We start from the raw sequence: 53,764 nt of genomic DNA on the forward strand, positions 1-53,764 counted from the left end.
GGGGGGGGGGCGGGCGGCGGGGCGGGGCCGCGGGGGGGGGGGGGGGGGGGGTTGGGGGGGTGTGTGGGGGGTGGGGGGGGGGGGGCCCGCCCCGGGCCCCCCCCCCCCCGCCCCCTTCCGTCAGATGCCGAACGGCGCCGCGTAGCGGACCGTGCCGGCGGGCAGCGGGTGGTCGGCGTCCAGGGCGAGGGCCATCAGGGCCTCGTCCGGGACGTCGATGGTCAGGCCGATGCCGTGGGTGGAGGCCCGGGTGAAGCCGAACCGGGGGTAGTAGTCCGGGTGCCCGAGGACGACGACGTACCGCTCGCCCCGCTCCCGGGCCGCGTCGAGGGCGGCCCGGACGGCGGCCGAGCCGGCGCCGGTCCGCTGGTACGCGGGGAGCACGGCGCACGGGGCCAGGCACAGGGCCGGGACGTCGCCGATGTGGCAGCGGGTCAGCAGGGCGTGGCCGACCACGGTGCCGGCGGCGTCGGTGGAGACCACGGACAGGCCGTCGAGCCAGGCGGGATCGGCGCGCAGCGCGTCGACGAGGTCGGCCTCGGCCGGGGTGTCGAAGGCGGCGGCGTTGACGGCGTGAACGGTCGGGATGTCGGCGCCGGTCTCGGCGCGGGTGTTCCAGTTGCGCATGGTGGTACGGGGATTCCGTTCCTGGGAGGTGTACGTGTGACGCCCCGCGAGCTCACGCTCCCGGCGGGGCAGGACAGGGCAGGGTCAGGCCGCGGCCCGGGACGCGAGGGAGACCCGGACGCTGCGCACGGCGGCCTTCGACGCGGTCATCAACCCCACCTCCCTACTCTCTGCTCCTGATCGGCACGTACTGCGTTCGAGTGTACCCGACCCGTTCCGGAGCCGTCGGGGATTTCTTCTCAGACCGGCGGCAGGCCCGGCGCCGAGGACTCCGGGCGGCGGTCGGTGGGGCGGGCCGGCGGGATGACCGGGGCGCGGAAGTCGCGCGGGCCGGTCCAGAGGGCGGGGACGGCGTCGCCGCGGCGGGCCAGTTCGTAGGCCAGGGCCTCGTAGTTGACCCGCCAGCCGCGGAAGTGCCGCCAGGCGTCCTCGACCGGGCGCTCGCGCGGGAAGCCCGCCGCGGTGATCATCGCGACGGCGCCCAGGTACTCGGCGTAGCCGAGGCGGATCGGGGTGTCCGGGTCCGGGTCGGTGTCGAAGTCGATCCGCAGCGCCCGGCCGATGTCGCGCATCGCGGTGAAGCCGGCCCGGATCACCAGCCGGGCCTCGGGCGGGGCGGAGCGCGGGCAGAGGGAGAGGTGGAGGGCGGCGGCGTCCATCACCGCGATCAGCCCGACCACCCAGCTGCGGTTGGGCTGGGGGGAGCGGAAGGCCAGCAGCACCGGGTAGTTGGAGTGGCTCTCGCCGATGTCGGCGGCCAACCGCTCCCAGTCGCGGTAGAGCTGGGGGAGCGCGGTCTCGGTGTCGACCAGGGACTGCCGGGCGAGCAGCTCCGGGCCCCAGGCGGGTTCGCCGGCCCGGGACTGCAGCAGCGTCACCTCGGTCTCGCGCCGCTGGTAGGCCGCGTACAGGGTGGGCAGGTAGGCGATCTGCAGGGCGATCACCAGTGGGCCGCTGGCGGCGGCCATGAAGTCGATCGCGGACAGCTGGAGGCGTTCGCCGCTCGCGTAGCCGAGGGTGAAGAGGCTGGAGCCGGCCTCCCGGATGGAGATCGACCAGCTGAGTTCCGAGGTGCCGTGCAGCAGCAGGGTGTAGGCGAGCAGCATCCCGCTGAGCCACACCGTCAGCATGCCGAGCAGCACCAGCGGGGCGAGCCAGGTCAGGGCGCGGTCCTGCGCCCGGTAGGTGCCGAAGGGAGTGGCCCACAGCCGCAGGGTGGTGCGCAGCAGCGCCCAGAGCCGGAACACCAGGGCCGAGTAGAGCCCGCGGGGGACGACCAGGGTGCGCAGGATGCTGCCCACGACGAGCAGGAGCAGCAGCACGCCGATCAGGGTGTGGATCAACCTCATGGCGACATTGTGGCGGTAGGCCGCCGGGGGCGCGGGGCCGGACGGGCCGGATTGCCCGGGTGCGGTTCGGTTCCCCCGGCCCGATATGAACATGATCACACTGATCTCGGCCCCCCAAAGGACGGCCGGTTCGGCATCTGACGGGGTGGAGGGGGCCGCCCCAGGAGATCGGAGACCGGATGCGCGCACAGCAGGGTGGGGAAGCCGAGGAGGAGCGGAGCGACCGCCGGAGGTGGCGTCCGCTGCGGCGGATCGACTACCCGCGCCGCGGTCGGCGCGGCGTCCGGCGCTGGCTCCCCTCCTGGCGCCAGCTGCTCCTGACGACCGGTCTCGGGACGGCGGTGCTGAGCGGCCTGGCGGGCTGGTTCTACGTCACCACCCACGTCCCGGAGGACCTGAACGCCTTCGCCACCCAGCAGAACAACGTCTACTACTGGGCGGACGGCACCGAGATGGCCCGGATCGGCGAGACCAACCGGCAGGAGGTACCGCTGGGCCAGGTGCCCGAGTCGGTCCAGTGGGCGGTGCTCTCCGCGGAGAACGAGACCTTCTACTCGGACCCGGGGGTCTCGGTCAGCGGCATCGGCCGCGCCGTCTACGAGATGGCCACCGGCGGCGACACCCAGGGCGGCTCGACCATCACCCAGCAGTACGTCAAGAACATCTACCTCAACCAGCGCCAGGACGTCTCCCGCAAGCTCAGCGAGATGGTCATCGCGGTCAAGCTGGGCCGTCGGATGAGCAAGCAGGACATCCTGGCCGGCTACCTGAACACCAGCTGGTTCGGGCGCGGCAGTTACGGCATCGAGCGTGCCGCGGCCGCGTACTACGGCAAGGACGTGTCGCAGCTCGACCCCAGCGAAGGGGCCTTCCTGGCCGCCCTGTTGAAGGGTGCCGGGCAGTACGACCCGGCGGTGAGCCCGGAGAACCACGAGCGGGCCGTGGAGCGGTGGTCCTGGATCCTGGACCGGATGGTCGACGGGGGCAGGCTCTCCGCCGCCGAGCGGGCCCGGTACACGGTGTTCCCCGAGCCGCGGACACCGCCCAAGGGGGCCGGCCTCGCCGGCCAGATCGGCTACCTGGTCGACCTGTCCAGGGGCTTCGTGGAGAGCCACAGCGACATCACCCCGGCCCAGTTCGACCTCGGCGGCTACCAGATCCGCACCACCTTCGAGAAGGCGAAGGTCAACGCCCTGGCCGCGGCCGTGCAGGAGGCCACCAAGGGCCTCGACCCGGACAACCGGGAGGCCGACAAGCTGCTCAAGGTCGGCGCCGCCTCGGTCGCCCTGGACGGGCGGATCGTCGCCCTCTACGGCGGCCCCGACTACCGCAAGCAGGGCTTCAACAACGCCAACACCTCGACCGTGCCGATGGGTTCGGCCTTCACCCCGCTGGTGTACGCGGCCGGACTCGACCAGGGCGTGCAGCGCCGGCGCGACGGCGGCCGGACCCCGGTGACGCCCGGCACGACGTACGACGGCGACAACGGCGTCAACGTGACGACCCCGGAGGGGCCGTACTGGGGGCGGGACGGGAAGATCGTCAAGACCGCCAACGACGGCAAGCGGAACTGGGGCCGGGTCAGCCTGCGCAGCGCGGTCGAACAGTCCGTCAACGGGCCGCTGATGCAGCTCGGCATGGACGTCGGCCTCGACAAGGTGCAGCAGACCGCGGCGGCCCTCGGCCTGCTCCCCGAGAGCCTGGGCGAGCTGGTCCCCGCCTTCGGCGTCGGCAACTCCACCCCGAGCGCGATCCGCGCCGCCGACGCCTACGCCGCCTTCGGGTCCGGCGGCAGCCACACCGACCCGTACTCCGTGTCGGGCGTCACCCGCAACGGCAAGCCCGTCGACCTGCGGCTGCCCACCGCCGCCCGGGCGCTGCCCGCGGCCGTGGCGGCCGACGTGGACACCGCCCTCAAGGGCGCCGTCCGCGGCGGCAGCGCCCAGGCGGTGGCGGGGGCGGGCGTCGGCCTGGCGGCGAAGCCCGGCACCACCCCGGACCGCACCGCGGGGTGGACCGTCGGCTACAACGGGCAGCTGTCGACGGCGGTCACGGTGTTCCGGGCGGACCTCAAGGACATGAAGCTGCAGTCCCTGGAGGGGGTCGGCGGAGCCGCTCCGGACACCCCGGACTCGGACCTGCCGGGGCGGATCTGGACGGCGTTCATGAAGACCGCCGGGCAGTAGCCGTAGCCGTAGCCGTGGCGGTGGCCGTAGTCGTGGCGGTGGCCGCTGTCGTTCAGCGGGCCCACGGGCGGAGCTTCTCCGGGTTGCGGACCACCCAGATCCCGGTCACCCGGCCGTCCGCGACGTCGAACGCGGCCACCGTCAGCACGACGCCGTCGCGCCGGGCCACCAGGCCCGCCGCGCCGTTGACCGGGCACTCCAGCAGTTCCATGCCCGGGGCCCGGTCGGCGACGGCCAGCATGTACTGGGCGATCAGCGCGCCGCCCTCCACCGGGCGCAGCACGGTGCCGACCAGGCCGCCGCCGTCGGCGGTCATCACGGCGGCCGGGTCCAGGACGGCGACCAGGGCCGCGATGTCCCGGCTCTGCCAGGCCTCCTTGACCCGCCGTACGGTGTCGGCCCGCGCGGTCGGCGTCGCCGGGGCCGGGGCGGCACCGACCCGGCGGCGGGCGGAGGAGGCCAGCTGCTTGCAGGCCGCCGGGGTGCGGTCGAGGACGGCGGCGATCTCGGCGAAGGAGTAGCGGAAGACGTCGTGCAGGACGAAGGCCACCCGCTCGGCCGGGGTCATCGACTCCAGGACGACCAGGAAGGCCATCGCCACCGACTCGTCCAGGACGATCAGGTCGGCGAGATCGGCGCTCCCGGCCCGGTCCGACAGCGGTTCCGACAGCCCTGCCGGCAGCCCTGCCGACAGCGGTCCCGGCAGCGGTTCGGGCAGCCAGGCGCCGACGTAGCGCTCGCGCCGGGCCCGGGCCGAGCCCAGGAGGTCCAGGCAGATCCGGCCGGTGACGGTGGTGAGCCAGGCGCCGGGGGCCCGTACCTCCCGCCGCCGGCCGGGCGGCAGGGCGTACCAGCGCGCGTACGCCTCCTGCACGGCGTCCTCGGCCTCGGTCAGCGAGCCGAGCAGCCGGTAGGCGACGTTGAGCAGTCGGTGCCGCTCGCCGAAGGTCGCGTCGGTGTCCGCCCCCGCTGCCGTCATGCGCTCGCCTTACCTTTCACGGGCCTGCGTCGTCGGATCGGTGAGACCCTACCGATCCACTGCCCCCGGGCGGAGAAGAGGACCACGACATGGCCACCCCGACGACCACCGCGACGCACCGGTTCCCGTTCCTGCGGGCCGCGATCGCCCTGCAGACCCTGACCGTCCTGCTCCAGGCCGTCTCCGCCGGACTGCTGCTGACCACCTCCTATGGGGAGACGCTGCACGGCGTCGGCGCCCGGGTGATGTACGGGGCGTCGATGCTCTACCTGCTGGCGGCGGTGCTGGCCTGGAAGCCGGGCGGCGGGCCGGTGCGACCGGTGGGGGAGGCGGCCGGCTTCCTGGCGCTCGCCTCGGTGCAGGTCGTGCTCGGCATCGCGCACGTCCCGGCGGTCCATCTCCCGCTGGGGGTGCTGATGTTCGGGCTGAGCCTGCTGGCGCTGGCCCGTCGTACGGGCTGAGCGCCGGTCACTTCACCAGGCGGGACCAGTCGCCCGGTTGGCCGGGGTCGAGTTGGCGGAGCCTGTCGAGGACCTTCGGGTCCTGGGCGTCCAGCCAGTCGGCGACCTGGCGGAAGGAGACGCAGCGGACGCCGTCCTGGTGGCAGACGTTCTTCACCACGTCCTCGACGGCGTCCATGTAGATGCCGCCGTTCCAGTCCTCGAAGTGGTTGCCGATGAACAGCGGGGCGCGGCTGCCGTTGTAGACCCGGTTGAAGCCGGCCAGGTAGCTGTCCCGGGCCTCCTTCTCCCAGTCGGCGTACTTCTTCGGGTCGCCCTTGGTGGTGTCCCCGGACTGGCCGGCCAGGAAGTTGTAGTCCATCGAGAGGCCCTGGGAGGACTTGGCCGGGAAGGGCAGCATCTGGAGCGGGAAGTTCCAGATGCCGCCCTTCTTGACCGGCCAGACCTGGAACTCGCCCGGAGAGCTGGCGTCGTAACGGAAGCCGGCGGCCTTCTCGGCCGGGAGGAGGTTCTTCTGCCCCTGGAGGCAGGGGGCACGGCCGCCGACCAGCTCCTTGGTGTAGTCGAAGGGCAGCGGCGGCATGTTCTTGAGGCCGGTGTTGGTCTTCCAGTTGGTGACGAAGGAGACCGCCTGGTCGAGCTCGCTCTTCCACTCCTCGGTGCTCCAGTCGTCGCCGCCCTTGGAGCCGCAGAAGTGCCCGTTGAAGTGGGTGCCGATCTCGTTGCCGTCCAGCCAGGCGAGGCGCAGCTGCTCCAGGGTGTCCTTGATGTGGGCGTCGGTCGCGTAGTCGATCGAGGCGGCGCCCGGGTCGTGCTGGGGCGGGTGGTAGAGCGACTTCTTGGACTTGGGCAGGGTGTAGAGGCCGCTCAGGAAGTACGTCATCTGGGCGTTGTTGTCCGCGCCCAGCTTGCGGAAGCGGGAGAACAGGCGGTCGTCGCCCTCCAGGGCGCCGTCCCAGGAGAAGACGACGAACTGCGGCGGCTTCTCACCCGGTTTCAGCTTCTCCGGCTTCGGCTGCTTGGGCTGCGGGCCGGTGTAGGAGGTGGAGCCGTCCCCGAGCACGTGGACCTGGCCGTCCCAGGTGGGCGTCGGCGTCGGGGTGGGCGTGGGCGTCGGGGTGTCGGCGGCGCTCGCCTCCGGGGCCGCCGGGTCGGGATCGGGGGCGGCGGCGTTGGGTCTGCTCTCGGAGAAGGAGTCCCCCGTGGTGAGCGTGAGGGACGCGACGACCCCCACGGCCAACAGGACGACCGCACCGCGAGCAGTCCGCACGGATTCCCTTTCCTTCGGCGACAGTTTCGATCACACAGGGTTCTCCCTAGATCGATGACCTGAGCCGTCGGAAACGTTGCACGGGTGGTCGTACGGATTTTCGGACGGGTGGTCGGACTGAGGCTCCGTCGGGCGCTGGGCTCGGCTCAGGACGCCGGGCCGCCGGCCGGAGGGGCGCCGCTGATGGTGGCCTCGTACAGAGCTCGGACGGCCGGGCCGAAGGGGGCGCTGTAGGAGATCTGGGGGGTGTTGCCGCCGGTGTGGTAGCCGCCGATGAGGCCGATCACGGCCCAGCCGCCGAACCAGGGGATCAGCATGGGGCCGCCGGAGGTGCCGCCGGTGAAGCCGTCGCAGGCGATGCGCTCGAAGGTGCCCGGGTCGGCGGGGTCGTCGCTGGCCCAACGGGTGGTCCGGCTGAAGCACTCCACGGGTTTCGGGGCGCCGCCCGGGTAGCCGATCATCCGGACCGGGGCGTGGGCGTACCCGGTGCCGGTGAGCAGCTGCACCGAGCCCGCGACGTCCTCCAGTGCGTCACCCGCCTGGTTGGGCTCGGTGACGGCGAAGCCGAAGTCGTAGGCGGCGCCCGCGTGTTCGCCCCGGTCGTAGTACTCCTGTGCGACGTGGACGCCGTTCGCCCGGACCGGGAAGACGCCCAGGGGCGTGAGCCCGTCGTGGTACTGCGGGACGAACGCCAGGTGCCGCGTGGGGGAGCCGCCCGCGTAGCCCTTGAGGCAGTGGCCCGCGCTCAGGGCCAGGTCGCGGCCGGGGCTGTGGACGACGGCTCCGCTGCAGGTGCGGCCGGTGCCGGTGGCGTCGGTCCAGAAGAAGGCGCCGGCCTGGGGGATGCCGTCGAAGCTGCGGCTCGGGGGGATGTACTCGCCGGGGCGGGGGCCGTCGGCGGTGGGCCGGGCGGCCTTGGTGTCGAGGGGGAGCGCGGCGGCCATCCGGGCGGGGGTCCAGTAGGCGCTGAGCTGTGCGGCGGTGCTGGTGGTGGGTGGGGTCGCGGCGGTGGCGGTGGCGGTGGCGGTGGCGGTGGCGGTCGGGGCGAGGGTGGCGGTGGAGAGGAGGGCGACGGCGATGGCTGTGGTGAACCTGGACGCCATGGGTGGTCCCTTCCGGCTGGATGAGGGGGGCTTCGATGCGGGCACCCGCAGTTGTGGGTGCCCACGATCGGGGCCGACTCACCCTCACTGTCGGCCGATCAGCCGATGGTGCGTCGGAAGGCCTTGGCGTCCTCGGGGCCGGAGGAGTCGATCAGGCGGACCTCGAAGGTGGTGGGAGTGTTGGTCCGGACCCAGGCCTGCGCCTGCGCGTACGAGTAGAAGCGGAGCGGCTCGTCGGCCGGGGGGAGGGCCTTGACGCACTCGGTGGTCGCGCGGTCCCGGATGACCCAGGCCTGGTAGTGGGTACCGCGCGGGGAGTCGGCGGGGAGGATGGCGTAGCGGTCGCTCATCGGCCGGTCGCCGCCTGGGTGAAGCCGGCGGCCTGGAAGCCGCGCACGGGGGTGCAGGGGGTGTTGGGGGGCATGGCTGTCTCCGTTGTAGCGCATAGCGATCGATACATCACTTGCTGTAGCCATGGTGCCGTGTCGCCGTCCATCATCGGAAGTCGATCCGGACCTTGGAGCGGATGCTCGGCACGTTGCTGATGCATTGGCGGGATCCGACCCCCTCCTTCCCTCCCGCGAGCCCCCGGATCGGTCGGTCCGGGGGCTCACGGCATTGACAGGGGGCATCCTCCGGTTGAATGCTAAGCAAGCGCTTAGTCATTGATCCGCCGTCCCGAGGAGTCGCCCGATGGTCGAGAGCCCCGCTGACCTGCCCGGTCTGGATCTGGTGCGGCTGCGCACCCGTCTGGACACCGAGCTGCCCGGCCTCGTCCGGGGGCCGTTGCGGGCCGAGCTGGTCGAGGGGGGCCGCTCGAACCTCACGTACGTGCTCACGGACGGCACCGGCCGCTGGGTCCTCCGGCGCCCCCCGCTCGGGCACGTGCTGGCGACCGCGCACGACATGGGCCGCGAGCACCGGGTGATGTCGGCGCTGCGGGACAGCGAGGTGCCCGTACCGGGCATGCTGCTGATCGACCACGGCACCGACGTCCTCGGCGCCCCCTGGTACCTCATGGAGCACGTCGACGGTGTCGCGCACCGCTCCCGCAAGGCCCTCGCCGCCCTCGGCGAGGACCGTGTCTCCGCCCTCGGCCGCCGCCTGGTCGAGACCCTCGCCGCCCTGCACCGGATCGATCCCGCCGACGTCGGCCTCGGCGACTTCGGCCGGCCCGAGGGCTACCTGGAGCGCCAACTGCGCCGCTGGTCGACCCAGTTGGAGAAGTCCCGCTCCCGCGACCTCCCCGACCTCGACCGGCTGCACGCCCTGCTCGCCGAACGGCGCCCCGTCTCGCCCGCGCCCGCACTGGTGCACGGCGACTACCGGCTCGACAACGTCCTGGTCGACGACACCGACGCCATCACCGCCGTCCTCGACTGGGAGATGTCGACTCTCGGCGACCCGCTCACCGACATCGGCCTCCTCGTGATGTACACCGAGATCGCCGGCATCGGCGGCGGCATCATCCCCGACGCCATGACCGCCCCCGGCTTCCCCAAGGCCGAGAAAATCGTCTCGTACTACGCCGAGTTGACCGGCCGTCAGGCCACTGACCTGGACTGGTACGTGGCCTTCGCCTCCTTCAAGCTGGCCGTCATCGCCGAGGGCATCCACTACCGCTTCCAGCAGGGCCGCACCCTGGGCGCAGGTTTCGAGCGCGCGGGCGAGATGGCCCCGATCCTCGCCCGGCACGGACTGACCACCCTCAAGGAGAGCTGACAGCCATGGACTTCGCCTACGACGCCCGGACGAACGTACTCCGCGAGCAACTCCTCGCTTTCCTGGCCGAGCACGTGTACCCGGCCGAGAGCACCCTCGCCCAGCAGCTCGCCGACCCGGACCGGACTCCCTGGAGCGTCCCGCCCGTCGTCGCCGACCTCCAGACGGAGGCCCGCAAACAAGGGTTGTGGAACCTGTTCATCCCCGGCGAGCACGGCGCCGGTCTCACCAATCTCCAGTACGCCCCGCTCGCCGAGATCACCGGCCGCAGCATCCAGCTGGCCCCGCCGGCCCTCAACTGCGCGGCCCCCGACACCGGCAACATGGAACTCCTCGCCCAGTTCGGCAGCGCCGAGCAGCAGGAGCGCTGGCTGCGGCCGCTGCTGGACGGCGCGATCCGCTCCGCGTTCGCGATGACCGAGCCCGAGGTGGCCTCCTCGGACGCCACCAACATCGCCACCCGGATCGAGCGCGACGGCGACCAGTACGTGGTCAACGGCCGCAAGTGGTACATCACCGGCGCGATGAACCCGGACTGCAAGCTGTTCATCGTGATGGGCAAGACCAACCCGGACGCCGCCCCGCACCGCCAGCAGAGCATGGTGCTGGTGCCGCGCGACACCCCCGGCCTCACCGTCAAGCGCGGCATGACGGTCTTCGGCTACGACGACGCCGACCACGGCGGCCACGCCGAGGTGCTGTTCGAGGACGTCCGGGTGCCCGTCGAGAACCTGATCGACGAGGAGGGCAGCGGCTTCGCCATCGCCCAGGCCCGGCTCGGCCCGGGCCGGATCCACCACTGCATGCGGGCCATCGGCATCGCCGAGCGCGCGCTGGAGCTGATGTGCCGCCGGGCGAGCGAGCGGGTGGCCTTCGGCCGGCCGCTCGCCGAGCAGGGCGTGGTGCAGGACTGGATCGCCGAATCCCGGGTCCGGATCGAGCAGTTGCGGCTGCTGGTGCTCAAGACGGCCTGGCTGATGGACACCGTCGGCAACCGCGGTGCGCACACCGAGATCCAGGCCATCAAGATCGCCACCCCGCGCACGGTCGAGTGGATCCTCGACAAGGCCGTCCAGACCCACGGTGCCGCCGGTGTCAGCCAGGACACCCCGCTCGCCCAACTCTGGGCCGGCAACCGCACCCTGCGCCTCGCGGACGGGCCGGACGAGGTGCACAAGCGCTCCCTGGCCCGGCGGGAACTCAAGCAGTACCGCTGAGCACCTCGCCTGCCGGGGGACGGCCCCGGCAGGCGGTAGGCGGCAGGCGCGACGGGCGCGGTCGGCCCGTGGCCAGGCGGTCAGATGCTCAGCTGGCCGGCGGGCCGGTCCGCCGCGCGCAGTTCGGCCCTGGCGCGGTCCGCCCACGGGGTGGCGCCGAGGGCCTCGAAGCTCGCGAGGGCGGCGCGCAGCGGTGCCCGGGCGCCGGCGGACGCCCCCGTCCGGCGCAGCCGTTCGCCCTGGGCCAGTTGGACCCGGGCGTGGTCGAAGCGCCAGCGCTCGGCGCCGGGGGTGTCCAGCGCGAGGGCGAACAGCCGCAGTGCCTCCTCGTCGTCCTCGGTGCACAGCGCGGCGGAGGCCTCGACCAGCAGGGCGTGCCGGGACGAGACGGCGGCGATGCCGTTCTCGCGCATCGCGCGGACGTGGGCGGCGGCCTCCTCGCGGCGGTCGCCGCGGACGGCGGCCTCGACCAGGTGGGCGGCCACCCAGAGGGCGTGCGGGGCGTGCGAGGCGAGGGTGCCGGCCGGGCTGACCGCGACGGCGTGCCGGTGGGCGAGCGCGTGGTCCCCGTCGCCGAGGGCCGCCACGGCGGCGGCGTGGTGGGCGTAGTGGGCGGCGCAGGGCGCGCGGTGGCGGGTGGCCCAGTCGATCACGGTGCCGGCCGTGGCGAGGCTCTCCGCGGTGTGGCCGCGGGCGCCCAGGACGATCGCCTCGATGTACTGGAAGTACCAGGCGAAGGCGTCGTAGCCGTGCTCCCGGCAGGCGCCGAGGCCCTCCCGGGCGAGGTCGAGCGCCTCGTCCCAGGCGCCGGTGAGGTAGTCGTCCAGGCAGAGGTGGATGAGGGCGGAGATGTAGCGCCGGGCCGGGCCGCCCTCGCGCCCGGCGCGGACCACCTGCCAGGCGGGGGTGCGGACCTCGCCGAGCCGGTCGAGGTAGAGCGCCCCGGTGCCGACCCGGGTGGTGAGGACCGGGTCGGCCTCGCCGGCCGGGGCGGCGGCCAGGGCGAGGGTGAGCGCGTCGAGCGGGCCGTGGGCGGCGGCGCCGGTGCGGGCGGGGTCGGAGAAGGTGCGGCCGAGGACGGCCAGGAAGGCCGGCGGGCCGGGGGTGAGGCGCTCCACGGCCCGGTAGTAGGACTGCCACAGGGCCTCGTCGGCGCCGAAGAAGCAGAGCACCGCCAGGACGTGCAGGGCGTCGACCAGCGCCTTGTCCTCGGCCCGGTGGCCGTGGGCGGCGGCCGCGGACTCGATGGCGGAGGTGAGCAGGCGGTGCGCCGCGGGAACGTCGCCGTCGCCGTTGAGGAGCAGCAGGGCGGCGGCGGTGGCGGAGTGCAGCGAGCCGTCGCCGACCGGGGCGGCCTGCCGGGCGTGGTCGAGGAGTCGGCGGGCGCTGGTGAGGGCGCCGGTGGACTCGGCCCCGAGGTAGGCGGCCTCGGCGAGGCGGCGGCCGCGCTGCGGACCGTCGGGGGTGAGCTCGGCCGAGCGGACCAGGGTGCGCATGGCGCCGGAGGCGTCGCCGCGGCGCAAGCTGAGCCCGGCGGCGTGGGCGAGGAGCGCGGCGACCTCCTCGTCCGGTTCGAGGGTGGCCTCGCCCAGGTGCCAGGCCCGGCGCTCGGGCCGGCCGGCCAGGGCGGCGGCCAGGGCCGCGTGGGCGGCGCGCCGGGCGCTGCTCGGGGCCTGCCCGACCACGGCGGAGCGGATCAGCGGGTGGCGGAAGGCCAGCCGGCGGCCGCCCTCCTCGACGTGCACCAGCCGCTCCTGCTCCAGCGGCGCGAGGTCGTCCCGGCGGTGCTCCGGGTCCTGGCCGTGTTCGGGGTCCTGGCCGTCGCCCGGGCCGTGTTCCGGTCCGTGTGCCGGGCTCTGGCCCGGGCCGGAGCCCGTGCCGAGCTCCTCCGCGGCCCGGCGGGCGGCGGCCCGCAGCACGCCGAGGTCGCCGGTGCCCTCCAGCGCGGCGAGCAGCAGCAGCCGGCGGGAGGGGGCGGGCAGGCCGGCCACCCGGGCGCCGAACAGCCGCTCCAGCCGGTTGCCGAGGGACGAGACGGCGATCGGCGTCACGGGGACGGGCGGTACGGCCGGGCAGTCCACCGGGTCCGGCGGCAGGGCGGTCGGCAGTTCCAGCAGGGCCAGCGGGTTGCCGCCCGCCTCGGCCAGCACCCTGCGGTGCGCGCTGCGGGAGAGGTCGGGGAAGCGGCTGCCGAGCAGGCGGCCGGCGGCCTCCTCGGCCAGCGGCGGCAGGTCGTGGGCGGGTAGGGCGTCGGCGTCCCGGGGGCCGAGCTCGCCGGGGCGGGCCGCGGCCAGGAAGGCGATGTCCAGGCCGGGGGCCCGGCGGGCGACCGAGCCGAACACCGCGGTGCTGGCCGGGTCGACCCAGTGCAGGTCGTCGACGAGCAGGAGCAGCGGCCGCCCGTCGGCCACGGCCTGGAGGAGCCGCAGCACCGCGTTGGACACCAGCAGGTGCTCCGGGGCCGGACCGGTGTCGAAGCCGAGTGCCACCCGCAGGGCGGCCCGCAGCGGGGTGTCGAGCCGCTCCAGGGCGGCGAGGTGCGGGAAGAACAGCTGGTTGAGGACCGAGTAGCCGCAGTGGGCCTCGAACTCGACGCCGGAGGCCCGGAGCACCCGGGCGCCGTCGGCGGGCGCGGCGGCGGCCAGCGCGTCCAGCACGGCGCTCTTGCCGACCCCGGCCTCCCCGGAGAGCAGCAGCGCGCCGCCGCCGCTGCCCAGGCGCAGCCGCTCGCGGAGCAGCCGCAGGTCGCGGTCGCGCCCGATCAGCGGGCACCCGGCTTCGGGCGTGCCGGAATCCGCCACAGCTGCTTCCCTCCCGAGGACCACTCACCCACCCGTGCGCCGGGGCCGGTCCGGCGGCGGAGAACCTGCTCCGCCCGGCCGCGAACGCCCTGGTCAGGTCCAGTATGACGGACCCGGACCGGCCGGGCGGACGGTGGACCGGCAGAGCCCTGGGCCCGCCTGGCCCGGGGCGTACCCGCCTGGCCCGTAAGGGTGTCATACCGGAGTAGTCGGGGGGACTTGGCTCCCCGGTACGACGGCCCCGGCGCGCCCCGCCCGTAGCGTCTGCTCCGTGACCGAACCGGACGAGGAGGCTGGCATGGGCAGGCGGGGACGGGCCGTGGCGGCGGTGCTGTTGGCGGCGTCGGCGACGCTCGGGGTGACGGGTGCGCCGGGCGCGGTGGGCGCGGTGGCGGCGCCGGCGGTGGACGGCGGGGCCGCGCGGCAGGCCACGGCCTGGCTGCCGCGGCCGACCGGGCCGTACCCGATCGGGACGACCTCGCTGCGGCTGACCGACGCCGGACGGGAGGACCCCTGGAAGCCGGGCCGGGCGCGTGAGGTGATGGTCAGCCTCTGGTACCCGACCGCCCGCCCGGCCACCGGTGGGGAGCGGGCCCGCTACATGGAGCCCGCGGCCGGGGCGCACTTCGGCGGCGACAGCGGCGTCGGTGACCTCAACTACCACGTGCGGCCCGGCAGTACGGACTGGTCGGGGATCCTCACCCACGCCCGCCGGGACGCCCCGGCCCGGCCCGGCGGCCCCCGCCCGGTGGTGCTGTACTCGCCCGGGCTGGGCGACCCGCGCACCTGGGGGACGACCCTGGTGGAGGACCTCGCCTCGCGCGGCTACGTGGTCGTCACCGTCGACCACACCTACGAGGCCTCCGAAGTCGCCTTCCCCGACGGGGAGCTGGCCACCTCGGTGTTCCCCGCCATGCTCCGACAGCCCGGCCTGGACGTCGGCGCCGTGCTGCGCAAGTCCCTGGCCGCCCGGGTGGCGGACACCCGCTTCGTGCTGGACGAACTCTCCGGGCTGCGCCGCGCCCCGGGCCTGCCGGCCGGCGTCGGCGCCTCGCTGGACCTGGACCGGATCGGCATGGTCGGCCACTCGGCGGGCGGCTTCACCGCCCTCCAGGCCATGCACGACGACCCGCGGATCGCCGCCGCGGTCAACCTGGACGGCCAGCTGCACTTCCCCGGCCCCGACGGCCGCACCGGTGTCTTCCTGCCCGACTTCGTCGAGGACGGCCTGGACCGCCCGTTCCTGCTGATGGGCACCCGGGAGTCCGACTCCGGGAGCTACCACCGGCAGCCCGGCTGGGACGCCCTGTGGCAGCACAGCACCGGCTGGCACGCCGACCTCACCCTGGAGGGCTCCCGGCACGGCTCCTACACCGACGCCCAGTCCCTGCTCCCGCTGCTCGCCCGCCAGGGCGCCGTCACCCCGGAGGTGCTGGCCGCGGACGTCGGCGACGTCCGCCCCGACCGTGCCGAGCTCGCCACCCGCTCCTGCGTGGCGTCCTTCTTCGACCGCTGGCTGCGCGGCCACGACGACCACCTGCTGGACGGCCCCTCGGACCGCTTCCCGGAGCTGACGTACGAGCGGTAGCCGACGGCGGACCCCTCAGCGGATCTCCGAGCCGGGATTGGCCTCGTCCCAGCGCTGCCGCGAGGCGAGCATGGCGTCGTGGTGGGCGTAGGACCAGTCCGCCATCGCCCGCACCAGGTGGGTCAGGCTGTGGCCGAGCTCCGTCAGCTCGTACTCCACCTGGGGCGGGACGGTCGGGTGGACGGTCCGGGTGACCAGCCCGTCGCGTTCCAGCCGGCGCACCGTCAGGGTCAGCATCCGCTGCGAGATCCCCGGCAGGGCGCGCTGCAGCTCGCGGAACCGCCGTACGCCCCCGGCGAGTTCGACCACGGCGAGGACGGACCACTTGTCGCCGAGCCGGGTCAGCAGGTCGCGGATCCCGCAGTCGACGTCGTCCTCGCACCAGACGACCGGGCGGGGGGTGGTTACCGCGCTGTGCCCTACGGACATGGAAGTGCCTCCTTACGCCGGACGCCCAGGCTACCGAGGATGGTCCCGTCCCCGAGGATCGGCCATCAGGAGGAGAACCATGCTGCTCGTCACCGGTGTCAACGGAGGTCTCGGCACCCTCGTGCTGGAGCGGCTCGGCGCGCGCGAGGACGTCGTCGCCGGGAGCCGGACGCCCGGCGCGGTGGAGGCCGAGGTGCCCGTCCGGCTGGTGGACTTCGACCGGCCGGAGACCCTCGCCGAGGCCTTCGCGGGGGTCCGGACCCTGCTGCTGATCTCGGCGGGCGCCGCGGAGGACGACGTGGTGATCGCCCGGCACGGCGCGGCGATCGGGGCGGCGGAGCGGGCGGGCGTCGAGCACGTCGTCTACACCAGCCTCTCCGGCGACGGCGACCACCTGCCGTACGCGCTGGCGCACCGCTGGACGGAGCGCCGGCTGCGCGAGTCCGGCACGCTGCGCTGGACGGTGCTGCGCAACGGCCTCTACGCGGAGCTGCTGGCCGCGATCGCCGCGCCCGGCCCCGACGGGGTGATCACCGCGCCGCTGGGGGCGGGGCGGCTGGCGGCCGTGGCGCGGGCGGACCTGGCCGAGGCGGCGGCGAAGGTGGCGCTGGCGCCCGCCGGGCACGCGGGGCGGACGTACGAGCTGGTCGGGGAGCGGGCGGTGGGCGGTGCGGAGGTGGCCGGGGTGCTGGGCGCCGAGTACCGTCCGGGCGGGCTCGCGCAGGCCCGGACGGCGCTGGCGGCCTCGGACGCGCTGCACGACTTCCAGGTGCCGATGACGGTGGGCACCTACTCGGCGATCGCGCACGGCTTCCTGGCCGGGCCGGGCGGGCCGGGCGACCTGGCGGCGCTGCTGGGCCGCCCGCCGCGCCCGGCGCTGGAGGTCATCGCGGGACGCTAGTCCCCGGGCCCCGGTCGGCGGCGCGCTGGGCGTCGATCCGGGTGTGGGCGTCCGGCCAGGCGATCGGCAGCCGCTCGACCGGGGTGTCCCAGAAGGTGAAGGTGGACTCCCGCATGGTGGAGCGAAGTCCGGTCATGGTGCTGCGGTGGGGTTCGGCGGCGGCGAAGGCGTTCAGGGCTTCGCGGCTCTCCCAGGCGGAGAGCGTCCAGAAGGTCCGCCGGAGCGGCCGGGCGATCAGCGAGGCGCCCAACGCGCCCGGGGCGTTGCGGAGTTGGCGCCAGACGGCGAGCGAGCGGAGGAAGAACCGCGGGACGTCGGCGAGTGAGTGGACCTCGAAGCGGGAGGCCATGACGACCGCCCGGGTGTCGGGGGCGGGGGGATTCGGGGTGATCCAGGGCAGCGTGGGCACGGCTGACTCTCCTCCTCGGCGAGGGCGCCACATTGGGTAGTGGCACTATCTATGTTAGACAGTGCTGGTATCCAAATGCCAGAGCAAAGCCCGACCAGAGGAAAGCCCGAGGTGTCCGCCGTGCGCATCTCCGAACTGAGCCGCCGCAGCGCGGTCCCGACCGCGACCATCAAGTACTACCTGCGCGAGGGCCTGCTGCCGCCCGGCCGGGCCACCGCCGCCACCCAGGCCGAGTACGACGAGAGCCACCTGCGGCGGCTGCGCCTGGTGCGCGCGCTGATCGGGGTGCGGGGGCTGAGCGTCAGCGCCACCCGGGAGGTGCTCGGCGCGGTGGCCGAGCACGCGGGGGAGCGGCACCAGGTGCTCGGCCTGGTGCTCGGGGCCCGGCCGGTGGACGAGGACGCCCCAGCGCCCGGACCGGCGCCCGCACCGGCGCCCGGCGCCGCCGAGGTGGACGCGCTGATCGGCGCCCTCGGCTGGGAGGTCTCCGAGTACGCCCCCGCCCGGGCCGCACTTGGCGAGACCCTGGAGACCCTGCGCTCGCTCGGCGCCGCACTCGACCCCGCCACCCTGCGCGGCTACGCCGAACTGGCCGAGCGGACCGCCGTCCTCGACCTCGACCAGCTCGACCCGGACGCCGACCCGCTCGAACAGGCCGAGCGGGCCCTGCTGCGGACCGTCCTCCTGGAGCCGGCGCTGCTCGCGCTGCGGCGGCTGGCCCAGGAGAACGAGTCCGCCCGGCGCGGCGGTTGAGCCGTTCGCCGGTGCAGCCGTCCGTCGGTGCAGCCGTCCGTCGGGCTACTCGCCCAGGACGGCGATCCGCCCGGTGCTGCGCCCGTCGGCGACCAGCTGGACGGCCGCCGCGGCCTCCGCCAGCGGGACCCGGGCGCTGACCAGCGGCCGGACCACGCCCTGTTCGGCGAGCTCGGTCAGCGCGTCGTGGGCGGCGCGCACGGCCCGCGGGTCGTGGGTGTTGTACAGGCCCCAGTGCAGGCCGAGGATCGTGTAGTTCTTCACCAGGGCGTGGTTCAGCGCCGGGGCCGGGATCTGCCCGGCGGCGAAGCCCACCACCACGATCCGGCCCTCGAAGGCCACGCACCGGGTGGAGCCGGTGTAGGCCTCGCCGCCGACCGGGTCGAAGACCACGTCCGCGCCGCGCCCGCCGGTGAACTCCTTGACGGCGGCGACGAAGTCCCCGGCCGGGCCGTCGGCCGTCCGGTCCACCACCAGGTCGGCGCCGAGCGCCCGGGCCGCCTCGGCCTTGGCCGGGCCGCCGACCACGGCGATCACCCGGGCCCCGGCGGCCCGGCCGAGCTGGACGGCCGCACTGCCGACCCCGCCGGCCGCCGCGTGCACCAGCAGGGTCTCCCCGGCCCGCAGCCGGGCCCGGCGGTGCAGGGCGAACCAGGCGGTCTGGTGGCCGATGTGCAGCGCCGCCGCCTCGGCGTCGTCCAGCGACTCGGGCGCCGGGAACGCGGCCGCGGCGTCCAGCAGCGCGTACTCGGCGAAGGCGCCGTGCGGCAGCACCGGGTTGCCGATCAGCCGCTCGCCGCGCCGGGCGCCGTCCGCGACCTCGCCGCACAGCTCCACACCCGGGGTGAACGGCAGCGGCGGGCGGACCTGGTAGTGCCCGCGCACCATCAGCGCGTCCGGGAAGTTCACCGCCGCCGCCCGGACCTTGACCAGCAGCTGCCCCGGGCCCGGCACCGGCCGGGCGGCGTCCTCGGTGAGCCGCAGCACCGCGGCCGGCTCGCCGAGTTCGGTGACCTGCCAGGCCCTCACAGCGCCCCGCCCTTCTCCAGCCCCTGCTGGAGCCGGTTCACCCCGGCGATCCAGCGGTCCGGTTCGGTGGCCCGGACGCGGTAGTACTCGGCGACCTCGGGGTGCGGCAGGATCAGGAACCGCTCCTCCCGCAGTGCCGCCAGGGCCGCCTCGGCGACCTCCGCCGGGTCCAGGGCGGTCAGCACCAGCAGCGCCTCGCCGACCGCGCCGGTGGAGGCCAGCATGTCGGTGCGCACCCCCTGGGGGCAGAGCGCGTGCACCCGGACGCCGCGGTGGCGGTAGGTGGCGGAGAGCCACTCGGCGAAGGCGAGCGCGCCGTGCTTGCTGACCGCGTACGGGGCCGAGCCGAGCATGGTGAGCAGCCCGGCGGCCGAGACGGTGGCCAGGAAGCGGCCCTGGCCGCGCTCCAGCCAGCGGGGGAGCAGCAGGTCGGCCGCTCGTACGTGGGCCAGGACGTTGACCTCCCAGGCGCTCGTCCAGGCCTCGGCGGGGGCGTCGGCGCCGCCGATCGGGGCGACGCCCGCGTTGGCGCACCACACGTCGATCTCGCCGAGCTCCGCGCGGGCCCGCCCGACGAGGGCGGCGAGGCCCTCGGCGGAGGCGGCGTCCCCGGGGAGGGCGGTGCCGCCGCACTCCTTCGCGACCGTGCGGGCGGCGTCGGCGTCCAGGTCGTTGACCACCACCCGGGCGCCGGCCGCGGCGAAGGCCCGGGCGAGCGCGGCGCCGATGCCCCGGCCGGCGCCGGTCACCACGACGCCCTGGCCGGTGAGGTCACCGCTCGGCCCGTCCGAGCCGGCGGGGGCGCCGCTCACAGCCCACCGCCGAGGGTGACTCCGCCGTCCACCACCAGGGTCTGGCCGGTGATCCAGCCGGACTCCGGGGAGAGCAGGAAGGCGACCGCGCCCGCGACGTCCTCGGGGACGCCGAGCCGGCCCAGCGGGTAGGCCTTGACGACCTTCTCCTCCCGGCCCTCGTACAGCGCCTCGGCGAACTTGGTCTTCACCACGGCGGGGGCCACGGCGTTGACCCGGATGCCCTGCGGGCCCAGCTCGGCGCCGAGTTCGGTGGTGAGCCGGATCAGCGCGGCCTTGCTGATGCCGTACATGCCGATCCCGAGCGAGGCGCGGATGCCGGCGACCGAGGCGACGTTGACCACCGAGCCGCCGTGCTCGCCCATCCAGGCGGCGTGGGCCCGGCGGGTCCAGGCCAGCGGGCCGAGCACGTTGACGGCGAAGATCTTGGCGGCCGCGTCGGGGTCGGTCTCCAGGACCGGCCCGTAGATCGGGTTGATGCCGGTGTTGTTGACCAGGTGGTCGAGCCGTCCGAAGGCCTCCAGGGTGCGGGCGACCGCCTCCTCCTGGTGGGCCGGGTCGTCGGCCTTGCCGGCGACCGCGATCGCGTTGTCCGGGCCGCCCAGGTCGCGGACGGCCTCGGCGAGCGGCTCGGGGTTGCGGGCGGTCAGGCAGACCTTGGCGCCGCGGTCGACCAGTTCGCGGGCGATGCCGAGGCCGATGCCCCGGCTCGATCCGGTCACGACGGCCACCCGGCCCTTGAAGGAGTGCACCACGGAGGGTCCTGCCTTTCCGGTCTGCTCTGGAGTGCTGACTAAGCGCTTGCTCAGCATGCTGTCGGTGCGAGAGCCTGTCAACAGTCCGCCGGGCCGCACCGGAGCGGCCGGCGGGAATGCCTGTACGACTTCTCTGGGAGGATGGCGCCATGACCAGCACGCCCATCGCCGACCTCTGGCCGACCATGCCGGGCGCCGACACCCGCCCCGAGGCGGCGTACCGGCTGCTCCAGGCGGCCGTCGAGTCGTTCGCGGAGCGCGGCTTCCACGCCACCACCACCCGGGACATCGCCACCGCGGCGGGCATGAGCCCCGCCGCGCTGTACATCCACTACCAGTCCAAGGCCGCCCTGCTCGCCGAGATCAGCCGGGCCGGCCACGCCGCCACCCTCACCCTGGTCCGGGAGGCGGCGGCCGGGGAGGGCGGCCCGGCCGAGCGGATGCGGCGCGTGGTCGAGCAGTTCACCGCCTGGCACGCCCGGGCCCGGACGGTCGGCCGGGTGGTCAACTACGAGCTGCACGCCCTGCCCGAGGACGCCTACGCCCAGGTCGCGGCGCTGCGCCTGGACATCGAGCGCGAGGTCAGCGCGCTGATCGAAGCGGGTGTGGCGGCCGGGGAGTTCGAGGTCTCGGAGGTGCGTACGGCGGCCCGCGCGGTCACCTCGCTGGGCATCGACGTCTCCCGCTGGTACACCGAGCGCTCCTCCGGCACGCCGGAGGAACTCGGCCGCCGCTACGGCGAGTTGGTGCTGCGGATGCTCGGCGCCCGGGTCTGACCGGGGCACGGGCCCGACGGGGGCACGGGCTTGACCGGGCTCCGGACGGCGAGCAGAATCGTATACGGAGTACGTGTGCCTCGTAGGCGTACAACGCCAACGCCAAGGCGCCCGCCACGGCCGGTCGTGGCGGGCGCCCTGCTGTCGGGCACGGTGGCTCCGGAGGATTGCCGGGGGAGGGCCGTCAGGCGGTGGCCAGGCAGAACTCCACCAGCCCGGCGTCCACGTCGAGGACGATCCGCTCCATCTCCGCCCACGCCGGGTGGAACTCCTTGCCCCACTCGACGGTGAAGCCGAGCACCTTGCCCTGGGCGGGGTCGACGAAGTGGCGGGAGAAGACGTAGTCGTCGCTGGTCCCGCTGGTCGGGTAGAGGTGGAACCCGGTCAGCGGCGTGTAGGCGGTGCCGCGCACGCCCTGGACGCCCCGGCAGAAGGCGGTGGCGAGTTCGAGGGCGCTGTCGACGTCGTCCTTGGGGATGTACTCGGCGTACGCGGTGTCGCCGGGCAGTCCGCGCTTGCCGTCGTAGGAGGTGTTGCGGAAGTTCATGTCCGGGTCCCCGGACTGGTTCTCGTCGTCGCCCCAGTTGTAGAGCATGTCCTGGGAGTAGCTGTGCACGTCGACGAACCACCGCGTCCCCGGGTAGTGGTCCAGCAGCCAGCGGACGTTGCGGGTCTCGGGCTCGGAGAAGGCGCTCGGGCCCTCGTACACCTGCTGGTCGCACGGGGAGGTGGACACCTGGGGGGTGGCGGTCGGGGCGAAGGCGGTGGTGAAGTCGAAGAGGAAGTCGTAGTTGCGGTTGAGGTCGACGCCGATGCAGTCCGGGTTCGAACTGCCGCCGGAGTTGGCCGGGTTGCGGTTCTTGCGCCACATCGGGTCGACGGTCTGGCTGTACAGCCGGCCGTCCGGGTTGACCAGGGGGAGGACCACCAGGTCGAGCCGGAGCAGCAGGTCCTGCACCTGCTGGGCCGTGATGGTGGTGGAGCCGTACCCCAGGCCGGTGCCGGTCCGGAAGGCCTCCAACAGGTCGGCGGCGAAGTGGACGAGGATCTCGCAGCTGCCCCACTCTCGGGCGTGCACGCCGCCGATCAGCATCACGGCGTCCTTGGGTATGCGCGAGGGGCGGCCGATCTGCAGGGCGTGGGAGGTGCGGCCCTCGACGGACGGTTCGGGGAGGGTGATCAGCTGGGCGGAACCGGGGTAGGACGCGGCCAAGCTGGTCACGGCGGACTCGACCTCGGTGATGTTCAGGTAGGACATGACGGGCCTCCCGGTTCAGCCGGCGAGCTTGGCGGCCAGGCCGTGCGGGACGGCGTCGTCGGCGGCGTAGCGGTCGCCGGTGCCGACCTCGGCCTGGGCGGCCCGGCCGTGCTCGCTGGCGTTGCCGGTCCGCGTGACGGTGACGCCCTCGCGTTCGAGCGCGGCGACCCGGTTCTCCGGGGCGTAGACGTCGATGCCGACGCTGCCGTCGGACTCCTGCCGCGGGCGGCCGCCGGTGTCGGGGCGGACCTCGCGCAGCAGGGCGCGCAGGGTGTCGGCGTCCCGGGCGGTGACGCGGAGCCTGAGGATGTCGGGCCGGGGTGGGGTGGGGGGTGTGATGGGGACGGCGGACATGACGACCTCGGGGGATTCGTACGGATATGTCCGACGTGTACCTCGTATCCTCAGGATCCGCCTTCGCCGTAGAAGTCGTCAAGGGGCGGCTCCGGCATCCCGTCCAGCAGGCGGTCCAGGCCGGCCAGCATCTCGGCCCGGTCGTCGAAGTCGGCGAAGCGGGGGACCAGCGCGCGCAGCCGCGGGTAGTCGGCCGCGGGCAGCCGGTGCAGGCCGAGGCGCAGCACCGGGTCCGGCTCGTCCGGGTTGTCGACCACCTGGCGCTTGTCCACCAGCAGGGAGCCCAGGTTCCAGGCCACGAAGGTGCGGTAGATCGTCAGCGCGGTGGTGTCGTCGAAACCGGCCCGGGCGAGCACCGCCAGGATGTGCTCGGTGAGGGCGAGGGCCGGCGCCGGGCGGCGGGACACCGGGACGGCCAGCGGGCGGGTGGCGACCAGCGGCAGGATCTCGGGGTGGGCGTGCGCCACGACGGCGAAGGCCTGGGCGATCCGGCGCAGCTCCGTCCGCCAGCCGTGCTCGTGGCCGCCGCCGACGCCGGTGCGCAGCTGGGTGTTGATCTCGGTGAAGTAGGCCTCGGTCAGGCCGTCCAGCAGGGCTTCCTTGCCGGGGGTGTAGCGGTACAGGGCCATCGACTCGACGCCGAGCTCCGCCGCCAGCCTGCGCATGGTCAGCGCGCCGAGCCCCTCGCGGTCCACCAGGGCGACGGCGGCGTCCAGCACCAGGGGGCGACTCAGGCGTCCGCGCTTCTCGGGGCCGTCCCGCTCAGCCATGTCCGCACTCCTCCGAACTCCTCCGAGTCGGTGCCGCCGGGCCGTCGGCCGTGCCCGGGCGGCGGGGCCGGAGGGGGCCGGGGCCGGGCAGGTCGCAGGTTACACAGCGGATACAGAACCAGGATACAAGGGACGAATAGCCGGAAAACAGGCCCCGGTCGTGCCCCGGTCGGTGACGGAGCGCAACCGGTGACCGGGTGTGGCCCGGTGGGGCCTGGTGCGGCTGGGTAGGGCCCGGTGCGGCCGGGTCGGGTCATTGCAGCAGCAGCCGGACGGCGAGCCAGCCCACCAGCGCGGCCGAGCCCAGGGCGGTCCACCGGCGGCCGCGGGCCCCGGTCAGGGCCCGGCCGAGCAGGGCGCCGCCGAGGGCGAGCAGCAGTTGCCAGCTCGCCGAGGCGGCGAACACGGCGAGGGTGAAGACCGTGCCGGCGAGCGGACCCGTCGGGCTGCCGGGGCCGTCGCCCAGGACCAGGGCGGCGAAGTAGAGCACCGTCAGCGGGTTGAGCAGGGTGATCCCGAGCAGGGTCAGGAAGGCCCGGGCGGGGCCGGGCGGGGCCTGGGCCGCCAGGGCGGCGGAGCCGGGGGTGCGCAGGGCGGTGGCGGCGGTGCGGACGGCCAGGGCGAGCAGGACGAGGGCGGAGACGATCCGCAGCGGTGTGGCCACCGGCGCCAGCAGCGGCGCGAGGCCGCTGCCGCCGAGGGCGGCCAGCACGGCGTACAGCCCGTCCGCGGTGGCCACGCCGAGGGCGGCGCAGGCCCCGGTGCGCAGCGAGGTCCGGGCGCTGAGCGCCACCAGGTAGGCCCCGACGGCCCCCACCGGGACGGCGACGCCCCACCCGGCGAGCAGCCCCGCGACCAGCGCGGCCCTCATGCGAGGGCGCGGTCGGGCCTCCGGGGGTGGCCGGGCTGCTGCTGCTGACCGGCGGCCGGGCGGGCGGCGGCGGTCACGGGCAGCGGGCGGGCGGGTGCGGTGGTCATGCGGTGATGGTGGCGGGCGGGGTGCCGGGGGTGTAAGTGGTTTCTCCGGTGAGGGCGGGTAGCGTGGGGCACTCCGTGGACACCGTTTCGAGGAGGCCCCCGATGACCAGTCAGAACGACCACGTGCGCGAGCTGTTGGCCGAGGCCTGGCGGTCCTGGGCGGAACGCGGCGCGGCCCTCGGGGCGGCCGACTGGGACCGGCCGACCCGGCTGACCGAGTGGACCGTACGGGACCTGTACGCGCACGTGGCACCGGTGCCGGAGATGTTCACCGGACTGCGCGGGGCCGTCCTGGACGGTCCGGCCGAACTGACCTGCGGGGCGGACGTCCTGCGGACCTTCAACCGGCCGGGCGGGCTCGCCCACACCGCCGCCGGACAGGTCGCCGAGCTGGCCAGGGAAGCGGCCAGGGCGAGCGAACCGGCGGCGCTGATCGCCCGGTTCGGCACCGAGGGCCCGGAGGCCCTGGCCGGACTCGCGGACCTGCCGCCGAGCACCGTGGTGGCGCACCCGCTGCTCGGCAGCGTCACGGTCGGGGCGCTCGGCGAGGTGGCGCTGATGGAGGCGACCGTCCACCTGCTGGACCTGGTCGCGGCCGTCGGCGGCCCCGCCCCGGCCGAGGGGGCGCTGCGGTTCACCCGCGGGCTGCTGGCCGAGGTCGCCGACCCGGTGGCCTTCATCGAGGCGGCGGCGGGCCGCGCTTCGGAGCCGGTGCTGCCCGTCATCCGCTGAGCCGGTGCTGCCCGTCATCCGCCGAGCCGGTCGACCACTGACCCGGAGGGTCCCGTTCCCGCTGGTCAGTCGTATGCTGGGGGCTCGGAGAACGCGTCACTCGGGGGGATGTCGATGGACCGGTTGTGGGACCTCTGGTGGCTGCTGCCGATGGTGATCTACGGCGGCTCGGATTTCGCCCGCAGGGCGCTGAAGAACCGCCACCAGCGCAAGCTGGAGGTGCTGGAGGCGAAGGAGCGGCAGCGGGTCGCCCTGGAGGCGGCCGGCCGCCCGCCGGAGCCGGTCTGCGGCTGCACCCACCACCTGGCCAAGCACGACAAGCAGGGCCGCTGCCACGAGGTGGTCGAGGCGCCCACCGGCTGGGACGCCGACCGGCGCCCGGTGAGCTACGAGCCGCGGCAGTGCAACTGCCAGCAGTACGTGGGGCCGGAGCCGCTGGGCACGGTGTTCGCGCCGGAGCTCACCGACCGCTGAGCCCGGCGTCGTCCGGCCCGCCGCCCTGGTGGGGCCGCCCTGGTAGGCCCGTCCTGGCAGGGCCGCCCTGGTAGGGCCTGCTGCTCCCCGCGCCGTCGGTCCGGTGTGGGGAGCAGCGGTGTGCCCGGTCAGCCCAGGGCGAGGGCGCTCAGCCGGTCGGCGGCGCCGTTGAAGAGGTCCTGGTCACCGGGGAAGGTGCCGGAGTCGGCGTACTGCCAGAAGGTCTGGTAGCCCCAGCCGTTCGGCAGGGTGCCGGCGGTGGAGGAGTAGCGGGCGATCCAGAGCGGGTTGGTGGCGCCGAAGCCGCCGTAGTTGCCGGTGCAACTCGCCCACCAGTTGGTCGTGGTGTAGAGGGTGGGGTAGCGCCCGGTGCGGTTGCGGACGGTGGTGGAGAAGTCCCGGATCCAGCTGACCATGGCGCTCTGGCCGAGGCCGTAGCAGCTGGCGCCGTACGGGTTGTACTCGATGTCGAGGGCGGGCGGCAGGGTCGCGCCGTCGGCGGACCAGCCGCCGCCGTGGTCGACGAACCAGTTGGCCTGGGCGGAGCCGGAGGAGTTGTTCGGCAGCGCGAAGTGGTAGGCGCCGCGGATCAGTCCGGCGTTGTACGAGCCGTTGTACTGCTGGGCGAAGTACGGGTTGGTGTAGCTGGTGCCCTCGGTGGCCTTGACGTAGGCGAACTGGGCGCCGTTGGCCGCCGCCGTGGACCAATCGACGTTGCCCTGGTAGCTGGCGACGTCCAGCCCGGGGGTCTGGGTGGCGGCGAGGGCGGGCAGCGGCGACGCACCGGTGCGGCCCTCGTGGGCGGCGACGGTGGAGCCGGCGAAGTCGCGGTCGGGGTGGAAGGCCGGGCGGGCCTCGGGGGTGGGGGTGAGGGCGGGGCCGGTGGGGGCGAGAGGGGCGGGGTCGGCCGCGTAGGCGGGCGCGGTGACGCCGGTGACCAGGGCGGTCGCGGCGGCGAGTGCGGCCAGTACGGGGAGCCGACGGCGGGTCGTGGGTCTTCTGCTGGTACCGGTGGGGCGGGCGGAGCGGGAAGAGCGGGGCATGGACACTCCTCTGGTTCCGGTGTCTGGTTCCGGTGCGAATGGCCCAACGGGCTTGGTGCGGCCGGTGGTTGGACCGACCGGGGAGCAGGTTAGCCATGTACCCGCCAGCTGCGCCAGGTGCCTGCGTCCGGGGCAGGGGGGCGATGTGGCACGATGCATAAAAGTCGACATTCACCAGAACGCCGACCGTCACGAGAACGAGGTAGCGCCATGCCCGAGACCGCCGCCAGGACCACCGGTGAACTGACCTTCCGTCCCGCGACCCCCGCCGACGTCCCGGCGCTGGTCGAGCTGGTCGAGTCCGCCTACCGGGGTGAGGCCAGCAAGGCCGGCTGGACCACCGAGGCGGACCTGCTGGGCGGGCAGCGCACCGACGCCGAGGGGGTGGCGGAGGCCGTCGGCCACGCCGAGGGACTGGTGCTGCTGGCCGAGCGCGACGGTGAGCTGCTGGCCTGCTGCCAGCTGGAACGGCGGGGCGAGCGGGCCTACTTCGGCATGTTCTCGGTGCGCCCGGGCCTCCAGGGCGGCGGGATCGGGCGGCTGGTGCTGGCCGAGGCGGAGCGGCTGGCCGGCGAGGAGTGGGGGGTCGGCACGATGGAGATGACCGTCATCGAGCAGCGCGCGGAGCTGATCGCCTGGTACGAGCGCCGCGGCTTCCGCCGTACCGGCGTGTACAGCCCGTTCCCGTACGGCGACGAGCGCTTCGGCGTCCCGCGCCGTCCGGACCTCCGGTTCGAGCAGCTGATCAAGGAGCTGTAGGGGCGGGTTCGACGGGGCTTGGCGAAGGGCGATTTGTTGATCGTTTGATGGTCTGTCGTCCTACTGATGCAACGTCAAGTCGCTGAGCTGGGGCGATGCGGAGATGTCATACCTCGTTCATGATTGGTCCAGACCAATGTGAGAGGCTGAGGACGTACGGCGAAGTTCCGTCCGATGCCCAGGGGGGCCATTTCCGCATGCCCGTACTCCATGGCACCGCCATGTCCGCACCCGAGACCGGTCCGCGCCGGACGCCCGCGGACCCCGACCTCCGACTCCCCAGCCCGCCCGACGACCAGGAGCTCTACTGGTACTTCGGCCCGCAGCGCCGCTGGGTGCTGCTCTGCGCCACCCTCTCCTACGCGGGAGCCACCGCCACCCTCGGCCTGTTCGCCCTCAGCAAGCCGCTGCTCTGGCCGTTCCTGGTGCTCACCGTGCTCAACGCCGCCACCTGGCTGCTCTCGCTCACCGACGGCCAGCGGGCCCGCCGCTTCACCCGCGACTCGCACGACCTGCTGCTGCGCGCCTGGAGCCCCGCCCGCCACCCGAGCGTGGACCTGCTGCTGCCCACCGCCGGCGAACCGCTCGCCGTCCTCGACAACGCCTACCGGCACACCGCCGCCGTCCAGTGGCCCGGTGAACTGACCGTGCTGGTCCTCGACGACGCCGACCGCCCCGAGGTGCGCGAACTCGCCCGCTCCTACGGCTTCCAGTACCGCGCCCGCCCCGACCGCGGCCGCTTCAAGAAGGCCGGCAACCTCAACCACGGCCTGGCCGAGGGCACCGGCGAGGTCATCGCCGTCCTCGACGCCGACTTCTGCCCCCGCCCCGACTTCCTGCACCACCTGGTGCCCTACCTCGACAACCCCGAGGTCGGCATCGTGCAGAGCCCGCAGTGCTTCGACACGGACGCCGACATGTCCTGGCTCGAACGCGCCGCCGGAGCGACCCAGGAGATCTTCTACCGCTGGATCCAGCCCTCCCGGGACGCCCAGGACGGCACCGTCTGCTGCGGCACCAACGCGCTCTACCGACGCGCCGCCCTGCAACGGATCGGCGGCTTCGCCGAGATCGACCACAGCGAGGACCTCTACACCGGCCTCGCCCTCGCCCGGGCCGGCTGGAGCACCCGGTACGTCCCCGCGCTGGTCGCCAAGGGCATGTCGCCCACCGGTCTGCCCGCCTTCATCAGCCAGCAGTACCGCTGGTGCCTCGGCTCGCTCGCCCTCGTCCGCGACCCGGACTTCCGCAGTGGCCCGCTCCCCCGCTCGGCCCGGCTGTGCTTCTGGAACGGCATCCTCGGCTACGTCACCAGCGCGGTGAACGTGTTCGCCGTGCCGCTGCCCGCGCTGATCATGCTGTTCTTCGCCCCCGAGGAGATCCAGCCCTGGCAGGTCCTGCCCTTCCTGCCGCCGATCTGGGTCGCCCTGGTGCTGCTGCCCGCGATGTCCCGCACCCGCTGGCGCTTCGAGGTCACCCGGGTCCAACTCCTGGGCGGGCTCTGCCACGTGATCGCCATCGCGCACGCGCTGCGCCGCCGCTCCGCCGACTGGGTGCCCACCGGCGCCGTCTCCGGCGGAACCGCCCTGGCCCGCAGTGTCGCCCGACTCGGCGTCGGCTGGCTCGGCCTCGTCATCCTCGCGGGCGCGGCCGGCCTGGTGCGCGCCGGGCTGGAGTACGGCTGGCGGCCCTTCTGGGCGCTCGCCGCGCTGCTCGGGCTCACCGCGTACACCATGATCCCGCTGATCAGGTCGCTGTGGCCGCTGCTCGGCACGGGCCGGGCCGCGCGGGCCGCGGACGGCGGCAAGGGCGCCGCCGTCGGAGAGGTCGCCGCACCGGCGCGGCGCCGCACCGGACTCGGACCCGACCTCGGCTTCGGCCGGGCGGAAGCCGTCGCCGTCACCGCCGTGCTGCTGCTCTGCGGGGTGCTCGCCTCCGGCTGGGCCGACCCGCTGATCTTCTGACCGCCCGGGTCCTTCACTCGGGTCCTTCACCCGGGTCCTGCGCCCGGTTCCCTCCGCCTGGTCCCTCTGCCCTTCCCCGCTCTTCCCCGTTGCGTTTCCTTGCGCGTCGCCCCACCGGCGCGGACCCCCGCCGCCCGGCCGCCCCATCGGCCCGGCGGGCCCGACCACCGCTGCCAGCCCAGCAAGGAGCACCGCCGTGTCAACGGCCGTACCACCACCGACGTCGTCCGCGTCCTCGGACGAACTGCTGCCCGGAGTCGTCCGGGTGGACCGGCAGGCCGCTGCCGCCGGAACCACCTCGACCTCCGCCTCTCCGTCCGACTCCGATTCCGCCTCCGGCACCGGCACCGGCACCGCCTCCGGCACCGTGGCGTCGACGGGTGAGCCCCGCCGCCGTGCCGCCTTCCGTCCCGACATCGAGGGACTGCGCGGCATCGCCGTGCTCTCCGTCCTGGCCTACCACGCGGCCGTCCCCGGCCCGACCGGCGGCTTCGTCGGCGTCGACGTCTTCTTCGTCATCTCCGGCTTCCTGATCACCGGTCTGCTCACCGGCCGCCCGATCGGCCTGTGGGACTTCGCCGCCCGCCGCGCCCGCCGCATCCTGCCCGCCGCCGCCACCGTCCTGGTCGCGACCGCCGCCGCCGGCGGCGCACTGCTCGACCCGCTGCGCGGCACCGACCTCGCCCACGACCTGATCGCCTCCGCCGGCCAGTTCGCCAACTGGCGCTTCGTCGGCCAGCAGACCGACTACCTCGCCGCCGAACACGACCCCAGCCCGCTCCAGCACTTCTGGTCCCTCGGCGTGGAGAACCAGTTCTACCTGCTCTGGGGCGTCCTGCTGCTCGGCCTCGCCCGCTACCTGCACGGGCGCCGTCGGACCCTGGCGATCACCCTCGCCACCCTGGCCGTCGGCGGGGCCTCGCTGGCGCTCTGCCTGCGCTGGACGGCGACCTCGGCGCCGCTCGCCTACTTCTCCACCGGCAGCCGGCTCTGGGAGTTCGCCGCCGGAGCCTGCGCCGCCCTGCTGGGCAGCGCCCTCGCCGCCCGAACCGCGGGCCGTACCGCCGGTCGTGACCTCGTCCCCGCCCCCGTCGGTGGGCGCGGCTCCGGGCGGGCGGTGACCCGGGTGCTGCGGCTGGTCGGCTGGGCCGGCCTGGCGGCCGTGCTCGCTTCGGTCTTCCTGTACGACCGCACCACCCCCTTCCCCGGCGCGGCCGCCCTGCTGCCCGTCCTCGGCACCGCGGCCCTGCTGCTCGCCGCCCCCGCCGACCGGATCGTCGGCGGCGTCCTCGCCAGCCGCCCGCTGCGGGCCGCCGGACGCCTCTCGTACGCCTGGTACCTGTGGCACTGGCCGGTGCTGACCATCGCCCAGGCCCGGTACGGCCAGCTGACCTGGCCGGTGCTGCTCGCCCTGACCGCCGCCAGCGCGCTGCCCGCCTGGCTCACCCTGCGGCTCGTCGAACAGCCCCTGCGGTACGGCAGCACCCCGGCGCCCCGGCGCGGCCTCGCCGTCGGCGCCAGCGCGCTCGTCATCCCGCTGATCGCCGCGCTCACCCTCGGCGGCGGCACCGTCCGCGCGCTCGGCGGCACCGCGGACACCGCGACCGTCGCCCCCGCCGGAGCCGTGGACGGGCCCGCCCTGCTCGCCCCCGGCGCCCGGGTGCTCGGCCTCACCCCCTCGCTCGCCCGCGCCCGGGAGGACTTCCCGCCCGGCAAGGGCTGCGAGATCCCGCTCAACGCCGACAGCAGCCCCCGCTGCCTCTTCGGCAACCAGGACAGCCCCGACCGGATCGTGCTGCTCGGCGACTCGCACGCCGGGCAGTGGATCTCCGCCGGGCTCGCCCTCGCCGAGCAGCGGCACTGGGCCCTGGAGGTGCTGGTCAAGCCCGGCTGCCCGCTGGCCACCCTGACCGTGCGCAACAACGTCCTCGGCCGCACCTTCGACGAGTGCGACCGCTGGCGCGAGAACACCCTCACCCGGCTCACCTCCGGGCCCAAGCCCCGGCTGGTCCTGATGGCCGGCCTCAACCGCTACGGCAGCCAGGAGGAACGCACCGAGGGCTGGACCCGCACCCTCGACCGCCTCACCGCGCTCGGCGCCCCGCTCGCCTACCTGGGCGACACCCCGATGCCGGGCAAGGACATCCCCACCTGCCTGGCCGCCTCCGACGGCCGCTCCGACGCCTGCTTCTTCCCGCGCGACACCGCCTTCGAGCCCGACCCGATGCTCGACGGCGGCCTCGCGGCCCGGTACGGCGTGCGCACCCTCGACCTCGGGCCGCTGCTCTGCCCGGGCAGCGGGGCGAGCTGCCCGGCCGTGCTGGAGGGCGTGGTGCTCTACCGGGACACCGGGCACATCACGGACACCCTCGCCCGGGTGCTGGCGCCGCGGATCGACAAGGGGGTGCTGGGCGCGCCGTGAGGGTGGGGCGGGGGGAGGTGCACTGCCCGCCCTGCCCTGCGGGCTCAGGCCAGCACTGCCCCGCGGGCTCAGGTCAGCACCGGCTCGCGGGGCAGCTCCCCCAGGCGGGAGTCCGCCCCGACGATCCGGAACACCCCCGGCCCCACCTCCTCGGAGCGGCTGCGGATGTCCATGTAGAGGTGGGCGGGCCACTCCGTCCGCAGCGACCAGCTGACGCCGATCAGATCGGCGCCGTCCAGCCGGGCGCCGGTCAGGTCCGCGTCGGTCAGATCGGCGTGGGCCAGGCCGGCGCCCGTGAAGTCCCCGTCGACCAGGACGGCCGCCGCGAGGCAGGCGTGCTCCAGGGTCGCGCGGGACAGGTCGGCGCCGGTGAGGTCCGCCGAGGTGATGTACGCCTGGCTCAGGTCGGCCCTGGCCAGGGCGCCGCCGCGCAGCGTCGCCCCGGCCAGCACCGCCCCGCACAGCTGGGCCCGGCGCAGGTCCGCCCCGTCCATGGCGGCGCCGGTGAGCAGGGCGTAGCGCAGGTCGGACTCCGGCAGCCGGGTGTCGCGGAGCCGGGCGCCCGCCAGGTGGGCGTTGAAGAGCTGGGCCCGCACCAGGTTGGCGCCGGACAGGTCGGCGGCGTACAGGTTCGCGTCGTCCAGCGTCGCGTCCGACAGGTCGGCGCGCCACAGTTCGGCCTGGCAGAGGTTGATGTCGGTCATGATCGCCGAGCTCAGGTCCACGTCGTGGAGCCGCGCGCCGGCCAGGCTCGCGCCCGTCAGGTCCGCCGCCCGCAGGTCGGCCCCGGACAGGTCGGCGCCGGCCAGCTCGGCGTTGTGGAGCACCGCGCCCGGGCCGGGCACCCGGAGCGGCTCGAAGGCCAGGGCGGCCCGCAGCCAGGTCCGGAAGCCCTCGCCCGGCGGCTCCTGGGCCCGGCCGGCCGCCGACCCCCGTCCGTCCCGTACGGAATCACCGGCCACGACGCCTCCTCCGCTGGTCGGCCCCGTCGGCGGGGCCGTACCTGCCGTCCAGTCTGCCGTTCACGCTGTCGTTCACCCTGCCGTCCACCCGGGGCACGATCGGGGTCCGGAGCGGTCCGGGCCGGGGCCCGGACCTCGGCTCGGAGCCCGGCCCGGAACGCGGCCCGGAGCCTGGCCCGGACCTCGGCTCGGCCCCCCGTGGTGGCGAGGGGAGGTCCGCGCGCGACGGGCCGCGCGCGAACATCTGCTGCAGGATCTGCGGCGCCGCGATGCCGATCGCCAACGCCCCCACCGGGCCCGCCACCTGGTTCGAGGCGGTGGACGCCGCCGTCACGATCACCCCGACGCTCAGCCGGATCGCCACCGCCACCACGTACGGAGCCAGCTTCATCTGCCCCCGGTACGTCCACGGGAAGCCGCCCACGGAGTTGATCCGCTCGTGGAGGGTCCACGCCTCGATGGCAGCCGCACCACCGAGCCCCCACAGGCATGCAGCCAGCATCTGCATCCGAGCAACTCCTCGCACCCACCGCACCGTTGATTCCCGACGGCCCTCTCGCCGACCATGCTGGTGCACCGGGCCGTGCACTGCCGGGCCCGCCACCCCGCAGGGCACCGATCCTCGGGAACTACCGGCGTTCCGGGGGCGGGCGCGGGCCTGCCGTGGTAATGCGCTCGTGCGGGTGTGAGTGGGTCCGTGGGGACGTGAGGGTGGGTGGACGTGCGGGCGTCGGGTTCCGGTCAGCCGTAGACGCCGCGGCAGAGCCGGGCCTGCTCGGAACCGGTCGGCCAGCGGCCCATCCGCTCCGCCTGGTCGCAGATCGTCCCCTGACCGAGCGAGGGCAGCCCCGGCGCCCCCGGGCCCGCGTTCGGTGCCGGGCGGCCGGACGGGCTCGGCCGCGGGCTGCGACCCCCCTTGGAGTGCGGCGAGGCCGAGGCGTGCGGGGCTCCGCTCCGGTCCGCCCCGCTACCCGGAGCTGCCGCCGCCGTGGCCGTGGCCGGGTCACCGCCCGGCAGGGCCGGGGCGCCCCCCGGCGCGGGGGAGGGGCCGGGGGACGGTGAGGGCGTGCCGGCCGGCGGAGCGAGCGGCAACAGGCCGGACGGCGTGGCCGACGGCGAGGCCTCCGGCAGGGCCACCACCCGGACGTCGTCACCCGACCCCGGACCGCACATCACCAGCAACGCGGCCAGCACCACCAGCGTCCCGCCGGCCGCCACCACCCGGGCCCTCCGCGACCGGTGCAACGGCGGAGGCGTGCCGCCGGGCGGCGGACCCGCCTGCGGGGGCCCGGCCTGCGGGGGGCCCGCCGACGAGGGCTGCGCCCGGAACGGCTCCGCCTGCGACGGGATCGGGAGGGGGACGGGAGGTGGCTGCCAGGCGTTCGACGGCCACTGCCACTGTCCTCCGGTGGGCTGCCCAGTCATGTGCTCGTCCTTCCAGCGCCGCCCCCGCCGTACCTTTCCGTGCTCAACGAGCGCGCCGACCACGGGACATGACCCGGAAGAGGGGTCTGGACAGGCGCTGATTGCCGCCGACCCACATGCTGGGGGTCATGGAGACCAACAGCACGTCCGCACACCTGGTCGAGGTGGCCGAGTTCCGGGCCGACAGCCGCTACCGCCTGGTCCACCTCGAAGGCCGCGGCTGGGAGCCCCTCACCCCCGAGGAGTTCGAACCCCGCATCCACCAGCTCTTCCCCGACCTCGACCCGCACGACCCCGTCAAGGTGCACTGGGCCGACCACCCCTGGGAATGGCCGAGTTGGCACCCCGGCGAAGCCTGAGCCACTGATCGCCCGGCCGTCGGGTTCGCTACGCTTTCCGGGTGAGCGTGGATCACTTCTGGCGCCGCCTGCCAGGCCAGGCCGTGGACGCCTGTTCGCCCGAGGAACTCGGCGAACTCGTGCCCCGGAGCCGCGACGTCCGGTACGACCGGCTGGTCGCCGCCGGACTCGCCCTCGGCGTACGGCGGACCGCCGTCCTGATGGAACTCGCCCTCACCGAGAACGGCCTCCACCCCGACCCGGCCGCCCGGCTCCCCGTCTACGGCGGCACCCGCCGTGACACCGGGGCCGGGATGCCGGTGCTGCGGCCCGACCAGGTCGCCGCCGCCTTCACCTTCCTGCGCGACTCGGCGCTCGGCGAACTCGTCCGCCAGCAGGACACGGTGCTCGCCCGGCGGGTCGCCCAGCTCGACTCCGAACCGCCCTGGTCCGAGTCCTGGGCCGCCCGCGTCGTCAACGACCTGCGCGACCTGCGGGACTTCTTCGCCGGCGCGGCCGCCGCGGGGGACGCCGTCGTCGTCCGGGAATCCGAATGAGGAGCCGAATGCGATCCGCCGAATCGATACGCTCTGCCGAACCGATGCGCCCCGCTGAACCGATGCGCCCCGCCGAACCGATACGCCCCGCCGACTCGGAGCGCCCGCCGGGGACGGTCGGCTACGGCGAGGCAGCGGAACAACTCGCCGTCCAGTACGAGAGCGTGGACTTCGCCGAGGTCCACCGCTCCCTGCTGCACCTCTACCCGGCCGCGCCCGCCGCCGTCCTCGACATCGGCGCCGGCACCGGCCGTGACGCGGCCGCCCTCGCCGCCCTCGGCCACCGGGTCACCGCCGTCGAACCGACCCCCGAACTACGCGCCGTCGGTGCCCGCCTGCACCCCCGCGCTGGCATCCGCTGGATCGCCGACGCCCTGCCCGACCTGCCCGAGCTGACTGCCCGGGGCGAGCAGTACGACCTCGTCCTGATCACCGCCGTGTGGATGCACCTCACCCCCGCCGAACGCCCGCCCGCCCTGCAGGCCGTGGCCCGCCTCCTCGCCCCCGGCGCCCGCCTCGCCCTCACCCTGCGCCACGGCCTTGTCCCGCCCGGCCGCCGCATGTTCGACCTCCCGCCCGACCACACCACCGCCCAGGCGGAAGCCCACGGCCTCCACCTCCTCCACCAGGGCGAGCGGTCCGACCTGCACGCCCGTACGGACGTGACCTGGACCGAACTGGTCTTCCAGCGCGGCCACCGGCCCCCGCCCCCGCCGCTCTGACAGCGGCCCCGCCGCCGCTTTGACACCGGCCCCCGGGAGCGCGACGATCCGGACATGAGCCCTGCTCCCGCGGCCGCGAGCCTCGCTCTCGCGCACCACACGGGCCTGATCCTCGCCGAGGTCGCCGGCCTGCTCCTGGTGTTCGGCGGGATCTGGCTGGTCGCGGCGCAGATCCCCCGCTTCCGGCACCCGGTCGCCCGGACGGTCGTCGCCGGGACGGCCTTCACCGCGGCCGGAGTGCTGCTGATCATCGCCGTCCGCTGGGGGCACTTCGGCTAGGGCCGCTCTGCCGGGGTCGTCGGCCGGGTCCGTCGGCCGGGCCTGCCTGCTACGGGCCTGCTTGCCGGGACCGGGCCCCGGGGTAAACCCGGTGACACGCGCGTGGCGTGCGGCGAGACTGGCGACGTACGCGAACCGGCAGGGGGGAAGGGCAGCACGTGGCACTGGGGAAGAAGGGGTCCCGTCGCATCGTCGTCGACGGCGTCGAGTACCGCTGGCGGATGAGCAGGAAGCACTGGTGCTGCGACTACGACGCCGGCACCCTCGGCTACGTGGTGGAGGACGCGGCCCGACCCTCGTCGTGGAGACCGGACGGCCGGAGACGTCCGTACCCCGGCTGGTGCCCGCCGAGGTCGTCCTGCCGGCCGAGGTCGCCGCCGGGATCCGGGCCGCCCGGTCGCAGGGCTGGACGCCCACCGCCGCCGGCTCGCCGTTCCAGCTGCGCCACTCCGCGGTCCGCCACGACCCGCACGAACCTTACGTACCGCGAGAAGCAGCCGAGCACCGAGAGCGATGACCATGACGAACCACCCGGCCGGGGACCAGGCCGCCGCCCACCGCGCCGTCGAGAACCTGATCGCCCGCTACGCCGAACTGGTCGACGACGGGGACTTCACGGGGCTCGGGGAGCTCCTCGCCGACGCCGTCTTCACGGGCAGCGGCGAGCCCCTGCGCGGGCGCGCGGAGATCGAGCGGATGTTCCGCGAAACGGTGATCCGCTACGAGGACGGCACCCCGCGCACCCAGCACGTCACCACCAACCTCGCCGTCGACGTCGACCCGGCGGCGGGCACGGCGACGGCACGCTCCTACGTCACCGTCCTCCAGGCCCTCCCCGGACTTCCGCTCCAGCCCATCGCCGCCGGCCGCTACCACGACCGCTTCGAACACCGCGACGGCGCTTGGCGGTTCGCGGCACGCCGGGTCCGGATCACCCTGGTCGGGGACGTCAGCCGCCATCTGCGACCGGCGGCCGACCAGGGGTAGCCGCCACCCCTACCTGCTACGCCCCCACCTGCCACGTCCTCACTCGCTACGTCCTCACCCGCTACGCCCCGGCCTGCTGGTAGAGCGTCACCAGGAGGCCGTGCACCGGCTCGCCCTCCGGGTCCTCCTCGGCTTCGTCGACCAGCGCGGCTAGCGCCTCGGCCAGCTTCGCCGCCTTGGCGGGGCTGAGCCGTAGGTGGCGCAGCGTCATGAGGTGGTCGACGGGTGAGCGGTCCAGCTCCTGGGCGACGGCCCCGAACAGCGCGGCCGTGCCCTCGGCCCGGGGCTCGGCGACGAGGAGGCGTTCGGCGGTCCGCCGGTAGTACTTCTCGGTGCCGCCGCGCACCCGTCGCGTTCCCGCGTCCTGGACCAGCCCCGCCTCGCCCAGCACCCGGAGGTGGTGGGAGACGCTGCCCTTGTTCGCCCCCAGCTGCGCGGCGAGCCGGCTGATCGTCGACGGCCGGGTGCTCAGGGCGAACAGCAGGCGCTGGCGCATGGGGTGGGCGAGTGCGGAGTGCTGGAGCGGCGTGGTGATCCGCTGCACGTCCTCGCTGTCGCCTTCGTCTTCATCCGGTTGGTGGCTCACCCGATCAAGCGTTAAGTACGGTTGACGCTTTGGCAAGCCGCTGGTCTACTCCCTCCCATGACCTCCACACCTTCCACCCCGTCACTGCCCGTGCCGCAGGACGCGCCGCTGCCCGCGCCGCTGGACGCCGTCGCCGTCGTCGAGTCGATCGCCGACCTGGTCGGCGAGAACTACGTCTTCCCGGACGCCGCCGAGCAGTTGGCGGACCTGCTGCGCCGCCGCAACGCCGATGGCCGCTACCGGTCCCTGGACGTCGAGGAGTTGGCCGACGCGGTCACCGCCGACCTGCGGTCCGTCAACGGCGACCTGCACCTGGCCCTCAAGTACCACGCCGTGCCGGTGCCGCCGGAGCGCGGCGCGGCCGTACTCGCCGCGATGCGGCGGGACTTCGACGCCTCTCTGGGCGGCGTGCCACGGGTGGAACTCCTCGACGGCGGCGTCGCCGTCCTGGAGATCGGGCCCAAGATGTTCCCGCTGGACTGGGCGGCCCAGCCGCTGGCCGCGGCGCTCTCACTGGTGGCCCCCGCCCGCACCCTCGTCCTGGACCTGCGCCGCAACACCGGCGGCGATCCGGACACGGTCGCCTTCGTCTGCGGCTACCTGCTCGACCGCCGCACGCACCTCAACACCCTGCTCTCGCGGCAGGGCGCGGTGGCCGAGCAGTCCTGGACGCCCCCGTTCGTGCCCGGCGCCCGCTTCGGCGGCAGCAAGCCGCTGTACGTGCTGACGAGCGGGAACACCTTCTCGGCGGGCGAGGAACTCGCCTACGACCTGCAGCAGTTGGGCCGCGCCGAGATCGTCGGGGAAGCCACCCGGGGCGGCGCGCACCCGCGCGAGGGCTGGACGGTGCACCCCCACCTGGAGCTCAGCGTGCCCGTCGCCCGCGCCCTCAACCCGGTCTCGGGCACCAACTGGGAGGGCACCGGCGTCCGGCCCGACGTCCCGTGCGACCCCTCGACGGCGCTGGACCGCGCGCTGGCCCTGGCCGTGGCGCGCCTCGCGTAGGGCATCAGAGCCTCAACGGCTCGAAGGTGCCGTCCCGGAAGGTGAGGACGGTCGGCTCGGCCTCGAACTCCTCGCGCAGACAACCGCCGTAGCCGGGTGTCGTCGAGCCAGAGCGTGCGGCCGTACAGCCCCCACGCGTGGCGCGGGCCACCGGCAGTGAAGCTCAAGGAGTCTTCAGCAGAGATCGTCAACGATCTTTCACGCTGCTAGCTTGGCACCGCCTTCGAGCTGATGGCAATTCAGTTCGCGGGGCTGGATATTCGCAGCCGCGATGCGGACCAAGGAACGGGAACAATGGCAGTCAAGACGATATGGCGCAGCAACCGGGCAAAAGCCGCCGGTATCGCAGGGGTGGCGCTCTCCCTGGGCGTTCTCTGCGTACCCGCCGGTGCGGCATCTCCCACGGCGAATCCGGCGCCGACCACGGGCGCGGTCTCCGAGGTCACCGAGTGGCCCGCCGAGCTGGGGCCCGCCCCCGAGGAATGGGGCGGGGTCACGCTCCAGCCCGACGACGAGGACGCGTCGCCCGTCCTGGAGACCAGAAATGTGGGGGGCGGCACCTGGAACTTCGGCACGGTGCGCGACGGGGCCCTCAAGAAGTGCTACTCCCAGTACATCCACGGGGAGCAGGAGCACCACGCAACCGTCGTCATGGACGACGTGACCGACAGGGACCAGAAGGGCCCCAAGGAGTGGGCGAAGGCCGCCGTCAAGGGAGGCTGGGCGCGGGGCTGCAGCTTCTACTGGGGTAAGGACTAGGGCCCACGGGGCCGGCTCGACGGCCGGAGCCCTGCCGACGGGCTCCGGCTCCGATTGACCTGCAAGTATCGGACATACCGTGAGGTGCCGAGTGGCCGCGAAATGGCCCAGATTCCGAATTCATCCGTACGTCGCCGGACTGGCCGCCGGTGCCTCTCTTGGTTGCCTCGGCCCTCTGCTCATCGGCGTCGACGATGACGCCGTCCAGGCCGTTCACATCGTTGCGAGCACCGGATGTTCCTGGGTTGCGCTGGCTTTCTTCGTCGGCCTTTCACAGGCCACAAGGCTCAAGGCCGCGATCATGGCGCCACTGGCCCTGATCACTGGGGTCCTCGCCTACTACCTCGTCAAGGTTCTCCAAGGTGGCTATCGGACCTTCGACCTCAACACCGACCCCATGGGGACGGACATCCACATCTCCTGGGCCGAGGTCTTCGACCACGTCACAGTGTGGTGCTCGGCGGCGACAGTCCTCGGCCCGCTTCTCGGCGCCGCAGGAAACACGGCCCGCAGCCGACAACTGCGCGACCTTCCTGCCCGAATGGCCGTTCCCGTGCTGGTCATCATCGAAAGCGCACGCCGGCTCAGCCTCTCCGCCGCGTTCTCGCCCCCGGCCAGCAGAGCCACCTGGACGGCAACCCTGGCCGTCTCGATCGCCGCAGCGACGGTCATCCTGACGATCGCCTCGGTGCGCCACTGGAGAACGCGCAGCGACAGGAGCGCGGTCGTCTAAGGCTGCCCCGTTCAAGTAGGTGAGGGGGCGTTGACGGTCGCGGTACGGTCCCCGGGTGGAGCTCTTGAACCCGGCCTGCCCGTTGCACGGACCCGGCATCGACCCCTCGTCCTTGGTCGGTAGCCGGCTCGTCGGGGTGCTGGCGTCGTGGCACATTCACGACGGACACCCTGGCGACGGCCCGGTCGAGGTGTGGCTGATCGACGATCGAAACGGGTCCACCAACATTGCCAGCGGCACGGACTGGTGCCTCATGGTCGAGTCCTCCGGGCCTGAGGACGGGTTCGACATGGGCGACTGGGGTCGGATCGACGTTCTGCCTGTAGGCGACGAGACCCCGTTCGCGGCCCACCTCGGCGAGGCGGTGCTCGAAGTCCGGCAGGAGTGGAAGCCGGCAACAGGGCGTGTGGCGCTTGAGCTGGACTTCCCATCGGGCAGCGTCCGCTGCGAGAGCTGGAGCGGCGACCTCCGTCTCCTGGCCGTGGACAGACCCGCGGACCCGACCACACCAAGGCCATAATCTCGGGATGGTTGGTGTGGTCACGGCGTCGCAGCCGTCCTGGACAGGCCTATTCACGGGGCTGGGCCCGCGCGGCTGTAACCACTCAAAGATCAATTGCGGGACGCGCCCCAAGTTTGTTCTTCAACCTTTGGGCTTGTCGTTCAACGTCCGGCTTCGAACAGGCGGGCCGGCCCGGTGATCAGCTGTCGGGCACTCCCGGGGGCGCCGCACGGCCACCGCGTGCAAATGACACCAGATCGTTGCCGCGATCTGGCTCTCACCAGCAAGAACGCACTCAAGCTCTGTATACGATCACTCCTGTGAATGAAACGCACGGCATAGTTCAGTGGATGATCGACCTGCTCTGGGAAGACACGGTCAAGCAACTCGGTGTCGTTGCTCTCACCGTGGTGGGGATCGGTTCCCTCGCTCGAATCGAGCGGTCACGACGGATGGCGGGGCGTTGATCGCCCACTCGTCCGAGTGTTCCTGAGGCTGCGGTACGGCCTTCGCGTGACCCTGAACTCGACCAAGAGGGAGAGGACTTGATGCCTACGGCCGCGGAGGCGCCAAGCGCCGGACGATTTCCTGCCATCCGTCGAGAGGCTGCCCAGCGGCGGGGGGAACCGGCCCGCCCACCACAAGAAGGGCACCAGGCTCCGACGAACCGCTAAGAACAGTCAAAGGACAAGTCCAGGGCTCGTTCCTGCTGTGAGCGCACGTGAAGCGTTGGATGATGCACTGTATGAGCGAACCGTTGACCAAGGGCAGACTGTGGGGGACGACGGACCGTAGCGGTGGACCGCTGGACGCTGTTCTCGGCGGCGCCCGCCGCCTTCTGCCCGGTCTCACGGTCGAACGGGTGCAGGTGACCCATCCCGGCGACGACGACAACGTGTACTTCCTCAGCATCGACTCCAGCTGCGTCCAGGTCGATTCGGGTCCGCACGGCCAGGCTCCGTTCATCGTCGAAGGCGTCACCCGCACGGAGACGTCCGACCCGGCAGAAGCCTTTGCGGCCGTCTGCGCGGAGTTCGGACTTCACTAGTACCAGCTGTAGTTCGTGACGATCCGCGGGGCAGAGTAGGGGCATGTCCACGTACGAGACGATGTCATTCCACCTTGAGACCGAGCGGCTGATACTGCGGCCGTGGGCCGAGTCGGACGCCGCTGAGTTCCGCGCCCTCCTCTCCGAATGCGGCAAGGGGACGCCCACGGTTGAGCACACTCGGACGGCCATCGCGAAGCTGCTCACCGCAACGGAGACCACGGGGATCGCCCTGTTGCCCATCCAGCGCCGTGACGAAGGCGACTTCATCGGCTATTGCGGGTTGATCATCGGCCGCTCCACCGTAGAGGAGCCTGAGATCGCGTATGAGCTGTTCCAGCGTGCGCATGGACGTGGCTACGCCACCGAGGCGGCCAGCGCGGTGCTCGATGCCGCTATTGCGACCGGGCGGAAGCGGCTCTGGGCGACCGTCGGCGCGTGGAACACACCGTCGTTCCGTGTCCTTGAGAAGCTCGGGTTCGAGCGGGATCACGTTTCCACGGACGACAGCGGTGAAGTGGTATGGCTCACAAGCCCGTTGTCGTGAAGCGGGGGTGCGCCCCTGGGGCTTCACACTCACGTGAGCGCGTGTGTTCAGGCATAGCGGGCGGTTTGACGGCAGTGGTGGCTGGCACGGGATCGGGCTTGGTGGCGAACTCGGTCTTCGGGGCGAGCCCGGCCGCCCGGCACCGGTCGGGCTGATCGGTCCACGAGCGCGGAATGCGGAATGTAGAACTCGCGGTCCACTGCAGCGTGTCCGCGCCGGCTTGCGTAACCAGGTAGACGGCGACCTGGGAGTTCTCGATCCGGCCTGCGGTGCCGGTGTACTGCCGTTGGACGCCGACGGTGTGGCTTGCCCTTCTTCATGTCTCCGGTCTCGTCCGCTACGAGCACCGCTCGATCGTCGTGCAAGTTCTCGACCACGTATTCGCGCAGGTCGTCGCGAACCGCGTCGGCGTCCCACTCGGCACGGTTGAGCATGTGCTGCATGCCGTCCGGAGTCGCCTCACCGGCCCACTCGGCGATCGTCCAGCAGTTCTTGCGCGGCGGGCCGCGAGCATCCCGAGTATCAACCGCCGTACCCGGTGACGGGGTTCGACCCGCATGAACCGGCCCGTAATCCGGTCCATCAGGCCCTCAAAGGCCAGCTGCCACCGTGCAGCGTCTACAAGCCAAGGGGCCTCACCTCGCTTCGACGTCGCCAGGGGAAGACCATTGATCAGCGGGGCATCGGCATCGGCCCGCGTGTCGGCCGACAGTGCGACTGCGGGCGGCCGCTCGCAGTCGCGATGCTCCGGACGGGCAGAACGTCGAAGTCCTGCCGGAGTGCTCGGGGACGGCGGAGGTGTCGTGGGCGAGGTGGTCGGTTCGCCGGTGGCGGGGTGGGGGTGGGGGTGCACAGGAAGTCGGGTGGGTCGACTTCCTGTGTCGGGCGGGGGTGGCTGCTGGCCTTGAATCCGTGATGTCGGCCGGCTGTCGGAGGTCAGGCCCGAGGCGGTGCGGCCCGCAGGGGGGTGGGCTGGGCGCGGTGGCGGGCCCGGGTGGCCCGGCGCTCCCCGGCCTCGGCGAGGACTGCGGCCCGGGCTTCCGCTCCGGTGTCGAACGGCGCCGGGTAGAAGCGGGTGCAGGCGCGGCGGTGCCGTTCCCAGTCGTCCTTCCAGAACTCCACCGTCCAGCCCGGCCACAACTCCGGTACCCGGTAGGCCTCTGGGGTGGAGGAGAGGGACCACCAGCCCAAGCGGCGGCGCTCCGGGTCGAGGTGGATACCGGAGTTGACATGCAGGCGGCAGGCTCCGTGCTCCGGGGCATCTGCCAGTCGGTCGAGCAGCGACTCTCCCTCACGGACGGGGTGGTCGAAAGCCTCAGAGGCGACGTGGCAGCCACCGGAGCCAACGGTGACCACCACACCGCCCGGGTCGGGCCAGGCCAGATCCTCCGCCTCGGGAGCGAGGAACGGGGCCAAGGTCAGGTCCGCATCGCGGCACCGGACGTACTCCGGGTCCAGCCCGACGTAGGCGCGCAGTTCGGCCGCGCCGTCGTACAGCCAACGGACCTCCCAGCCCGGCCACGCCACTCGGATCAGCTCGAAGATGGCCGCGCGGTGACGGAGCTCAGTGCTCGGGCCCTCCCGGGCGAAGAACAGGAGCACCTTTCGGCCGAGGTCGAGCAGCACCCCACCCTGGGCGACGGTGTCGTCCAACCACCAGCCGTCCTGGTGGAGTTCGGGAAGCATGGCGAGTACCGCGGCCGGCCCGTCCAACAGGTCGAGGTCGATTCCGACCGCCCACCCGGTCCGGTACAGCTCATGTGTGCCGTTCTCGCGGACCACGATGACGTTGGCTCTGTCTCCCATGGGGTCAGAATGACCGGGCCGGGAGCTACCGGCCATCCCTTTTCCGCTCGTCAGTCAGACGTGATCAGGCCAGTGCCGGTCAGGCAGCCGTCGGCCAGGTCCGGACGGTACCGGATCTGCTGGAGCCGGTGGTGCCCTCCTGAGGGTTGAGGTCCGGCGCGTAGGTGGGTGGCTGGACAACGCTGAGCCAGTCTCTGTTCGCGGCGATGAACTCCCGCAGCGGCTTGGTCAGGTGGATGCAGACGCTGGATACGCCCCAACGGTTACCGGAACCGACCGACGGCCTTCAGGCGAACAGCCCCGACACCACTCGATCACGTTCAGTGTCGGGCGCCGAAGGCGTCGTGGACGAGGCGGTCGGCCCAGTGGTGGAGGGCGGGGGTGAGGGGCGGGTGGGTGAGGCCGGCGGCGGTGGCGAGACGGTCGGCGGAGGTGGTGTCGTAGCGTTCCTCGGAGAGGAAGGTGAGGGTCTCCGGGTCGGCGCCGGTGAGGGCGCGGGGGAGGCGGCGGACGAGGGGGACGGGGACCAGGCCGCGGGGTGGGCGGACGCCGAGGTGGGTGGCGAGGAGGGCGACCAGGTCGGGGAGGGCAGGGGTGGTCGGGTCGAGGACGGTGTGGGCGGCGACGGGGGCGCGGTCGTGGACCGGGACGGCGGCCAGGAAGCGGGCCAGATGGTCGACGGTGACGACGGGGACGAAGGTGCGGCGGGTGCCCGGCAGCAGGGGGAGGCGGCCGCGGTGCAGCTGGTGCACCAGTTGGGCGAGGCCGAGGTACTGGCCGGCCTCGCCGGTGGTCGAGTGGCCGATGACGCTGCTCGGGTTGACGGTGGTGAGCGGGACGCCGAGCCGGGGTGCGGTGACGCGGACGGCGGCGTCGGCGAGTTGCTTGGAGGCCTCATAGGCGCCGAGGCGGGCGTAGAGGGCGTCCGTGGTGCCGGGGTCGAGCGGGTGGCGGGGGTGGGGGTCGCGGCCGACCCGGTAGCCGGAGAGGTGGACCAGGCGGCGCAGTTGGGGCCGGGTCGCGGACCAGTGCAGTGCGTGGAGGGCGCCGTGGAGGTTGGCGGGCTCGGCCTGGGCGCGGGTGAGGCCGAACTGGTAGCGGGCGGCGAGGTTGTGGACGTCGCGGACCTTGCCGAGGCGGGCGTCGTCCTCGGGGGAGAGGCCGAGGCCGGGGCGGGTGAGGTCGGCGGTGACGGTGGTCAGCGGGGTCGGGTCGGTGTCGTGCTCGCGCAGCCAGGCGCGGAGAGCGGTGCCGCTCGCGGTGGTGCGGACGGCGGCGGCCACGGGCTCGCCGCGGCCGAGGAGTTCGAGGAGCAGCCAGCGGCCGAGGAAGCCGCCGGCGCCCAGGACGAGGGTCTGCGGGGGCGGGGGAGTGGGTGGCATGAGCGGTCTCTGCTTTCTGTGGACCGATCGGCATATTTCGGTAGACCGATCTGCATAATTTCTGGGCATGATGGAGCGGGGGCGACTGGCGGGCGAGTGGTGATGCGGCCGAATCTTGGATAGCTAGACCGGTCTGCATATTTTTTGGCGAGCGGTCAGTGCTGCATCGAGCCGGCCGCAGGGCGCCCGTGCAGCGGCAACGGCTACGAGCGGCCGGACGCCTTCGCGCCGAGGAGGTGGAGGACGGCGTGCCGGGCGTCGTCCAGGGGCTCGCGGCTGCGTCGGACCGAGGCCAGCAGCACCGCGCCCTCCATCAGGGCCAGGGCCTGGCCGGCGGCCACCGCGGCCTCGGCCGGGCGGAAGCCGCCGGCGGTCAGCTGCTCGGCCAGGATGCGCTGCCAGCCCTCGTACACCTCGGCGCACACGGCGCGCAGTGCCTCGTTGGTCCCGGCGACCTCCAGGGCGACGGTGGCGATGGGGCAGCCCTTGGTGTAGTCGGAGCGGGCCAGGCGGTCCGCGAACACCTCGGTGAGGTGTCGGCTGAGCGCGGCGGCGTCGGCTCCGTCGGCGGCGAGTCCGGTCAGCAGGTCGGCGACCTCCTGGCCGGACTGCAGCAGTGCGGCCGCGACCAGTTGGTCCTTGCCGCCGGGGAAGTGGAAGTAGAGGGAGCCGCGCGGTGCGCCGGTGACGGCCAGGACCTGGTTGAGGCCCGTGCCGGAGTACCCGTGCTGCTCGATCAGTTCCCGGGTGCCGGCGATCAGCCGGGCCCGGGTCTCCTCGCCCTTTGCTCCCATGGACGGAGACTGTAGACCGGTCTGCATAATCCTGTCGACCACATTTCTGTCGACCACATTCCTGCCGACCGCAGGCCCGGCGACGCGCTGCCCCGGGCGGAGGCTCCGCGGTGGCTGCTCAGGCCCGCAGCTCCGGCGGGAAGCCCGTCCAGCGCAACTCCTCGGGCAGGTGGGACTGGTCGTTCAGGAGGAGGACGGCGGAGGGGCGGCCGGGGGCGAAGCGGAGCACGGTGAGCGCCGCGTTGGCCGCGTTGAGGCCGAGCCAGCGCCAGGCGGGGGCGTCCAGGGTGTGGCGGACCAGCCAGCCGATCAGGAAGGCATGGGTGACGACCAGTTCGTGCCGGTCCTCGGGGCCGTCGACCGGTCCGGTGAAGCGGTCGACGGCCCGGCGGGCCAGTTCCGGTCCGCGGGAGAGCTCCTCGGGGGAGGCCTGGGTCAGGAAGCGCAGCAGGAACTCGGCACTGTCGGCGGGCAGTTCGTCGGCCGACGGCAGATACGGGACGTAGTCGCCGGCCTCCTCGCAGGCGGACACCGGTACTCCGCCGAGCTGGTCCCCGATCAGCCGGGCGGTCTGCGCGGCCCGGGGCAGCGGCCCGTGGTGGACGGCCGTGAGGGGGCGCTGCGCCAGGCGGCGGCCGAGCAGTACGGCCTGCCGGCGGCCGGTGGGGCTGAGCCCGTCGCGGTCCGCCCCACTGTTCGCCTCGCCACCCACCTCACCGGCCGACCCACCACCCGACCCACCACCCGACCCACCATCCGACTCGCTGCCGGCCGGGCTGTGGTGGGCCGCCTCGCCGTGGCGGGCGAGGTACAGGTAGCGGGTGGCGCGGTCGGTCACGGGCAGGCTCCTGGGGTTCGTTCGGTGGGACGGGGTCCGGTCCCGGAGTGTGACGCCCGTGCGGCGGGTGGTGGTTCCGGGGCCCAGGTCCCAGGTCCCAGGTCAGCCGGAGTGGGCCCGGTTCAGCAGGGCGAGTTCCTCGGCCGTCAGCCGCAGGGCGCCGGCCGCGATGTTGTCCTCCAGGTGCGCCACGTCGCCGGTGCCCGGGATGGCGAGGACGTGCGGGCCCCGGTGGAGCGTCCAGGCGAGCCGGACCTGGGCGGTGCTGACGCCGCGCGCCTCGGCCACCGTCCGGACCTCGCCGGGTTCCGCCCCGGCGGCGGCGCCGCCCTCCCTCCCGGCGCCGGCGATGGCGTAGAACGGGACGAAGGCGATGCCCTGCTCGCCGCAGAGTCGCAGGACCTCGTCCTGGGCGGGCGAGGCGCCGATCCCGTACGGGTTCTGCACGCAGGTGACGGGGGCGATGGCCCGGGCCTCGGTGAGCTGGCGCGGGTGGACGTTGGAGAGGCCGAGCTGCCGGATCAGTCCGGCCTGCCGCAACTCGGCGAGTGCGCCGTAGCGTTCGGCGATCGAGTCGGTGCCCAGGATGCGCAGGTTGACCAGGTCGAGGTGGTCGCGGCCGAGCTGGCGCAGGTTCTCCTCGACCTGGGCGCGCAGCGCCTCGGGGGTGCGGGCGTGGTCGATCCACCGGCCGTCGGTGCCACGGGCCGGGCCGACCTTGGTGGCGATCACCAGGTCGTCGGAGTACGGGGCGAGGGCGCGGTTGATCAGCTCGTTGGCGGAGCGCAGCGGGGAGAAGTAGAAGGCGGCGGTGTCGATGTGGTTGACGCCCAGTTCGACCGCGCGGCGCAGTACCCGCAGGGCCTGGTCGCGGTCGCGCGGTACGGCGTCCGGTACGAGCGCCGGCCCGGTCTGCGGCAGGCGCATGGTGCCGAAGCCGATCCGGTGGACGGTGCGGTCGCCGAGCTGCCAGGTGCCGGACGAGGCGGCGGACACGGAAGCGCTGGTCGGGGAAGCGCCGGTCGGGGAAGCGCTGGTCGAGGTGGTGTCGGAAGTCATGCTGGTCATGATCGCGATTGAACTAACCTGATCGCCACTGATTCGGACATGTGTGAATCCACGGGGGAAGGCGTTGGCGGAACTGCTATTCACGGCAGGTGACCTGGCCCGGATGCGGTTCGCAGTCGCACCGATGTGGGAGGTCGGGCCGAGCCTGCGTCTGCTGCGCTTGGGAGCGCCGCACGCCGTCCACGGCCCCTGGGTGGAGCAGGTCCGGCCCCGACTGGCGGCGCTCGGCTCGGCGTACGGGCTGCTCGCCGAACTCGTGCCGCCCGCCGGGTACGTGCCGGACTTCCTCAATCCGGCCCCGACCGGACCCGCGCCGACCCTGGCCGGGGAACTCGCCGCGATCCGGGCCACCCCCGCCGGGCAGGTCCGGCGCGACCTGGACCGACTGGCGGCGGACCAGGCGGACCAGGCGGACCAGGCGCACCGGGCGCACCGGGCGGACCGGGCGGACCGGGGCACGCTCGGGCCGAGGCTGCGGGCCCTGTACGCCGACCCGGAGGCCGGGTTGGCCCGGCTCGCCGAGGCGGTCGAGGCCTACTGGGAGCTGGCCCTCGCGCCGTACTGGGCGCGGATCCGCGCCGTCCTCGACGCCGACGTGCTGTACCGGGCCCGGCAGGCCGCCGAGCACGGCGCCGAGCGGGTACTCAACGACCTGCACGCCGAACTGCGGTGGACCGACGGCGCCCTGCGGCTGAGCCGGCGCTCCCGCCCGATGCCCCGCCGCACCGCCGGGCCGGGCCTGCTGCTGATCCCCTCCGCCTTCACCGGCCCGGGCCTGTTCACCCTGCTCGCCCCGCCGGCTCCTCCCCAACTCGCCTACCCGGCCCGGGGGATCGGCCGTCTCTGGACCGCGGGGCCACCGGCCCCCGGCACGGCGGCCCTCGCCGCGGTGCTCGGCCGCTCCCGCGCCCTGCTGCTCGCCGAACTCGCCGCCCCCGCCTCGACCACCGAACTCGCCCACCGCACCGGCCTGTCGCCCTCGGCCGTCTCCCAGTACCTGACGGCGCTGCGGGACGCTCGCCTGGTGAGCGCCCACCGCGCCGGGCGCTGGGTGCTGTACGCCCGGACGGCCACCGCCGAGGCGCTGCTCGACCCGGACGGCTGACGGGCGCCTCGGCTACGGTGGGAGCAGGGTGGTAACCGCAGCGTTCGGACGGGGCAGGCATGGCGGCAGTCAGCGTTCCGGGCCCCGAACCGGACTGGGGTCCGGCACCCTCCTACCAGGGCGGTAACCCCAACCCGGCCTTCCAGCAGAGCATGTGGGAGTACGCCGCCGGTACATTTCGCCTGGTGGCGGGCCTGCAGCCCCCGCTGGACGTGCTCGCGGCGCGCCTGCGGCTGACCGTCGAGCGGGGCTGGGAGGACCTCGGCCCGGTGGACGTCGCCATGTTCAGCATCGGGAGGACGTCCTTCGCCCTGAGCAGGCTCGGCGGACAGGTTCCCCCGTGCACGTTCGTCTGGTTGAGCCGCTCGATGGACGACCCGGAAGCGGCCCTGGACTCCCTGCTCGACGCTCTCGGCATCGGCCGTGAGGCCCTGGCGTTCCGCGGCAGCGTGGAGACCGGCTTCGAAGACCTCAACGGGTGGAACGGGTAGCGGCGTCGGAGCCATCGGCCCTGCTGCGCGGCGGAGTTGGCGGCCGGGCCGGACCGACTAGGCTGCCCGACATGGAGCAGGAACAGCCCGTGGACGAGGCGCCGGTCCCGCTGACCGCCTTCGACGGACGCATCGCCCTCGACCCGGTCACCCGGATCGCCACCGTGGACGGCCGGGAGGTGCAGCTCACCCGCCAGGACACCCGAGCGCTACGCACCCTGATCGAGCTCGGCGAGGGGATGCACGACCTGCGGGACATCCGACTGCACGGCTGGGACGGCCTGTCCGACCACCGGGAGCTGCGCCACCCGATGGCCGTCCTGCGGGCCAAGCTCGGCGAGCCATCGTGGGTCGTCCGGGAGCGGGACCGGGAACGGGAGCGGGACCGCTACGGACTGCGGCCCCCCGGCCCGCCGCCGTCTGGGAAGCTGCGGGCATGACGTTTCCGCTCCTTCGCTGCGCCGTCCTGGACGACTTCCAGAGCGTCGCCACCAGCTCCGCCGACTGGACCCCGGTCGCCGACCGGGTCGAGGTGACCGCCTTCCGTGAGCACCACACCTCGGAGGAGGAACTGGTCGCCGCGCTCGCCGGGTTCGACATCGTGGTCACCCTGCGCGAGCGGGTGCCGTTCCCCGCCACGCTGTTCGCCCGGCTGCCCCGTCTCAAGCTGCTGGTCGCCTCCGGCATGCGCAACTCGGTGATCGACCTCCGGGCCGCCGAGGCGCACGGCGTGACCGTCTGCGGTACGGCCAGCTCCGGCACTCCGCCGGTCGAGCTGACCTGGGCGCTGCTGCTGGGCCTGGCCCGCGGTCTCGTCCAGGAGAACACCGCGCTGCGCGAGGGCGGGCCCTGGCAGAGCACCGTCGGGGCCGATCTGCACGGCCGGACGCTCGGAGTGCTCGGTCTCGGCCGGATCGGCTCCGCCGTCGCCCGGGTCGGGCTGGCCTTCGGCATGGAGGTGCTGGCCTGGAGCCGGAGCCTGACCGACGAGCAGGCGGCCGCGGCGGGTGTGCGCCGGGCCGCCTCGAAGGAGCAACTGCTCGGGGAGAGCGACTTCGTGTCGGTCCACCTCGCGTCGAACGCGGGCACCCGGGGGCTGATCGGCGCCGCCGAGCTCGCCCTGATGAAGCCGGAGGCCTATCTGGTGAACACCTCCCGGGCGGCGATCGTCGACCAGGACGCGCTGCTCGCGGCCCTCACCGGCGGCCGGATCGCGGGGGCCGCGGTGGACGTCTTCGACGTCGAGCCGCTGCCCGCCGACCACCCGATGCGCCGCGCGCCCCGGCTGCTGGCCACCCCGCACCTGGGGTACGTCTCGCAGGAGAACTACCGGCGGTACTTCACCGAGGCGGTGGAGGACATCGCGGCGTTCCTGGCGGGTGAGCCGATCCGCCGTCTGGGCTGACGCTCGCGCCCCGGCCCGGCCACCGGTCGCATACTGACGGCATGACGAGCGGAGACAGTGGCCGGGGTACGGGCCGACGCGGGGTGCTGCGGGCGGGTGCGGCGGCGGTGCTGCTGGGCGCGGCGGGGTGTACGAGCGGTACGAAGTCCGCCGTGGCCCCGGCGAGTTCGACACCGGCCCCGGCACAGGCCCCGACAGCGGCCCCGTCCCCGACCCCGTCCCCGACAGCGCCCCCCGCAGCGACCCCGCTGCCCAACCCACCACTGTGGCAGCCCGGCCCCGGCGAGATCCAGCCCGACGTCAAGCGCCGCGCCGTCGAGCTGGTCGCCGCGCTCGGCGCCTGGCCGCCCGGCGGGCAGGGGTCCGGGGCGGCCCGGGCCCGGGTGGCGGCGCTGGGCCTGCCGCCGGGCCTGGCGGACGGGGCCGGGCGGCTCGCCCCGGCGGCGCCGGAGGCCGCCGTGGAGGTGGTCGACGCCCAGTACGGCGGCATCCTCGCCGACTCGGCGAGCGTGCTGGTGGTCTGCCGCCAGTGGACCAGGCAGCCGGACGGCTCGGTGGCGGCGGGCGGCATCACGGTGGACGTCCGGCTGAGCCGGGCCGAGCCCCGCTGGACGGTCACCGCCGTGCACCCCGGCGACCCGGGCCCGGTCGCCGGGTCACCCGCCGCCTCACCCGCCGCCTCACCTGCCGCGCCCGCCGCACCCACCCCCGCGGTGGCGAAGGTGCTGGCCGAGCCGAGGATCGAGCTGCCGCCCGAGGCCGCCGCCGATCTGCTCAGCGGCACCGTCCACGACAGCGTCCTGACGGCGATGCTGCGGCTGGCCGGCCCGTACGCGCTGTCGGTGAGCGTGGTGCGCACCGGTCACCCCCTGGACGTCTTCGGGACGACCCGGCCCAGCGACCATCCGCTGGGCCGGGCCTTCGACGTCTGGCGGATCGACGGCCGGGCCGTGGTGGACCCGGCCACGCCCCGGCAGCTGATCGAGTCCTTCATGCGGGACGCGGCGGCGGCCGGTTCGTACAACGTGGGCGGGCCGGTGGCGATCGCGGGCGTCGGCAACCAGTTCTTCACCGATGACACCCACCACGACCACGTCCACGTCGGGTTCACCAGCTGATCCGACAACGTCGGCCGGACGGACCCTAGTTGACGTTGACGCCGCTCCAGGCCGCGGCGACCGCGTTGTACTCGGTGCTGCCGGCGCCGTAGAGGTCGCGGGCGGCGTTGAGCGAGGCGGCGCGGGCGCCCTTGTAGTTGGTGGTGGAGGTCATGTAGACGGTCAGCGCGCGGTACCAGATCTTGGCGACCTTCTGGTTGCCGATGCCGGTGACCGTCGACTTGTTGCAGGTGGGGCTGTTGTAGGTGACCCCGTTGATGGTCTTGGTGCCGCTGCCCTCGCTGGCGAGGTAGAACCAGTGGTTGCCGACGCCGGAGGAGTTGTGGACGTCCAGCTTGCCGACCGAACTGCTCCAGCAGTCGGCCGACTTGCCGTCCAGCGAGGGCTTGTCGAAGCGGCGCAGCCACGGCGGGGTGGACTGGTCGCTGAACAGGTAGTCGCCGGTGTCGATCTTGTTGTTGGCGTACCACTCGACCATGGTGCCGAAGATGTCGCTGGTCGACTCGTTGAGGCCGCCGGACTCGCCGCTGTAGCGCAGGTTGGCGGTGGCGCTGGTGACGCCGTGGGTCATCTCGTGGCCCATGGTGTCGAGGTCGACCTGCTCGGGGTCGGTGGTGCCGTCGCCGTCGCCGGTCATCATGCAGAAGCAGCTGTCGGACCACTGGGCGTTGTCCCAGTTGGTGCCGACGTGGACGAAGACGGTGGCGCCCTTGCCGTCGTTCTTGATGCCGTTCCGGCCGTGCACGTTCTTGTAGTAGTCGTACGTCCAGGCGGTGTTGGCGTGGGCGTCGACGGCGGCGGTGGCGCGGTTGGTGGAGAACTTCTTGCCGTCGCCCCAGACGTTGGTGGTGCTGGTGAACGGGGTGCCGGAGCTCGCCTTGATCGAGCTGGCGGACAGGTTGCCGGCGTCCTTGGTGACGTGGCCGCGGACCGGGTCGGTCAGGGTGTAGCCGCCGTTGGCCGGGGTGGTGTCGACGGTGACCTGGCCGGTGTACTCGGAGTTGCCGGTGCCGGCGGCCTGGTGCTCGGCGTCGTAGGACTCGATCTGCTCGCCGGTGGTGGCGTCGGTGACGACGACCTTGCCGGCCGGCTGGCCGTGCTCGCCGGTGCCCTCGACGACGGTGCGCCAGGCCAGTCGCGGGGTGCCGTCGGCGGCCCAGACGACCAGTTCGGGGCTGCTGGTGGCGTCCCGGACGCCGGGTGCGGCGGAGATCGCGTTCGCGGCGCCGGCCTGGGCGGGGACCTTGGGGACGGTGGTCTTCACGGCGGCGTCGTGGGCGGCCGCCCGGGAGGTGTCCTTGAGCCTGCCGCGGGCGTCCTGGTGGACGACCAGGTCGCCGCCGACCACCGGGAGGCCCTGGTAGGTGCGGTCGAAGCGGATGTGCG

At 73.8% G+C, this 53,764-nt stretch carries 57 protein-coding genes (1 of these 57 cut by a window edge); 29 read left to right on the forward strand and 28 right to left on the reverse strand.

Going from position 1 to position 53,764, the window contains the following annotated elements:
* Positions 1-120: 120 nt before the first annotated feature.
* Positions 121-627, reverse strand: a complete 507-nt coding sequence (locus ACFXOZ_RS22200; protein ID WP_380524375.1) for a GNAT family N-acetyltransferase — start codon at positions 625-627, stop codon at positions 121-123.
* Between the two features lie 239 nt (positions 628-866).
* Positions 867-1,976, reverse strand: a complete 1,110-nt coding sequence (locus tag ACFXOZ_RS22205) for a hypothetical protein (RefSeq protein ID WP_375896326.1) — start codon at positions 1,974-1,976, stop codon at positions 867-869.
* A gap of 179 nt (positions 1,977-2,155) precedes the next feature.
* Here ACFXOZ_RS22205 and ACFXOZ_RS22210 point away from each other — a divergent pair, with 179 nt between their 5' ends.
* A complete protein-coding gene (locus ACFXOZ_RS22210) occupies positions 2,156-4,162 on the forward strand; it encodes a transglycosylase domain-containing protein (RefSeq protein ID WP_380524373.1) in 2,007 nt (668 codons plus the stop codon).
* Between the two features lie 52 nt (positions 4,163-4,214).
* Here the strand turns inward: ACFXOZ_RS22210 and sigJ are convergent, their stop codons facing one another.
* Positions 4,215-5,141 carry an RNA polymerase sigma factor SigJ gene (gene sigJ, locus ACFXOZ_RS22215; protein ID WP_380592222.1) on the reverse strand — a complete coding sequence of 309 codons (927 nt, stop codon included), beginning with the start codon at positions 5,139-5,141 and terminating at the stop codon, positions 4,215-4,217.
* 89 nt (positions 5,142-5,230) lie between these two features.
* Between sigJ and ACFXOZ_RS22220 the strand changes: the two genes are divergently transcribed.
* Positions 5,231-5,602 (forward strand): hypothetical protein, encoded by a 372-nt coding sequence (locus ACFXOZ_RS22220; RefSeq protein WP_380592224.1) that lies wholly within the window; start codon positions 5,231-5,233, stop codon positions 5,600-5,602.
* 7 nt (positions 5,603-5,609) lie between these two features.
* Here ACFXOZ_RS22220 and ACFXOZ_RS22225 read toward each other — a convergent pair whose 3' ends face one another.
* The 3 genes from ACFXOZ_RS22225 to ACFXOZ_RS22235 all read right to left on the reverse strand — a co-directional run bounded on the left by ACFXOZ_RS22225 (position 5,610) and on the right by ACFXOZ_RS22235 (position 8,325).
* Positions 5,610-6,872 carry a hypothetical protein gene (locus ACFXOZ_RS22225; protein ID WP_380592225.1) on the reverse strand — a complete coding sequence of 421 codons (1,263 nt, stop codon included), beginning with the start codon at positions 6,870-6,872 and terminating at the stop codon, positions 5,610-5,612.
* Positions 6,873-7,018: 146 nt separating this feature from the next.
* Positions 7,019-7,975 carry a trypsin-like serine peptidase gene (locus ACFXOZ_RS22230; protein ID WP_380592226.1) on the reverse strand — a complete coding sequence of 319 codons (957 nt, stop codon included), beginning with the start codon at positions 7,973-7,975 and terminating at the stop codon, positions 7,019-7,021.
* Positions 7,976-8,073: 98 nt separating this feature from the next.
* Entirely contained in the window at positions 8,074-8,325 is a 252-nt protein-coding gene (locus ACFXOZ_RS22235; RefSeq protein WP_380524363.1) for a hypothetical protein, read from the reverse strand.
* Positions 8,326-8,668: 343 nt separating this feature from the next.
* On the opposite strand from ACFXOZ_RS22235, the gene ACFXOZ_RS22240 reads away from it, so the two are divergent.
* A complete protein-coding gene (locus ACFXOZ_RS22240) occupies positions 8,669-9,697 on the forward strand; it encodes a phosphotransferase family protein (protein WP_380592227.1) in 1,029 nt (342 codons plus the stop codon).
* A gap of 5 nt (positions 9,698-9,702) precedes the next feature.
* Positions 9,703-10,914 (forward strand): acyl-CoA dehydrogenase family protein, encoded by a 1,212-nt coding sequence (locus ACFXOZ_RS22245; RefSeq protein ID WP_380524360.1) that lies wholly within the window; start codon positions 9,703-9,705, stop codon positions 10,912-10,914.
* A gap of 80 nt (positions 10,915-10,994) precedes the next feature.
* Here ACFXOZ_RS22245 and ACFXOZ_RS22250 read toward each other — a convergent pair whose 3' ends face one another.
* Complete coding sequence (locus tag ACFXOZ_RS22250) at positions 10,995-13,715, reverse strand: AAA family ATPase (RefSeq protein ID WP_380592229.1); 2,721 nt, start codon at positions 13,713-13,715, stop codon at positions 10,995-10,997.
* A 298-nt stretch (positions 13,716-14,013) separates the two neighbouring features.
* Between ACFXOZ_RS22250 and ACFXOZ_RS22255 the strand changes: the two genes are divergently transcribed.
* Positions 14,014-15,303, forward strand: a complete 1,290-nt coding sequence (locus ACFXOZ_RS22255; RefSeq protein WP_380592231.1) for an alpha/beta hydrolase family protein — start codon at positions 14,014-14,016, stop codon at positions 15,301-15,303.
* 15 nt (positions 15,304-15,318) lie between these two features.
* Here ACFXOZ_RS22255 and ACFXOZ_RS22260 read toward each other — a convergent pair whose 3' ends face one another.
* Complete coding sequence (locus ACFXOZ_RS22260; protein ID WP_380524354.1) at positions 15,319-15,732, reverse strand: winged helix-turn-helix transcriptional regulator; 414 nt, start codon at positions 15,730-15,732, stop codon at positions 15,319-15,321.
* A gap of 79 nt (positions 15,733-15,811) precedes the next feature.
* Here ACFXOZ_RS22260 and ACFXOZ_RS22265 point away from each other — a divergent pair, with 79 nt between their 5' ends.
* Positions 15,812-16,633 carry an NAD(P)H-binding protein gene (locus tag ACFXOZ_RS22265; protein ID WP_380592233.1) on the forward strand — a complete coding sequence of 274 codons (822 nt, stop codon included), beginning with the start codon at positions 15,812-15,814 and terminating at the stop codon, positions 16,631-16,633.
* On the opposite strand, the gene ACFXOZ_RS22270 is transcribed toward ACFXOZ_RS22265, so the two are convergent.
* Positions 16,617-17,042, reverse strand: a complete 426-nt coding sequence (locus tag ACFXOZ_RS22270; protein ID WP_380592235.1) for a DUF3291 domain-containing protein — start codon at positions 17,040-17,042, stop codon at positions 16,617-16,619. The two genes, ACFXOZ_RS22265 and ACFXOZ_RS22270, sit on opposite strands and share 17 nt — an antisense overlap.
* Before the next feature lie 120 nt (positions 17,043-17,162).
* Here ACFXOZ_RS22270 and ACFXOZ_RS22275 point away from each other — a divergent pair, with 120 nt between their 5' ends.
* Positions 17,163-17,795 carry a MerR family transcriptional regulator gene (locus ACFXOZ_RS22275; RefSeq protein WP_380592237.1) on the forward strand — a complete coding sequence of 211 codons (633 nt, stop codon included), beginning with the start codon at positions 17,163-17,165 and terminating at the stop codon, positions 17,793-17,795.
* A gap of 45 nt (positions 17,796-17,840) precedes the next feature.
* Here ACFXOZ_RS22275 and ACFXOZ_RS22280 read toward each other — a convergent pair whose 3' ends face one another.
* The 3 genes from ACFXOZ_RS22280 to ACFXOZ_RS22290 are packed head-to-tail and all read right to left on the reverse strand — an operon-like array spanning position 17,841 to position 20,391.
* Complete coding sequence (locus ACFXOZ_RS22280) at positions 17,841-18,824, reverse strand: NADPH:quinone oxidoreductase family protein (RefSeq protein WP_380592239.1); 984 nt, start codon at positions 18,822-18,824, stop codon at positions 17,841-17,843.
* Entirely contained in the window at positions 18,821-19,636 is an 816-nt protein-coding gene (locus ACFXOZ_RS22285; RefSeq protein ID WP_380592241.1) for an SDR family oxidoreductase, read from the reverse strand. Before ACFXOZ_RS22285 ends, ACFXOZ_RS22280 begins: the two co-directional genes overlap by 4 nt.
* Entirely contained in the window at positions 19,633-20,391 is a 759-nt protein-coding gene (locus ACFXOZ_RS22290; protein WP_375896364.1) for an SDR family oxidoreductase, read from the reverse strand. Before ACFXOZ_RS22290 ends, ACFXOZ_RS22285 begins: the two co-directional genes overlap by 4 nt.
* Before the next feature lie 149 nt (positions 20,392-20,540).
* Here ACFXOZ_RS22290 and ACFXOZ_RS22295 point away from each other — a divergent pair, with 149 nt between their 5' ends.
* Positions 20,541-21,167 (forward strand): TetR/AcrR family transcriptional regulator, encoded by a 627-nt coding sequence (locus ACFXOZ_RS22295; protein WP_380404707.1) that lies wholly within the window; start codon positions 20,541-20,543, stop codon positions 21,165-21,167.
* A 184-nt stretch (positions 21,168-21,351) separates the two neighbouring features.
* Here ACFXOZ_RS22295 and ACFXOZ_RS22300 read toward each other — a convergent pair whose 3' ends face one another.
* From ACFXOZ_RS22300 to ACFXOZ_RS22315, 4 genes are all read right to left on the reverse strand, one after another.
* Positions 21,352-22,425 (reverse strand): M14 family metallopeptidase, encoded by a 1,074-nt coding sequence (locus ACFXOZ_RS22300; RefSeq protein ID WP_380592243.1) that lies wholly within the window; start codon positions 22,423-22,425, stop codon positions 21,352-21,354.
* 15 nt (positions 22,426-22,440) lie between these two features.
* Complete coding sequence (locus tag ACFXOZ_RS22305) at positions 22,441-22,779, reverse strand: hypothetical protein (protein WP_375896373.1); 339 nt, start codon at positions 22,777-22,779, stop codon at positions 22,441-22,443.
* A gap of 50 nt (positions 22,780-22,829) precedes the next feature.
* Positions 22,830-23,549 carry a TetR/AcrR family transcriptional regulator gene (locus tag ACFXOZ_RS22310; RefSeq protein ID WP_375896375.1) on the reverse strand — a complete coding sequence of 240 codons (720 nt, stop codon included), beginning with the start codon at positions 23,547-23,549 and terminating at the stop codon, positions 22,830-22,832.
* Between the two features lie 253 nt (positions 23,550-23,802).
* Positions 23,803-24,420 carry a LysE family transporter gene (locus tag ACFXOZ_RS22315; RefSeq protein WP_380592245.1) on the reverse strand — a complete coding sequence of 206 codons (618 nt, stop codon included), beginning with the start codon at positions 24,418-24,420 and terminating at the stop codon, positions 23,803-23,805.
* Between the two features lie 209 nt (positions 24,421-24,629).
* Here ACFXOZ_RS22315 and ACFXOZ_RS22320 point away from each other — a divergent pair, with 209 nt between their 5' ends.
* Together ACFXOZ_RS22320 and ACFXOZ_RS22325 are read left to right on the forward strand one after the other, a co-directional pair.
* The gene (locus tag ACFXOZ_RS22320; protein ID WP_380592247.1) at positions 24,630-25,259 is read left to right on the forward strand and encodes a maleylpyruvate isomerase N-terminal domain-containing protein; all 630 of its coding nucleotides are present in this window, start codon (positions 24,630-24,632) and stop codon (positions 25,257-25,259) included.
* A 114-nt stretch (positions 25,260-25,373) separates the two neighbouring features.
* The gene (locus ACFXOZ_RS22325; protein ID WP_375895650.1) at positions 25,374-25,733 is read left to right on the forward strand and encodes a hypothetical protein; all 360 of its coding nucleotides are present in this window, start codon (positions 25,374-25,376) and stop codon (positions 25,731-25,733) included.
* A 128-nt stretch (positions 25,734-25,861) separates the two neighbouring features.
* Here the strand turns inward: ACFXOZ_RS22325 and ACFXOZ_RS22330 are convergent, their stop codons facing one another.
* The gene (locus tag ACFXOZ_RS22330) at positions 25,862-26,776 is read right to left on the reverse strand and encodes a lysozyme (protein ID WP_380592249.1); all 915 of its coding nucleotides are present in this window, start codon (positions 26,774-26,776) and stop codon (positions 25,862-25,864) included.
* A gap of 210 nt (positions 26,777-26,986) precedes the next feature.
* On the opposite strand from ACFXOZ_RS22330, the gene ACFXOZ_RS22335 reads away from it, so the two are divergent.
* From ACFXOZ_RS22335 to ACFXOZ_RS22345, 3 genes are all read left to right on the forward strand, one after another.
* Positions 26,987-27,535, forward strand: a complete 549-nt coding sequence (locus ACFXOZ_RS22335) for a GNAT family N-acetyltransferase (protein ID WP_380592251.1) — start codon at positions 26,987-26,989, stop codon at positions 27,533-27,535.
* 197 nt (positions 27,536-27,732) lie between these two features.
* The gene (locus ACFXOZ_RS22340; RefSeq protein WP_375895657.1) at positions 27,733-29,499 is read left to right on the forward strand and encodes a glycosyltransferase family 2 protein; all 1,767 of its coding nucleotides are present in this window, start codon (positions 27,733-27,735) and stop codon (positions 29,497-29,499) included.
* Positions 29,500-29,695: 196 nt separating this feature from the next.
* A complete protein-coding gene (locus ACFXOZ_RS22345; protein WP_380592253.1) occupies positions 29,696-31,921 on the forward strand; it encodes an acyltransferase family protein in 2,226 nt (741 codons plus the stop codon).
* 68 nt (positions 31,922-31,989) lie between these two features.
* Here ACFXOZ_RS22345 and ACFXOZ_RS22350 read toward each other — a convergent pair whose 3' ends face one another.
* The 3 genes from ACFXOZ_RS22350 to ACFXOZ_RS22360 form a co-directional block, all read right to left on the reverse strand.
* Positions 31,990-32,883 carry a pentapeptide repeat-containing protein gene (locus ACFXOZ_RS22350; protein ID WP_380524329.1) on the reverse strand — a complete coding sequence of 298 codons (894 nt, stop codon included), beginning with the start codon at positions 32,881-32,883 and terminating at the stop codon, positions 31,990-31,992.
* A complete protein-coding gene (locus ACFXOZ_RS22355) occupies positions 32,873-33,391 on the reverse strand; it encodes a hypothetical protein (protein ID WP_380524328.1) in 519 nt (172 codons plus the stop codon). Before ACFXOZ_RS22355 ends, ACFXOZ_RS22350 begins: the two co-directional genes overlap by 11 nt.
* A 233-nt stretch (positions 33,392-33,624) precedes the next feature.
* A complete protein-coding gene (locus ACFXOZ_RS22360; protein ID WP_380592255.1) occupies positions 33,625-34,104 on the reverse strand; it encodes a hypothetical protein in 480 nt (159 codons plus the stop codon).
* A 332-nt stretch (positions 34,105-34,436) separates the two neighbouring features.
* Here ACFXOZ_RS22360 and ACFXOZ_RS22365 point away from each other — a divergent pair, with 332 nt between their 5' ends.
* The 5 genes from ACFXOZ_RS22365 (at position 34,437) to ACFXOZ_RS22385 (ending at position 37,191) form a co-directional block, all read left to right on the forward strand.
* A complete protein-coding gene (locus tag ACFXOZ_RS22365) occupies positions 34,437-34,667 on the forward strand; it encodes a hypothetical protein (RefSeq protein WP_380592257.1) in 231 nt (76 codons plus the stop codon).
* A gap of 41 nt (positions 34,668-34,708) precedes the next feature.
* Entirely contained in the window at positions 34,709-35,203 is a 495-nt protein-coding gene (locus ACFXOZ_RS22370) for a hypothetical protein (protein ID WP_375895671.1), read from the forward strand.
* 44 nt (positions 35,204-35,247) lie between these two features.
* Positions 35,248-35,925, forward strand: coding sequence for a class I SAM-dependent methyltransferase (locus ACFXOZ_RS22375; RefSeq protein WP_380592259.1), 678 nt, complete (start codon positions 35,248-35,250; stop codon positions 35,923-35,925).
* A 54-nt stretch (positions 35,926-35,979) separates the two neighbouring features.
* Positions 35,980-36,204, forward strand: a complete 225-nt coding sequence (locus tag ACFXOZ_RS22380) for a hypothetical protein (protein WP_380524321.1) — start codon at positions 35,980-35,982, stop codon at positions 36,202-36,204.
* Positions 36,205-36,717: 513 nt separating this feature from the next.
* The gene (locus ACFXOZ_RS22385) at positions 36,718-37,191 is read left to right on the forward strand and encodes a nuclear transport factor 2 family protein (RefSeq protein WP_380592261.1); all 474 of its coding nucleotides are present in this window, start codon (positions 36,718-36,720) and stop codon (positions 37,189-37,191) included.
* Between the two features lie 61 nt (positions 37,192-37,252).
* Here the strand turns inward: ACFXOZ_RS22385 and ACFXOZ_RS22390 are convergent, their stop codons facing one another.
* Positions 37,253-37,777: an ArsR/SmtB family transcription factor gene (locus tag ACFXOZ_RS22390; protein ID WP_375895683.1), complete on the reverse strand. Its 525-nt coding sequence runs from the start codon at positions 37,775-37,777 to the stop codon at positions 37,253-37,255.
* A gap of 57 nt (positions 37,778-37,834) precedes the next feature.
* Here ACFXOZ_RS22390 and ACFXOZ_RS22395 point away from each other — a divergent pair, with 57 nt between their 5' ends.
* The 6 genes from ACFXOZ_RS22395 (at position 37,835) to ACFXOZ_RS22420 (ending at position 42,371) form a co-directional block, all read left to right on the forward strand.
* Positions 37,835-38,782 carry a S41 family peptidase gene (locus ACFXOZ_RS22395; RefSeq protein ID WP_380592263.1) on the forward strand — a complete coding sequence of 316 codons (948 nt, stop codon included), beginning with the start codon at positions 37,835-37,837 and terminating at the stop codon, positions 38,780-38,782.
* A gap of 351 nt (positions 38,783-39,133) precedes the next feature.
* Positions 39,134-39,541, forward strand: coding sequence for a lactococcin 972 family bacteriocin (locus ACFXOZ_RS22400; RefSeq protein WP_380592264.1), 408 nt, complete (start codon positions 39,134-39,136; stop codon positions 39,539-39,541).
* Between the two features lie 91 nt (positions 39,542-39,632).
* On the forward strand, positions 39,633-40,274 hold the full coding sequence (locus ACFXOZ_RS22405; RefSeq protein WP_380592266.1) for a DUF6518 family protein: 642 nt from the start codon (positions 39,633-39,635) through the stop codon (positions 40,272-40,274).
* 55 nt (positions 40,275-40,329) lie between these two features.
* Positions 40,330-40,794: a hypothetical protein gene (locus ACFXOZ_RS22410; RefSeq protein WP_380592268.1), complete on the forward strand. Its 465-nt coding sequence runs from the start codon at positions 40,330-40,332 to the stop codon at positions 40,792-40,794.
* Positions 40,795-41,521: 727 nt separating this feature from the next.
* The gene (locus ACFXOZ_RS22415) at positions 41,522-41,824 is read left to right on the forward strand and encodes a hypothetical protein (RefSeq protein ID WP_380592270.1); all 303 of its coding nucleotides are present in this window, start codon (positions 41,522-41,524) and stop codon (positions 41,822-41,824) included.
* Between the two features lie 43 nt (positions 41,825-41,867).
* Positions 41,868-42,371, forward strand: coding sequence for a GNAT family N-acetyltransferase (locus ACFXOZ_RS22420; RefSeq protein WP_380592272.1), 504 nt, complete (start codon positions 41,868-41,870; stop codon positions 42,369-42,371).
* A 47-nt stretch (positions 42,372-42,418) separates the two neighbouring features.
* On the opposite strand, the gene ACFXOZ_RS22425 is transcribed toward ACFXOZ_RS22420, so the two are convergent.
* The 6 genes from ACFXOZ_RS22425 to ACFXOZ_RS22450 all read right to left on the reverse strand — a co-directional run bounded on the left by ACFXOZ_RS22425 (position 42,419) and on the right by ACFXOZ_RS22450 (position 48,250).
* A complete protein-coding gene (locus tag ACFXOZ_RS22425) occupies positions 42,419-42,814 on the reverse strand; it encodes a transposase (RefSeq protein ID WP_380592274.1) in 396 nt (131 codons plus the stop codon).
* A 493-nt stretch (positions 42,815-43,307) separates the two neighbouring features.
* Positions 43,308-44,177: a hypothetical protein gene (locus ACFXOZ_RS22430; RefSeq protein ID WP_380592276.1), complete on the reverse strand. Its 870-nt coding sequence runs from the start codon at positions 44,175-44,177 to the stop codon at positions 43,308-43,310.
* A gap of 320 nt (positions 44,178-44,497) precedes the next feature.
* Entirely contained in the window at positions 44,498-45,559 is a 1,062-nt protein-coding gene (locus ACFXOZ_RS22435; RefSeq protein WP_380592278.1) for an SDR family oxidoreductase, read from the reverse strand.
* Between the two features lie 203 nt (positions 45,560-45,762).
* Complete coding sequence (locus ACFXOZ_RS22440) at positions 45,763-46,353, reverse strand: TetR/AcrR family transcriptional regulator (RefSeq protein ID WP_375895707.1); 591 nt, start codon at positions 46,351-46,353, stop codon at positions 45,763-45,765.
* Positions 46,354-46,471: 118 nt separating this feature from the next.
* Positions 46,472-47,191 carry a histidine phosphatase family protein gene (locus ACFXOZ_RS22445; RefSeq protein WP_380592280.1) on the reverse strand — a complete coding sequence of 240 codons (720 nt, stop codon included), beginning with the start codon at positions 47,189-47,191 and terminating at the stop codon, positions 46,472-46,474.
* 102 nt (positions 47,192-47,293) lie between these two features.
* Entirely contained in the window at positions 47,294-48,250 is a 957-nt protein-coding gene (locus ACFXOZ_RS22450) for an aldo/keto reductase (protein WP_380592303.1), read from the reverse strand.
* Positions 48,251-48,362: 112 nt separating this feature from the next.
* On the opposite strand from ACFXOZ_RS22450, the gene ACFXOZ_RS22455 reads away from it, so the two are divergent.
* The 5 genes from ACFXOZ_RS22455 (at position 48,363) to ACFXOZ_RS22475 (ending at position 52,378) form a co-directional block, all read left to right on the forward strand.
* On the forward strand, positions 48,363-49,364 hold the full coding sequence (locus ACFXOZ_RS22455) for a DUF5937 family protein (protein WP_380592282.1): 1,002 nt from the start codon (positions 48,363-48,365) through the stop codon (positions 49,362-49,364).
* A 59-nt stretch (positions 49,365-49,423) separates the two neighbouring features.
* On the forward strand, positions 49,424-49,855 hold the full coding sequence (locus ACFXOZ_RS22460) for a hypothetical protein (RefSeq protein WP_380592284.1): 432 nt from the start codon (positions 49,424-49,426) through the stop codon (positions 49,853-49,855).
* A 71-nt stretch (positions 49,856-49,926) separates the two neighbouring features.
* Positions 49,927-50,295 carry a hypothetical protein gene (locus ACFXOZ_RS22465; protein WP_380592286.1) on the forward strand — a complete coding sequence of 123 codons (369 nt, stop codon included), beginning with the start codon at positions 49,927-49,929 and terminating at the stop codon, positions 50,293-50,295.
* Positions 50,292-51,260 (forward strand): D-2-hydroxyacid dehydrogenase family protein, encoded by a 969-nt coding sequence (locus ACFXOZ_RS22470; RefSeq protein ID WP_380524288.1) that lies wholly within the window; start codon positions 50,292-50,294, stop codon positions 51,258-51,260. Before ACFXOZ_RS22465 ends, ACFXOZ_RS22470 begins: the two co-directional genes overlap by 4 nt.
* Before the next feature lie 41 nt (positions 51,261-51,301).
* Positions 51,302-52,378 carry a hypothetical protein gene (locus ACFXOZ_RS22475; RefSeq protein WP_380592288.1) on the forward strand — a complete coding sequence of 359 codons (1,077 nt, stop codon included), beginning with the start codon at positions 51,302-51,304 and terminating at the stop codon, positions 52,376-52,378.
* 25 nt (positions 52,379-52,403) lie between these two features.
* Here the strand turns inward: ACFXOZ_RS22475 and ACFXOZ_RS22480 are convergent, their stop codons facing one another.
* Positions 52,404-53,764, reverse strand: the 3' portion of a protein-coding gene (locus tag ACFXOZ_RS22480; RefSeq protein ID WP_375895723.1) for a M4 family metallopeptidase. The gene runs 229 nt beyond the window's last position; the window shows 1,361 of its 1,590 coding nt (coding positions 230-1,590); its start codon lies beyond the right edge, outside the window — the gene reads right to left on this strand; it ends in the stop codon at positions 52,404-52,406.

It is taken from the genome of Kitasatospora sp. NPDC059160 (assembly GCF_042755465.1).
Lineage (GTDB): Bacteria > Actinomycetota > Actinomycetes > Streptomycetales > Streptomycetaceae > Kitasatospora.

Bases quoted from the DNA above. Each gene is read 5' to 3' on its own strand.
- ACFXOZ_RS22230 (WP_380592226.1), bottom strand. From the start codon at position 7,975: ATGGCGTCCAGGTTCACCACAGCCATCGCCGTCGCCCTCCTCTCCACC.
- ACFXOZ_RS22200 (WP_380524375.1), bottom strand. From the start codon at position 627: ATGCGCAACTGGAACACCCGCGCCGAGACCGGCGCCGACATCCCGACC.
- ACFXOZ_RS22385 (WP_380592261.1), top strand. From the start codon at position 36,718: ATGACCATGACGAACCACCCGGCCGGGGACCAGGCCGCCGCCCACCGC.
- ACFXOZ_RS22220 (WP_380592224.1), top strand. From the start codon at position 5,231: ATGGCCACCCCGACGACCACCGCGACGCACCGGTTCCCGTTCCTGCGG.
- ACFXOZ_RS22340 (WP_375895657.1), top strand. From the start codon at position 27,733: ATGCCCGTACTCCATGGCACCGCCATGTCCGCACCCGAGACCGGTCCG.
- ACFXOZ_RS22325 (WP_375895650.1), top strand. From the start codon at position 25,374: ATGGACCGGTTGTGGGACCTCTGGTGGCTGCTGCCGATGGTGATCTAC.
- ACFXOZ_RS22425 (WP_380592274.1), bottom strand. From the start codon at position 42,814: ATGCAGCACATGCTCAACCGTGCCGAGTGGGACGCCGACGCGGTTCGC.
- ACFXOZ_RS22205 (WP_375896326.1), bottom strand. From the start codon at position 1,976: ATGAGGTTGATCCACACCCTGATCGGCGTGCTGCTGCTCCTGCTCGTC.
- ACFXOZ_RS22300 (WP_380592243.1), bottom strand. From the start codon at position 22,425: ATGTCCTACCTGAACATCACCGAGGTCGAGTCCGCCGTGACCAGCTTG.
- ACFXOZ_RS22245 (WP_380524360.1), top strand. From the start codon at position 9,703: ATGGACTTCGCCTACGACGCCCGGACGAACGTACTCCGCGAGCAACTC.
- ACFXOZ_RS22330 (WP_380592249.1), bottom strand. From the start codon at position 26,776: ATGCCCCGCTCTTCCCGCTCCGCCCGCCCCACCGGTACCAGCAGAAGA.
- sigJ (WP_380592222.1), bottom strand. From the start codon at position 5,141: ATGACGGCAGCGGGGGCGGACACCGACGCGACCTTCGGCGAGCGGCAC.
- ACFXOZ_RS22295 (WP_380404707.1), top strand. From the start codon at position 20,541: ATGACCAGCACGCCCATCGCCGACCTCTGGCCGACCATGCCGGGCGCC.
- ACFXOZ_RS22305 (WP_375896373.1), bottom strand. From the start codon at position 22,779: ATGTCCGCCGTCCCCATCACACCCCCCACCCCACCCCGGCCCGACATC.
- ACFXOZ_RS22335 (WP_380592251.1), top strand. From the start codon at position 26,987: ATGCCCGAGACCGCCGCCAGGACCACCGGTGAACTGACCTTCCGTCCC.
- ACFXOZ_RS22465 (WP_380592286.1), top strand. From the start codon at position 49,927: ATGGAGCAGGAACAGCCCGTGGACGAGGCGCCGGTCCCGCTGACCGCC.
- ACFXOZ_RS22440 (WP_375895707.1), bottom strand. From the start codon at position 46,353: ATGGGAGCAAAGGGCGAGGAGACCCGGGCCCGGCTGATCGCCGGCACC.
- ACFXOZ_RS22320 (WP_380592247.1), top strand. From the start codon at position 24,630: ATGACCAGTCAGAACGACCACGTGCGCGAGCTGTTGGCCGAGGCCTGG.
- ACFXOZ_RS22235 (WP_380524363.1), bottom strand. From the start codon at position 8,325: ATGAGCGACCGCTACGCCATCCTCCCCGCCGACTCCCCGCGCGGTACC.
- ACFXOZ_RS22460 (WP_380592284.1), top strand. From the start codon at position 49,424: ATGGCGGCAGTCAGCGTTCCGGGCCCCGAACCGGACTGGGGTCCGGCA.
- ACFXOZ_RS22470 (WP_380524288.1), top strand. From the start codon at position 50,292: ATGACGTTTCCGCTCCTTCGCTGCGCCGTCCTGGACGACTTCCAGAGC.
- ACFXOZ_RS22315 (WP_380592245.1), bottom strand. From the start codon at position 24,420: ATGAGGGCCGCGCTGGTCGCGGGGCTGCTCGCCGGGTGGGGCGTCGCC.
- ACFXOZ_RS22240 (WP_380592227.1), top strand. From the start codon at position 8,669: ATGGTCGAGAGCCCCGCTGACCTGCCCGGTCTGGATCTGGTGCGGCTG.
- ACFXOZ_RS22310 (WP_375896375.1), bottom strand. From the start codon at position 23,549: ATGGCTGAGCGGGACGGCCCCGAGAAGCGCGGACGCCTGAGTCGCCCC.
- ACFXOZ_RS22260 (WP_380524354.1), bottom strand. From the start codon at position 15,732: ATGTCCGTAGGGCACAGCGCGGTAACCACCCCCCGCCCGGTCGTCTGG.
- ACFXOZ_RS22420 (WP_380592272.1), top strand. From the start codon at position 41,868: ATGTCCACGTACGAGACGATGTCATTCCACCTTGAGACCGAGCGGCTG.
- ACFXOZ_RS22355 (WP_380524328.1), bottom strand. From the start codon at position 33,391: ATGCAGATGCTGGCTGCATGCCTGTGGGGGCTCGGTGGTGCGGCTGCC.
- ACFXOZ_RS22435 (WP_380592278.1), bottom strand. From the start codon at position 45,559: ATGCCACCCACTCCCCCGCCCCCGCAGACCCTCGTCCTGGGCGCCGGC.
- ACFXOZ_RS22475 (WP_380592288.1), top strand. From the start codon at position 51,302: ATGACGAGCGGAGACAGTGGCCGGGGTACGGGCCGACGCGGGGTGCTG.
- ACFXOZ_RS22395 (WP_380592263.1), top strand. From the start codon at position 37,835: ATGACCTCCACACCTTCCACCCCGTCACTGCCCGTGCCGCAGGACGCG.
- ACFXOZ_RS22450 (WP_380592303.1), bottom strand. From the start codon at position 48,250: ATGACTTCCGACACCACCTCGACCAGCGCTTCCCCGACCGGCGCTTCC.
- ACFXOZ_RS22255 (WP_380592231.1), top strand. From the start codon at position 14,014: ATGGGCAGGCGGGGACGGGCCGTGGCGGCGGTGCTGTTGGCGGCGTCG.
- ACFXOZ_RS22365 (WP_380592257.1), top strand. From the start codon at position 34,437: ATGGAGACCAACAGCACGTCCGCACACCTGGTCGAGGTGGCCGAGTTC.
- ACFXOZ_RS22380 (WP_380524321.1), top strand. From the start codon at position 35,980: ATGAGCCCTGCTCCCGCGGCCGCGAGCCTCGCTCTCGCGCACCACACG.
- ACFXOZ_RS22375 (WP_380592259.1), top strand. From the start codon at position 35,248: ATGCGCCCCGCTGAACCGATGCGCCCCGCCGAACCGATACGCCCCGCC.
- ACFXOZ_RS22430 (WP_380592276.1), bottom strand. From the start codon at position 44,177: ATGGGAGACAGAGCCAACGTCATCGTGGTCCGCGAGAACGGCACACAT.
- ACFXOZ_RS22415 (WP_380592270.1), top strand. From the start codon at position 41,522: ATGAGCGAACCGTTGACCAAGGGCAGACTGTGGGGGACGACGGACCGT.
- ACFXOZ_RS22265 (WP_380592233.1), top strand. From the start codon at position 15,812: ATGCTGCTCGTCACCGGTGTCAACGGAGGTCTCGGCACCCTCGTGCTG.
- ACFXOZ_RS22455 (WP_380592282.1), top strand. From the start codon at position 48,363: ATGCGGTTCGCAGTCGCACCGATGTGGGAGGTCGGGCCGAGCCTGCGT.
- ACFXOZ_RS22210 (WP_380524373.1), top strand. From the start codon at position 2,156: ATGCGCGCACAGCAGGGTGGGGAAGCCGAGGAGGAGCGGAGCGACCGC.